A 57,671-nucleotide genomic window follows, 5' to 3' on the forward strand; every position below is an offset into this window, starting at 1 on the left:
CCGGGGCCCCCTCTCGGCCCGGGGCGCCCCGGGCCGCCCGCGGGGGGGTGGGGGCGCCCCGCCCTCCCACCGGCGCCCCCCACGACCACAACGACCACAACGACCGGTCACGCAGCGGTTGCGTGCGCCCGCGGGTCAGTCGGCGATCGGCAGGTACACCCGGTTCCCGTTCGCCGCGAACTCCTTCGACTTCTGCAGCATCCCCTCAGCGACCTCCTCGGGCGACGCCCCCTCGGCCACGTCACCGCCGAACCGCTCCGCGATGCTCTGGCTGATCTTCATCGAGCAGAACTTCGGCCCGCACATCGAGCAGAAGTGGGCGGTCTTGGCGGGCTCCGCAGGCAGGGTCTCGTCGTGGAACTCCCTTGCCGTGTCCGGATCGAGGGCGAGGTTGAACTGGTCCTCCCACCGGAACTCGAAGCGGGCGTCGGACAGCGCGTCGTCCCACTCCTGCGCACCCGGGTGCCCCTTGGCGAGGTCGGCCGCGTGGGCGGCGATCTTGTAGGTGATGACGCCCGTCTTGACGTCGTCACGGTTGGGCAGGCCCAGGTGTTCCTTGGGGGTGACGTAGCAGAGCATGGCCGTGCCCCACCAGGCGATCATCGCGGCGCCGATGCCGGAGGTGATGTGGTCGTAGGCCGGCGCGATGTCCGTGGTCAGCGGGCCGAGCGTGTAGAAGGGGGCTTCGTCGCAGATCTCCTGCTGGAGGTCGATGTTCTCCTTGATCTTGTGCATCGGGACGTGTCCCGGGCCCTCGATCATGGTCTGGACGTGGAAGCGCTTCGCGATCCGGTTGAGTTCCCCGAGCGTGCGCAACTCCGCGAACTGCGCCTCGTCGTTGGCGTCCGCGATCGAGCCCGGCCGGAGGCCGTCACCCAGCGAGTACGTGACGTCATAGGCGGCGAGGATCTCGCAGAGTTCCTCGAAGTTCTCGTACAGGAAGCTCTCCTTGTGGTGCGCGAGGCACCACGCGGCCATGATCGAGCCGCCGCGCGAGACGATGCCGGTCTTGCGGTTCGCCGTCAGCGGCACGTACGGCAGGCGCACACCCGCGTGGACCGTCATGTAGTCGACGCCCTGCTCGGCCTGCTCGATGACGGTGTCCTTGTAGATCTCCCAGGTCAGTTCCTCGGCCTTGCCGTCGACCTTCTCCAGGGCCTGGTACAGCGGCACCGTGCCGATGGGGACGGGGGAGTTGCGCAGCACCCACTCGCGGGTGGTGTGGATGTTGCGGCCGGTGGAGAGGTCCATGACCGTGTCGGCGCCCCAGCGGGTCGCCCAGGTCATCTTCTCGACCTCCTCCTCGATGGAGGAGGTGACCGCGGAATTGCCGATGTTGGCGTTGACCTTCACCAGGAACCGCTTGCCGATGATCATCGGCTCGATCTCCGGGTGGTTGACGTTCGCGGGCAGCACCGCGCGCCCCGCGGCGATCTCCTCACGGACCACCTCGGCGGAGACGTTCTCCCGGATCGCCACGTACTCCATCTCCGGCGTGATCTCGCCCCGGCGCGCGTACGCGAGCTGGGTGACCGCCTTGCCGTCCCGGCCGCGGCGCGGCTGGCGCGGCCGCCCCGGGAAGACGGCGTCGAGATTGCGCAGTCCGCCGCGCGGCGAGGTGTGCTTGATCCCGTCGTCCTCGGGGCGTACGGGGCGGCCCGTGTACTCCTCCGTGTCGCCACGGGCGACGATCCAGCTCTCCCGCAGCGGCGGCAGGCCCCTGCGGACGTCGGTGTCGACGAGCGGATCGGTGTACGGGCCCGATGTGTCGTACAGCGTGACCGACTGCCCGTTGGTGAGATGCACCTGACGGACCGGCACCCGCAGATCGGGGCGCGAGCCCTCGACGTACGCCTTGTGCCAGCCGATGGATGTCCCGGCCTCCCCGTCGATCTGGTCGGAGGCAGGCGTGCGTGCGTCCTTGCTGGTCATGAGACCTACTCCCTACGCCGGCATTACCCGGTAACAGGTTCGGCGGTCGACGCAGCGGTTTCCGTCGGTCGACGTTCCGTGTGCAACATCACTCGACTCCGGTGACGTTCCACGTGAAACATCGCTGGGACGGAGGTCAGCGCCCTCTCAGCCCGGTGCTCCGAGCTCCCGCGTGTACAAAAGGTGACTCCACGCTAGCGTCAACTCGGGCGCGGTGAACAGAGGCCTCCTGCCGTCCTTGCGATGATCGGGCGGTGACCACGACACCGCAGTACCCGTTTCCGCCCCCCGATCCGCCACCTGGTCCGCCACCCGGTCCGTCACCCGATCCGCCGCATCGACACGACGGCGGTCATGGCCGTGGAGACGGCCCCGATCAGGGCCACGGCCAAGATCACGGTCATGGGCATGGGCATGGGCATGGGCACGATCAGGGGCAGAGGCAGGGGCAGGGGTACGGCCACGGGTCAGGGGTCGGAGGCGGACACGGTCACTCGCACAGCCACGGCCCCGCCGCGCCCGTCTCCCGGCACCTGCGCAAGGTCATCACCGCGATCCTGATCCCCTTCGCCGCGGCCGTGCTGGTCGGGCTCGCGGTGCTGTGGCCCGGCGGCGCACCGTCGCACGAACGCACCGGCGTCGGCTTCGACCGGCAGACCCAGCAGGCGACGGTCGTCAAGCTGGTGAGCGTGAGCTGCAAGTCGGTGAACGCCTCGGGCAGCACGCCGACCGGCGACACGTCGACCGCCGAGGGCTCCTCGGCTCAGCAGCAGGCGAACGGCACCTGCCACAAGGCCACCATCCGCGTCGACACCGGCAAGGACACGGGCCGGACGTTCACCGAGATCGTGCAGCCTGACCAGTCGCGGCAACTGCAGCAGGGGCAGAAGGTCGTGGTCGCCTACGAGCCCTCGGCGCCCAGGGAACTGCAGTACGCGGTCACCGACGTCGACCGCGGGTTCCCCATGGCCCTGCTCGCCGGCGTCTTCGCGCTGGCCGTCGTGGTGGTGGGCCGGATGCGGGGCGTCATGGCGCTGATCGCGCTGGCCGTGAGCTTCCTGGTGCTGACCCTCTTCATCCTTCCGGCGATCCTGGAGGGCTCGAATCCGCTGGTCGTGGCGGTGGTCGGGTCCAGCGCCATCATGCTGATCGCCCTGTACATGTGCCACGGCCTGTCGGCCCGTACGTCCGTGGCGGTCCTGGGCACACTGCTCTCGCTGCTGCTGATCGGCGTCCTGGGTTCGGTGTTCATCGGGTGGGCCGCGCTCACCGGCAACACGGACGACAACACCGGTCTGATCCACGGCCTGTATCCGTCGATCGACATGAGCGGTCTGCTGCTGGCCGGCGTCATCATCGGCTCCCTCGGTGTCCTCGACGACGTGACGGTCACGCAGACCTCGGCCGTGTGGGAACTGCACGAGGCCAACCCCTCGATGGGCTGGCGCGGGCTGTACCGCGCGGGCATCCGCATCGGCCGCGATCACATCGCGTCGGTCGTCAACACGCTCGTCCTCGCCTACGCGGGCGCCGCGCTGCCGTTGCTGCTGCTCTTCTCCATCGCGCAGAGCAGTGTGGGGACCGTCGCCAACAGCGAGCTGGTCGCGGAGGAGATCGTGCGCACGCTGGTGGGCTCGATCGGGCTGGTCGCCTCGGTCCCGGTCACCACGGCTCTCGCCGCCCTGGTCGTCTCCGCGGACCGTCGGGGACCGGAGGGGGCGACGGCCGGCGCCGCTCCGGTCCAGGGACGCTCCGGCACGGGGAGGGGCAGGCGCCGCAAGAACTGAGACCGGGCTCGGGGGCGGACTCGTGGGGCTCCCGGGCCGGCGGTGGCCGCCGAGAGGCGCGAGGTCCACGAGCCGGCCCGTAGGACGGGCGGCTGTCGCCCCCCACCCCCACCCCCGACACGCGGCCAGAAGAAGCGTTCCTGCAGAGCGCCCTGGCCCATGTCGGAGCGTTCCGCCGACTCGGTGCGCCCTGCCTCCGCCGTACCGCTTCAGCCCGCGCTCTGTTCCGCCAGGATGCGGTCCAGCGCCTCGTCGAGGTGGGCGTCGAAGTCTGCGAGCGAACCTTCCTGGCCGAGCGGCACCAGTTTGTCGGTGCGGTCGAGGAAGGCGATGAGCGGCGCCGTCGACGAACGGAACAGCGCCTGGTCCCGGCCGACCTGGAGCCGGATCAGGACGTCGCTCAGCGACTCCGGGTCGGCGGGCGAGATGCGCACATCGCCGTCACCGCAGGGCCGCCCCACCCCGTCGATCATCAGTTCCCGGCCGAACGCCCAGGTCACCGGGGCGTCACCCGGCAGATGGAAGGTCAGCCGCACGGCGTAGGGATCGTACGTCTCGTAACGCAGCTCCACCGGGATGCGGAAGGAGAGCTCCTCGGACACGAGAAAGCTCATCATGACCTCTGCCTGTACGGACTCGCGCATCGCCTACCCCGTCTTGTGACGCCGACTGGCCGGGAATGATCCCCTGACCCTGCAGGCATCTTGCTCAACGTGTACACCAGATCACAAGGAGTGAGTTTTCAGATACTGATAGACCGGCCCAGAGACCTCAGCAACCGGCCCACCTCGCTCTGCAGTTGCTGCGTGGCCGACTCCAGCTGATCGGCCTGATCGCACGGAATCGAGATGGCCATCGTCGCGGCGGTCGTGCCCACGGTGACCGGAATCGCCGCGCAGACCGTGCCGAGGGCGTACTCCTGCCGTTCCGTCACCGGCTGCCTGCGACCGATGCGTTCCAGCCTGCGGAGCAGGGCCTGGTTGTCGCGCACCGTGTACGGGGTGATGGTCTGCACGGGGTGACGCTCGAGATGGTCGCGACGGGCCTCCTCGTCCAACTGGGCGAGCAGGCACTGGCCGATCGCGTGCGCGTGCCCGGTCTCGCGGAAGTCGGCCCACTCCTCAACCGCCGGATTTTCCGGGCTGTCCGAGACGCCCAGGACCTCGATCTCACCGTCCTGGCAGACGGCGTAGTACACCGGGACGCCGATGGCGTCGTGACAGCGGGCCAGCGCCTCGGCGACCGTGCTGCGACGTTTCTGCTCGGCTCCGCTGCCGCCCAGCCGCTCGGCCGCCTCCCCGAGGAAGAACAGGCCTCTGTCACGACGCAGATAGCCCTCGTGCACCAGGGTGCGCAGCAGGTGGTAGGCCGTGGGCAGCGCCAGACCGGTCTCACGGGCCAGTTGCTTGGCGGGGGCTCCCTGCTCGTGCTCGGCGACGCGCTCCAGCAGGCGCAGCGCGCGCTGGACGGACCCGATGAGGGTGCCCGACTGCGACGGCGCATCGGACGCCGCGGGGTGCGGCGCGACGGGCACCGGCTGCGAGGAGTTCGGTGAGGGGGCCTGTGAGTGAGCCGGTGAGGGGGGCGAGGGAGTCCGTGGTGACCGAGACGTGGTCCGTGGGGGCTGCGTCGGCGTCCGTGGGGGCTGTGAGGGGGGTCGTCGAGGCTGTGTCGGTGTCCGCGGCAGCTGCGAGGGCGTTCGCGGCGGCGGATGTGCCGTCGGGCGATCCTGCCCGGCGGGGCCCGGCTGTTCCGGGGGCCAGACGCGGTGTGGGGTGGGGGTCACGGCCGACCGGTCAGGAGCCGGCGGTGCGTGGGGGTCGGTGAGTGCGGTGTCTGCCGTGGCCAAGGGTCACTCCCGAAGCGCGAGGGGGGAGCCCGTGCGGGGGAACACGGGGAGGGGATGTGCGCCGTTCGCGGGGTGGCCCCGCGTCGAGTTCCGGACTCTAACCGCCCGCCACCGCTTGCGGACCGCCTGCCGGGGAAACTTCCCTCGCGCGAGGGAACCGGTGATTCCTGTTACCGCTCACCGGCTCCCGAGGCCCTCACCAGTCGCCGCGCGACGAGGAACTCGACGTGAACTTGCGCACCACGTAGACCAGTCCGCCCACCAGCGCCACGAAGACCAGCACCTTGAACAACAGCCCGATGACGAAGCCCACGACGCTGGCTATCAGCCCGCCGAACACGACCAGGGCGATGACCGGCACCGCTACCCACTTCACCCACCACGGCAGTCCCGCGAAGATCTCTCCCATCGCCCCTGTCCTTGCCTCTCCGCCCACTGCCTCGAGCAGGGGGCGATCCGATGTCCTGCTCTCGATGCTAGGACGGACGGGGGCCCGGCGGGGGGCTCGCGCCCCTTGTCCTCCCCTGACTGATCCCCTAGGGAACCCCGAGACGACGGGTCGGGCCTCCGGAGGGTCAGCTCTCCGGAGGGTCAGCTCTCCGGAGGGGAGAACACCACGAGCACCCGCAGGTCCTCGCTGATGTGGTGGAACTTGTGGGCGACTCCGGCCGGCACGTACACCACGCTGCCGCGCGCCACCTCCGTGGTCTCCAGGCCGACGGTGATCGAGGCACGGCCGCTCACCACGAAGTAGACCTCGTCCTGACGGTGCGGCTGCTGTGGATCGTGCTCGCCCGCGTTGAGCGCGTACAGGCCGACCGACATGTTCCGCTCACGAAGAAACTGCAGGTAGGCGCCCTCGTTGGCGGCGCGCTCCGCCTCCAGTTCGTCCAGCCGGAATGCCTTCATCGCCCTTGCCGTCCTCATCACGCTGCTCGTATTCGATCCTGTCTGCCACGATCAGACACATGAAGAATTTCGTAGTCAAGACGATCGCCAACGCGGGTGCTCTGGCGGTCGCCGTCTGGCTGCTCGACAAGATCACCCTCACGGGGGACAGCACGGGCAAGAAGGCCGGCACCCTGATAGTGGTAGCGCTGCTCTTCGGCCTGGTGAACTGGCTGGTCAAGCCGGTGGTCAACCTCCTCAGCCTGCCCCTGCTCATCCTGACGCTGGGCCTGTTCACCCTGATCGTCAACGCTCTGATGCTGCTGCTGACCTCGTGGCTGGCCGACGGGCTCGACCTCAGCTTCCACGTCGAGGGCTTCTGGACCGCCGTCCTCGGCGGCCTGATCATCTCGATCGTCTCCTGGGCGCTCCACGTCGTCCTGCCCGACGAGGACTGAGCGTGCGATGACCTACCGCGTCTGCTTCGTCTGCACCGGCAACATCTGCCGCTCCCCGATGGCCGAGGCCGTCTTCCGTGCCCGCCTGGCCGAGGCCGGACTCGACGGCCTGGTCGAGGCCGAGAGCGCCGGGACCGGCGGCTGGCACGTGGGCGAGGGCGCCGACCCGCGCGCCGCCGCCGTCCTCGAGGACAACGGTTACGCGAACGCCCACACCGCCCGTCAGTTCCAGCCGTCCTGGTTCGACCGGCTCGACCTCGTCGTCGCCCTCGACTCCGGCCACCTCACGGCCCTGCGCCGCCTCGCGTCCACTCCCGAGGACGCGGCGAAGGTCCGGCTGCTGCGCGCGTACGCCCACCCCTCGCCCGGCCTTCAGCCCTCGACGAGTGAATCGCCCGCGCCTTCCGACCCTTCCGACGAGGCCGGCGACGACCTCGACGTGCCCGACCCGTACTACGGGGGCAGGGACGACTTCGAAGAGTGCCTGGAGATGGTGGAGACGGCGTGCGAAGGCCTGCTCGCCGCGGTGCGCGAGCACCTGGAAGGACGGGCGGCATGAACGGCTCCGGCACGGGCGCGGCCGGCGGCGGAGAGGGCACGCGCGCGGTGCGGGCCGGGCTGCCCGAGCCGGTGAAGTACGAGCCGACCCTGCCCGGTCCGGTGTTCGCCGCCCACTTCCATCTGCCGGGCGACCCGACCGGCCCGTACACCTACGGCCGTGACGAGAACCCGACCTGGACGTTGCTGGAGCGTGCCGTCGGCGAGTTGGAGGCGCCCGGCCAGGACGGGGTGGAGACGCTCGTGTTCGCCTCCGGGATGGCGGCGATCTCGTCGGTGCTGTTCTCCCAGCTGCGCGCCGGGGACACGGTGGTGCTGCCCAGCGACGGCTACCAGGCGCTGCCCCTGGTGCGCGCCCAGCTGGAGGCGTACGGCATCGAGGTACGCACCGCGCCGACCGGGAACGACGCCCAGCTCGACGTCCTCGACGGCGCGCGGCTGGTGTGGCTCGAGACCCCCTCCAATCCCGGGCTCGACGTGTGCGACGTCCGGCGCCTGGCCGAGGCCGCACACGCGCGTGGCGCCCTGGTCGCGGTCGACAACACGCTCGCGACGCCGCTGGGGCAGCGCCCGCTGGAGCTCGGCGCCGACTTCTCGGTGGCCAGCGGCACCAAGCAGCTCACCGGGCACGGGGACGTGCTGCTGGGTTACGTCGTCGGCCGCGACGCCGGGGCCATGACCGCGGTCCGGCGCTGGCGCAAGATCGTCGGCGCGATCCCGGGGCCCATGGAGACCTGGCTCGCGCACCGTTCGCTCGCCACGCTCCAGTTGCGGGTGGACCGGCAGTGCGCCACGGCCCTGGCGGTCGCCGAGGCCCTGCGGGAGCAGCCGGAGGTGAGCGGGCTGCGCTATCCCGGGCTGCCCGGCGATCCCTCGCACGCCGTCGCCTCCCGTCAGATGCGCCGCTACGGGTGCGTGGTCTCCTTCACGCTGCCCACGCGTGCGCGGGCCGAGCGGTTCCTTCAGGCGCTCCGGCTCGTGGACGAGGCGACGAGCTTCGGTGGGGTGCGGTCCACGGCCGAGCGGCGCGGGCGCTGGGGCGGGGACGCGGTACCGGAGGGGTTCGTCCGCCTGTCGGTCGGGGCCGAGGACCCGGAGGATCTGGTGGCGGACGTGCTTCGCGCGGTGCGGGAATCGGCGACGTGAACGCGGTCCCGGACGCCCCACGGCATCCCGGCGGCATCCGCTGCGGACGGCGGACGGTCCGAGCCTCCCCCCTCGTGGCTCGGACCGCCCTCGGTTCCGCGCGCGAAGAACCGCGCGTACAAGGCTAGTTGACTCTGTGTCAGTGTCCAATCACCGTAGCGACACAGACCTATCGACATATTTATAGTTGGGCCCTGCCTCGGGGCCGGGAGAAGGGCAGGGAAAGAGGAGGACAGGCCATGGATCTGGCCCTGCTGCGCACCTTCGTGACCGTGCACCGGGCCGGCTCCTTCACCCGCGCCGCCGCGCTGCTCGGTCTGTCGCAGCCGGCCGTGACCTCGCAGATCCGCACCCTGGAACGGCAGTTGGGCCGTCCCCTGTTCCTGCGGCAGGCCCGCGGAGTGACGCCGACGACCATCGGCGACGAACTCGCACACAAGGCGGCTCCGCATCTCGACGCTCTGGTCGAGATCGCCGAGACCGGGCTCGACGACGAGTCCTCCTTGCGCAGCCTGCACCTCGCCGGGCCGCCCGAGTTCACCGCCGAACGCGCGCTGCCCGCCCTCACGGAACTGACCGGGGAGGACGGCCAGGGATTCGCGCTGCGCTCCTCCTTCGGCACCGCCGAGGAAGTCCTGGAAGGGCTGGCCGCCGGGCATCACGATCTGGCCATCAGCACGGCCCGCCCACGCGGGGCGCTGCTCACGGCGACTGCGCTGTGCGACGAGGAGCACGTCCTGGTCGCCGCCCCGGGCCGGGCAGGGCAGGCAGGCGCCGAGGCAGCCCGCCACGCCGGGGCGCCCGCGTTGAAGGACATCCCCGTGATCGAGGTGCACGAGTCACTGCCCTTCGTCTCCCGCTACTGGGCCTCCGTCTTCGACTCCCGTCCCACCGCTCCCGGCACGATCATCGTCCCCGATCTGCGCGCGGTCCTCGCCTGCGCCGTCGCGGGCGCGGGGCTGGCAGTGCTGCCCCGCTATCTGTGCGAGGCGGCTCTGGAACGCGGTGACGTCATCGCCCTGCACGAACCGGCCGTGCCTCCGCTGCGGACCTACTTCCTGGTGGTCCGGACGGGCACGCTGGCGATGCCGCACATCGCACGGGCCCACGAGTGGCTGGTGCGGGCCGCGGCGGACTGGTGCTGAGCCGAGCCGCTGCGGTCGTCACCGGGAGGGCTCGCCCGGTGACGATATGCGATGTTTCACGTGGAACGATACGGGCCACATTCCTCCCATGACCGTCCGACCCGTGGTCAAGCGCACCGCCCGTGCCGTCCTGCTGGACGGTGACGACCTGGTCCTGATCAAGCGCACCAAGCCCGGCGTGGATCCCTACTGGGTCACTCCCGGTGGCGGGGTGGAGCCCGGGGACACGACCGTTGTCGACGCCCTGCACCGCGAGGTGTACGAGGAACTCGGCGCCAAGATCACCGACGTGGTGCCCTGCTTCGTCGACACCGTCGAGCACATCGGCGAGGACGGCGGCGCGACCGGCGTGAAGGTGCAGCACTTCTTCGTCTGCCGCCTGGAGTCCATGGACACCTCCCTGCGGCACGGCCCGGAGGTGGACGAGCCCGCCGGAGAGTACGAGATCGTCCGCGTACCGTTCACCCGCGTCGGGATCGCCTCCGTCCATCTCGTCCCGCTGTCGCTGCGCCACTATCTGGACGGCAACATCGAGGGCGTACGCGCCATGCACGCTCCTGACCTCGGCTGACGTACCGCCCGCGATCTCGGCCTCCGCCGCCCCGCTGAACACCTCGCCGGATCCACCGGCCCGGTGAACGGCGGGAAAGTGGTGGACGCCGAGGGGGCCCGTCGGACAGCCTGGCCCGCGTGCCGACTCCTTCCCTCCCCGCTCTGCCCATCCGCCGGCTGACGCTCCGCGACCTCACCTCCTGCGCCGACCTGTCCGAGGATCGGGGGTGGCCTCGCGAGGAGCACAAGTGGGGCCTCCTCCTCACCGCCGGGAAGGCGTACGGCATCGACGACCCCGGCGGGGGTCTCGTCACCGCCTGCGTCATCACCGAGTACGGGCCGCAGGACCGGCCCGAGCTGGGCGCCGTCGGCATGGTGCTGGTGGCCCGACGGCATGCCCGCCAGGGCGTGGGCCGTCGGCTGATGAGGCACGTCGTCACCACCATGGGCACCACCCCGCTGACCCTGCACGCGACCCCGAACGGCCGCCCGTTGTACGAGGAACTCGGCTTCAAGGTCACCGGCCGGGCCGAGATGCTGTGCGGGCGCTTCACGCCCGGCGGGCCGGTGCCCGAGGTCACCACCCGCGCCGCCACCGCCGAGGACCTCACCGCGATCCTGCGGCTCGACGCAGAGGTGTTCGGCGTCGACCGCACGCACCTCATCACGCGTCTGCCGGCCTTCGCCGACCAGATCCGGTTGGCCGAGGAGAACGGACGGCTCATCGGGTACGCGGCCGCCTGGCCCAACATGGACACCCATGTCGTCGGACCGCTGATCGCCCGTGACACCGAGACGGCTGCGGCACTCATCGCCTCCCTCGCCGCGCACACCGACCGCCCCCTGCGCACCGACATCGACGTACGGCACAAGGCACTGCTGGCATGGGTGAGGGCACGGGGGCTGGCGTCCGTCGCCTTCAACGCGGTCATGACCCACGGCATCCGGGACCTGCCCGGTGACTGGACCCGGCGCTTCGCTCCACTGACGGTGGCTGCGGGCTGAGCCGTGCCCGGCCCTCCGTCAGCGCACCCGCATAGGGTGCTGCCCATGGGAGACCTTGCGATACGGCCCGCCACGGCGGACGACGTGCCCGCGATCGTCGCGATGCTGGCCGACGACCCTCTGGGCGCCCGGCGTGAGTCGCCGGACGACCTGAGCCCGTACCTGGCGGCCCTCGGCCGCCTCACGTCCGACCCGCACCAGCATCTGGTCGTCGCCGAACGCGAGGGCCGGGTCGTCGGCACCCTCCAGCTCACGATCGTTCCGGGACTGTCCCGGCGCGGCGCCACCCGGTCGATCATCGAAGCGGTGCGCATCCATGCCGACGAGCGGGGCAGCGGACTGGGCACCCGGCTCATCGAGTGGGCGATCGACCGGTCCCGCCGCCTGGACTGTCAGTTGGTGCAGCTGACGTCGGACAGGACACGCACCGACGCCCACCGCTTCTACGAGCGACTGGGATTCGAGCCCTCCCATCTGGGCTTCAAGCTCCAGCTCTGAACCCGCGCCGAAACGGACGGGGCGTCTTGTTTCACGTGAAACAGGACGCCCCCTCACGTGCCGCGCCCGGTCCCCGGAGCGGATCACCCGTCAGCTGATGCCCCGCCACCCGTCCGGGTCCACTCCGCCGGGCACGGAAGCCTCCTCGTCGTACGGCCGGCGCGTGAACACGAACGACCCGAGGTCCAGATGATCCACGGTCCCGTCCGGGCGCCGCACAGGCTTGAGGAGTTCACCGGCGTAGTAGCCGTCGAGCCCGGTCCAGGTCCCGTCACCGTTCGCCCGGAAGCGTGAGCGGCGGCCTTTCTCGGACAGCGGTTCCAGCGAGGCACCCCCGTCGGCCGTCAGCCGCAGGGCGAACGCCTGCGTCCCCCAGTACCAGGGTCTCGCCAGCTCCAGCGCCGCCGGGTCGACCTCCGACAACGGCCGCCACGGTTCCGGAATGCGCGGCTCGGCCTCCGCGACGATGGCCACGAGATCGGCGCCGACCTCCGACAGATGCGGGCCGGACGTGCAGTTGGCCAGCACCACCGCCGCGACGTCGTCCTCCACGCTGATGGTGAGGTTCGCCAGGAAGCCCGGCAGCGACCCGGAGTGACCGACGAGCAGCCGGCCGTCCCGGTGCTGGATCTGCAACCCGAGCCCGTAGGCGGCACCGTCCGCCACGTCCGCGGGTTCCGGCGGGGCCGCGGGTGTCCGCATCTCCCGTACGGTCTCCTCGCTCAGCACCCGGTCGTCGCCGCGGGCCAGGAAGACGGCGAACCGCGCCAGGTCACCGGTGGTGGACCACAGTTGTCCCGCGGGCGCCATCCTTCCGAGGTTCTCGGAAGGCTCCGGCAGCAGGGCGTCGGCCCAGGGATGGACGGCCCAGCCCCCCGCGTGCGGAGACCTCGGTTGCACGGTCGTACGGTCCAGTCCCAGGGGCTGGAGCACTTCGCTCCGTAGCACCTCCTCCCACGGAGCCCCCCGCAGCTTCTCGACGAGCGTGCCCAGCACGGTGTAGCCGGGATTGGAGTAGTGGAAGCGGCGGCCCACCGGATGCAGCAGGGGCTGTTCGCCGAGGACGTCGGCGAGTTCGGGACGCAGCGACCCCGGGGTGCGCTCCCACCACGGGGCGGGCGACTCCGCGGCCAGCCCGCCGGTGTGGGCGAGGAGATCCGCGATCGTGGCCTCCCCCGCCCCCGTGCCGGGCAGGTGCTTCTCCAGCGGATCGCCGAGGTCGAGCAGGCCCTCGTCCCGCAGCCGCAGCACCAGAACGGCCGTGAAGGTCTTCGTGATCGAGCCGATGCGGTACTGCACGTCCTCGTCGGGACCGTGCCCCTCCACCGAGGTCCGCGCGCCGTGCCATACGGCTCTCCCGCCCCGGACCACCGCCGCGACCAGTGAGGGCGCGCGCCCCTCGGCCTGGGCCACGGCGATCCGGTGCACAAGTGCCCGGCGCGTGCCGGGGAGCAGGTCGAACTCAGGTGTCGTCATGCCCCCAGTCCATCCCGCGGGACACTCGGCCGTCGAGCTCATTGATTCCGGGCGCCGTCGTGGCGCTGGCGGATCAGGTCTGCGCCATGTCCACGAACCGCGAGTAGTGGCCCTGGAAGGCGACCGTGATCGTCGCCGTGGGGCCGTTACGGTGCTTGGCCACGATCAGGTCGGCCTCGCCCGCGCGCGGCGACTCCTTCTCGTAGGCGTCCTCACGGTGCAGCAGGATCACCATGTCGGCGTCCTGCTCGATGGATCCGGACTCACGCAGGTCGGAGACCATCGGCTTCTTGTCGGTGCGCTGCTCGGGACCACGGTTGAGCTGCGAGAGCGCGATCACCGGGATCTCCAGCTCCTTGGCGAGCAGCTTGAGGTTACGGGACATGTCCGAGACCTCCTGCTGACGGCTCTCGGCGCGCTTGGAGCCGCCGGACTGCATCAGCTGGAGGTAGTCGATGACGACGAGCCTGATGTCGTTGCGCTGCTTCAGGCGGCGGCACTTGGCGCGGATCTCCATCATCGACAGGTTCGGCGAGTCGTCGATGAAGAGCGGGGCCGCGGAGACGTCGGGCATGCGGCGGGCCAGACGGGTCCAGTCCTCGTCGGTCATCGTGCCGGAGCGCATGTGGTGCAGGGCGACGCGGGCCTCGGCGGACAGCAGTCGCATCGCGATCTCGTTGCGGCCCATCTCGAGGGAGAAGATGACGCTCGGCAGGTTGTGCTTGATCGACGCGGCCCGCGCGAAGTCCAGCGCGAGGGTGGACTTGCCCATGGCGGGACGGGCGGCGATGACGATCATCTGGCCCGGGTGCAGGCCGTTGGTGAGCGAGTCGAAGTCGGTGAAGCCCGTGGGCACGCCGGTCATCTCGCCGCTGCGGGAGCCGATCGCCTCGATCTCGTCGAGCGCGCCCTCCATGATGTCGCCGAGCGGGAGGTAGTCCTCGCTGGTGCGCTGCTCGGTGACCGCGTAGATCTCGGCCTGGGCGCGGTTGACGATCTCGTCGACGTCGTCGTCGGCCGCGTATCCCATCTGGGTGATGCGGGTGCCCGCCTCGACCAGGCGGCGCAGCACGGCACGCTCGTGGACGATCTCCGCGTAGTACTCGGCGTTCGCCGCGGTCGGCACCGTCTGGACGAGGGTGTGCAGGTAGGAGGCGCCGCCGACCTTGTTGATCTCGCCGCGCTTGGTGAGCTCGGCGGCGATCGTGATCGGGTCGGCCGGCTCGCCCTTGGCATAGATGTCGAGGATCGCCTGGAAGATCGTCTCGTGGGCGGGCTTGTAGAAGTCGTGGCCCTTGAGGATCTCGACGACGTCCGCGATGGCGTCCTTCGACAGGAGCATGCCGCCGAGGACGGACTGCTCGGCGTCCAGGTCCTGGGGCGGGACCCGCTCGAAGGACGCACCTCCACCGTCCCACACGCCGTTGTCCCGGCCGCGGTCGTGCTGCTCGTCCCGGCCTCGTCCCCCGTCACCACGCCGGCGGGAGGCGGGCAGACGATCGCTGGGACCGCTGTCGGCCCACGGATCGTCCAAGGGCTCGGAAATGCTCACCGAGCCACCTCCTCCCGTCCGCGGAGCGGACCTCGCCGTGCTCCTCATTTCTACGGCACGGCACTGACAACTGAAGCGCCCAACTCCGGTTCTGAGACGTCGGTTTTGTGTCGGTATCACGGCCGACGCAGGGAGTGGGCGCCGGACCACGGTAGGCCCGCGGGCACCGTCAGCCAATCTGGTTATCCACAGGGCATGTGGACGACGGCCCGGATGCTGTGGAGAACTCCGCGAAACCTGTGCACGACCCGGTGGACAGGCCTGTGAACAAGGTTCCGACTCTCTCCCCACCAGAGAGCTGACCTGCACGTTTCCCGTCCACCGGCTGTGCAGAACAAAAAGTTCTCCGCTTGGGCCGAGATCGCTGCGAACGGTGTACGAAAGAGCACACGCCGAGATGACGAGTAAGGGACGCAAGGGCTTTACATCTCTTACCTGTGGACGATTAGATTGGTGCTCATGACACAGGCTCCCGCGCCCTCCCGCACCACCCGGCGACTCCACGACCGAGAGATCGTCGCGCTGGCCGTGCCCGCCTTCGGCGCGCTGGTGGCCGAGCCGCTGTTCGTCCTGGCCGACAGCGCGATCGTGGGGCACCTGGGAACCGCCCAACTCGCCGGTCTCGGTGTCGCCTCGGCCCTGCTCACGACAGCGGTGAGCGTCTTCGTCTTCCTCGCCTACGCCACCACCGCGGCCGTCGCCCGGCGGGTCGGCGCCGGCGATCTCAACGCCGCGATCCGCCAGGGCATGGACGGCATCTGGCTGGCGCTCCTGATCGGCGTCACCGTGATCGCCGTCGTCCTGCCCACGGCACCAGTCCTGGTGGACGTCTTCGGCGCCTCCGACACTGCGGCCCCCTATGCGACGACCTATCTGCGCATATCCGCCCTCGGCATCCCGGCCATGCTCGTCGTGCTCGCCGCGACCGGCGTCCTGCGTGGCCTGCAGGACACGAAGACGCCGTTGTACGTCGCCGTCGCGGGCTTCGTCGCGAACGCCGTGCTCAACGCGGGCCTCGTCTACGGCGCCGGCCTGGGAATCGCGGGCTCTGCGTGGGGGACCGTCATCGCCCAGTGCGGGATGGCCGCGGTCTATCTCACGGTGGTCGTCCGCGGGGCCCGCGGCCACGGCGCCTCGCTGCGGCCCGACGCCGCGGGGATCAGGGCCTGCGCACAGGCCGGTGCCCCGCTACTGGTGCGGACGCTGTCCCTGCGGGCGATCCTGATGATCGCCACCGCTGTGGCCGCCCGGCTCGGTGACGCCGACATCGCGGCCCACCAGATCATCCTGTCCCTGTGGAGCCTGCTCGCCTTCGCCCTCGATGCCATCGCCATAGCCGGGCAGGCCATCATCGGGCGCTACCTCGGAGCCGACGACACCCGAGGAGCACGCCAGGCATGCCGCCGGATGGTGGAGTGGGGCATCGCGGTCGGTGTCGTCCTGGGCGTGCTGGTCGTGATCGCTCGACCGGTGTTCCTGCCCTTGTTCACCAGCGACTCCGTCGTGAAGGACGCGGCTCTCCCCGCCCTGGTGATCGTCGCTCTCTCGCAGCCGGTCTGCGGTGTCGTCTTCGTGCTGGACGGCGTCCTGATGGGCGCCGGCGACGGCCCGTATCTGGCGTGGGCCATGCTGCTCACCCTGGCGGTCTTCACACCGGCGGCCCTGCTCGTGCCGACCGCGGGCGGCGGACTGACCGCCCTGTGGGCCGCCATGACGCTGATGATGACGGTACGGATGCTGACCCTGTGGCTCCGCGCCCGGTCGGGCCGCTGGCTCGTGACCGGGGCGACACGCTGAACGTTTCACGTGAAACGTGCCCAGTCGTCCGCATCTGCGGGACGCGATCCGCGGGACGTGTATGCGGGACGCGGGCGGGACACAGGCAGGACATGGCCGGAACGCGGGCTGCATGCGGAAGGGGCCGCACCCAGCGGCAGCGGGACGCAGGGTCCCAGCGGCAGCGGATGCGGCCCCTTCCGGCTGTCCAGCCGGACGCGGCACTCAGGCCGCGACCACCTCGATGCTGACCTTGGCGGCAACCTCGGGGTGCAGACGCACGGACGTCTCGTGGGCGCCCAGGGTCTTGATCGGCGCACCGAGCTCGATACGGCGCTTGTCGACCTCGGGGCCACCGGCAGCCTTGATCGCCGAGGCGATGTCGGCCGGGGTGACGGAGCCGAAGAGACGACCGGCGTCGCCGGAGCGGACCGCCAGACGGACCTTCACGCCCTCGAGCTGGGCCTTGACCTGGTTGGCCTGCTCGATGGTCTGGATCTCGTGGATCTTGCGAGCACGACGGATCTGCTCGACGTCCTTCTCGCCGCCCTTGGTCCAGCGGATCGCGAGCTTCCGCGGGACCAGGTAGTTGCGAGCGTAACCGTCCTTGACGTCGACGACGTCGCCCGCGGCACCGAGGCCGGAGACCTCGTGGGTGAGGATGATCTTCATCAGTAGGTCACCCTTTCTTTAGCGCGCGGTGGACGTGTAGGGCAGCAGCGCCATCTCACGGCTGTTCTTGACGGCCGTGGCGACGTCACGCTGGTGCTGCGTGCAGTTGCCGGTCACGCGGCGGGCACGGATCTTGCCGCGGTCGGAAATGAACTTCCGCAGCATGTTCGTGTCCTTGTAGTCCACGTACGTGACCTTGTCCTTGCAGAAAGCGCAGACCTTCTTCTTCGGCTTGCGCACAGGCGGCTTCGCCATGGTGTTTCTCCTGTGTGATCAAGAAGTGTGGGTACGACCCGCCCCTCGGCCGGAGGCCTAGAAGGGGGGCTCGTCCGAGTAGCCGCCACCGCCGCCGCCGGAGTTTCCACCCCAGCCGCCGCCCTGGTTGCCGCCGGCGGGAGCGCCGGTCGCCCACGGGTCGTCGGCGGGAGCTCCGCCGCCCTGCTGGCCGCCACCGGGGCCACCGCCCCAGCCGCCGCCACCCTGGCCGCCACCGCCACCGCCGCCGTAACCACCCTGGCCACCGCGGCCGGTGGTCTTGGTGACCTTGGCCGTGGCGTTGCGCAGGCTGGCGCCGACTTCCTCGACGTCCAGTTCGTAGACCGTGCGCTTGACGCCCTCACGGTCCTCGTAGGACCGCTGCTTCAGCCGGCCCTGCACGATGACGCGCATGCCTCGCTGGAGCGACTCGGCGACGTTCTCCGCCGCCTGACGCCAGACGGAGCAGGTCAGGAAGAGGCTCTCGCCGTCCTTCCACTCGTTCGTCTGGCGGTCGAAGGTGCGGGGAGTGGACGCGACACGGAACTTCGCGACCGCCGCACCGGAGGGGGTGAAGCGCAGCTCGGGGTCGTCGACAAGATTGCCGACGACCGTGATGACGGTCTCGCCTGCCATGGGGGAACCTCTCGGCGGGTTTGCTGCTGGCTGCTTGGTGCTGCTACTCGAATCCCGGGATCAGCTGAGCGGAAGGGCTCAGTGGGTCTCGGGACGGAGGACCTTGGTCCGGAGGACCGACTCGTTCAGGTTCATCTGGCGGTCGAGCTCCTTGACGACCGCAGGCTCGGCCTGCAGGTCGATGACCGAGTAGATGCCCTCGGGCTTCTTCTTGATCTCGTACGCGAGCCGACGACGGCCCCAGGTGTCGACCTTCTCCACCTTTCCGTTGCCCTCACGGACGACGGAGAGGAAGTTCTCGATCAGCGGGGAGACAGCGCGCTCCTCGAGATCGGGGTCGAGGATGACCATCACCTCGTAGTGACGCATGTGGAACCCACCTCCTTTGGACTCAGCGGCCACGGTCGTTCCGTGGCAGGAGGGTTGTGATGCGTACGCAACGGTATAGGCCGCCACTGACAATCGGGGCCCTTCGCGAAAGACCCTGCCGTGACATGGGCAGACACCGTGCAGAAGGTACAGAGTACCTGCAGGGCGGCTTCCGGTTGAAATCCGGCCTCCGGGACCGTCACTCTGTACACATCGGGTGTGTATGGCGCTACGGTGCGCCGTCTTCCGCAGGAGGTGCCCACATGGCACAGGCAATGCGACCCAACACCGTCGGAGGCCTCTTCGCCACGGACGGCAAGCCCCATCCGCTCCAGGACACCCTGCTCGCGGTGACCGGGGTGCTCGGAGTGCTCGCGTTCGTGACGGGCTTCTTCGGCAGTCTGCACCTGCTCAGCTCGTGGACCGGCCTGGTCGGCGTCCTCACGGGCGCGTACGGGCAGTGGATCTCGGTGACGACCCGCGAGCGCTTCGGGTTCGTTCTGGGACTCGGTGCCTCCGCGGTCGGGTTCTTCCTCGGCATGGCGCACGGCGGCCTCTTCGGCGGGGTCGTCGGCTGACGCCGCGGACACCGTCCACAGGACGTCGCACAGCACCCTGCGGGCCGCCCCGGCGGCCCGCAGGCCCGGCGCGGCTTCCGTATGCCCAGTCGGGGCGCTCGTAAGGCGCAGTAGGCTTCGCGCGAGAGCCGGAGCCCCTGTACCCATGGGGACACACCAGCCCGAGGAGCGCCCCGAATGAGCCTGACCCTGAGGACGATCAGTCGCGAGCAGCATCTGGCGTACATCCAGAGCCTGCCGTCGGCGAGCCACATGCAGGTTCCGGCCTGGGCTGACGTCAAGGCGGAGTGGCGCTCGGAGAATCTCGGCTGGTTCGACGGGAAGACCGGCGAACTGGTCGGCGTCGGCCTCGTCCTCTACCGGCAGCTGCCGAAGATCAAGCGCTACCTCGCCTATCTGCCCGAGGGCCCGGTCATCAACTGGTTCGCGCCGAATCTCACCGACTGGCTGGAACCGATGCTCGCGCACCTCAAGCAGCAGGGCGCGTTCTCGGTGAAGATGGGCCCGCCGGTGATCATCCGGCGCTGGGAGGCCAACTCCATCAAGGCCGGCATCCAGGACCCGGACGTGAAGCGTCTGCGCGACGTCGAGGCCGACTTCATCGAGCCGCGCGCCTTCGAGGTCGCCGACAAGCTGCGCCGGATGGGCTGGCAGCAGGGCGAGGACGGCGGCGCCGGCTTCGGCGACGTCCAGCCCCGCTACGTCTACCAGGTGCCGCTGGCCAACCGCTCCCTGGAAGAGGTCCACAAGAACTTCAACCAGCTGTGGCGCCGCAACATCAAGAAGGCCGAGAAGGCCGGCGTCGAGGTCGTCCAGGGTGGTTACCAGGACCTGGAGGAGTGGCAGCGGCTGTACGAGATCACGGCCGTGCGCGACCACTTCCGGCCCCGCCCGCTGTCGTACTTCCAGCGCATGTGGACGGCCCTCAACACCGAGGACCCCAACCGCATGCGGCTGTACTTCGCCCGGCACAACGGCGTGAACCTGTCGGCCGCGACGATGCTGATCGTCGGCGGGCACGTCTGGTACTCCTACGGCGCCTCCGACAACATCGGCCGTGAGGTCCGGCCCTCGAACGCGATGCAGTGGCGGATGCTGCGGGACGCCTACGCGCTGGGCGCGACCGTCTACGACCTGCGGGGCATCTCCGACTCGCTGGACGAGTCCGACCACCTCTTCGGCCTGATCCAGTTCAAGGTGGGCACGGGCGGACAGGCCGCCGAGTACCTCGGCGAGTGGGACTTCCCGCTGAACAAGCTGCTCCACAAGGCGCTCGACATCTACATGTCGCGCCGCTGACGTCACGTTCAGTGATTCCATACCTCTGACACACCGCAGCCACGAGAAAGGTTCCAGGTCCGGCCATGGCGCTCACGCTCTACGTCGACACCGCGCGCTGGCGGGCGCACCACAAGCACGTGCAGGAGCAGTTCCCGGGGCTCGTCCCGGTCTGCAAGGGCAACGGCTACGGCTTCGGGCACGAGCGGCTGGCGGAGGAGGCGACGCGGCTGGGCGCGGACATCCTCGCCGTCGGCACGACGTACGAGGCCGCGCGCATCAAGGACTTCTTCAGCGGGGACCTGCTGGTGCTGACGCCGTACCGGCGCGGCGAGGAGCCCGTGCCGCTGCCCGACCGGGTGGTGCGCTCGGTGTCGTCCGTCGACGGCGTGTACGGCCTGGTGGGGGCCCGCGTGGTGATCGAGGTGATGTCCTCGATGAAGCGCCATGGTGTGAGCGAGCAGGACCTGCCGCAGCTGCACTCCGCCATAGAGAACGTCCGCCTCGAGGGCTTCGCCATCCACCTGCCGCTGGACCGGACCGACGGCTCGGACGCCGTCGAGGAGGTCATCGGCTGGATGGACCGCCTGCGGGCGGCCCGGCTGCCGCTGCACACGATGTTCGTCAGCCACCTGAAGGCGGAGGAGCTGACGCGGCTGCAGCAGCAGTTCCCGCAGACCCGCTTCCGCGCCCGGATCGGCACGCGGCTGTGGCTGGGCGACCACGAGGCCACGGAGTACCGCGGAGCGGTCCTGGACGTCACCCGTGTCGCCAAGGGCGACCGCTTCGGCTACCGGCAGCAGAAGGCGGCCTCGGACGGCTTCCTGGTGGTCGTGGCGGGCGGTACGTCGCACGGGGTGGGTCTGGAGGCCCCCAAGGCGCTGCACGGCGTCATGCCGCGTGCCAAGGGCGTCGCCCGGGCCGGCCTGGCGACGGTCAACCGGAACCTTTCCCCGTTCGTCTGGGGCGGCAAGCAGCGCTGGTTCGCCGAGCCGCCGCACATGCAGGTCTCCATCCTGTTCGTGCCCGCGGACGCCCCCGAGCCGAAGGTGGGTGACGAGCTGGTGGCCCATCTGCGGCACACCACCACGCAGTACGACCGGCTCGTGGACGTCTGAGCGGCACGCCGCCCGCACGGCGAAGGCCGGACCCGGAACTCCTCCGGGTCCGGCCTTCGCCGTGCTCCGCCTTGCCTGCGGCCCGCTCGCTCAGAGCCCGTCCGTCGGGGACGCCGCCCCTCGGGAGCCCCACTCCACGTGCGGCCCGTCGATGGAGGGGACGTGCCCGCGGCGGGCGCGGGCCGCGACGCCGAGGACGAAGACGTCCTCCGCTCCGTCGAGCACGCCCCCCGAGGGGTCGTCGTCACCGGCGCGGCGCACCGGGTCCCGTTCCGGCATGAGGATGTCGCGGACCACCACGACGCACAGGTACAGGGTGCCCAGCAGGTGGACGGCGATGGCCCAGTGGTAGCCCTCCTGGGGCAGGCCCTTGTGGGCATCGCCGCTGGTCGTGTAGGCGAGGTACATCCAGATGCCCAGGTAGTACACGACCTCGCAGGCCTGCCAGATCAGGAAGTCCCGCCATTTCGGCCGCGCCAGCACGGCGAGCGGCACCAGCCACAGGACGTACTGCGGGGAGTAGACCTTGTTGGTGAGGATGAACGCCGCGACGATCAGGAACGCGAGCTGGGCGAAGCGCGGCCGGCGGGGCGCCGTCATGGTGAGCACCGCGATGCCCACGCCGCACAGCAGCACCAGCGCCGTGGCCAGGTTGTTGACCGTGTCGGTGGTCAGCGGGTCGGTCGAGTTCTGGGCCATGATCAGCCAGAAGGACCCGAAGTCCACGCCCCGGTCATGGCTGAACCGGTAGAACTGCACCCAGCCGTCCCAGGCGAACAGCATCACCGGCAGGTTCACCACGAGCCAGGAGACGACCGCCCCGCCCAGGCCCCGGCCGAACTCCCGCCACCTGCCCGCCCGCCAGCACAGCAGGAACAGCGGCCACAGCAGGAACACGGGGTACAGCTTGGCGGCCGTGGCGAGCCCCAGGAGGACGCCGAAAGCCAGGGAGCGGCCCCGCGACCACATGAGCATCGCCGCCGCCGTCAGGGCGACCGCCAGCAGGTCCCAGTTGATGGTGGCGGTCAGCACGAAGGCGGGAGCCAGGGCGAGCAGCAGGCCGTCCCACGGCCGCCGGGCGTGCGTACGGGTCACGCTGACGGCGATGACGGCCGCGCAGACCATCAGCATCCCGGCGTTGACCATCCAGTACCACTGCTCCTGGTCCTGGATGCTGCCGCTGCCCGGCGTGAGCCACGCGGCAACCTCCATGAACACGCCGGTCAGCACCGGGTACTCGAGGTACGGCATGTCGCCGGAGAGCTTGTCGAAGTACGGCACAAGCCCTTCGGCGAAGCCCCGCCCCTGGTACAGGTGCGGGATGTCCGAGTAGCAGGCCTTCGTGTACTGGGAGCTGGCGCCGTAGAACCAGGCACCGTTGTAGCAGGGCGCCTTCTGGATCAGGCCGAGGGCGAACATGCCGATCGCGACCAGCACGACGACCCGGACGGGCGTCCACCAGGACGTCCCGAGCAGGGCGCGCCGCCCGAGGGGGCCGCCGATCAGCTCGCTGCCGGAGCGGGCGACCTCGTCCTCCCTGGTCGGCAGCACCGGGTCCGGCTCGTGCGCGCTCGCTTGCGTCGATTCTGCACTGGGCATGCCGCACATCCTGCCGTACGTGCCTGGGAATACGCCGAGGGCCGCCGCACCTGTTCAGGTGCGGCGGCCCTGTTTTGCGTTTCACGTGAAACATGTGCTCGTTTCACGTGAAACATCCGTGCTGGGCGTTTTGGCGGTGGCCCGGTCCGTCAACCGAAGATGCCGCCGTTGCCGTTGCCTCTGTTGTTGCCGGTTCCGGAGGTGTCCGTGGGCGTCGGCGACGAGGTCACGCCTCCGTCCGTGCCACCGGTGTTCGTCCCGCCGGTGTCGTTGCACTGCCAGCCGAACTTGCAGGAGTCGCTCGGCGACGGTGACGGGCTCGTCAGCGTCTCGCTCGGCGTCGGGCTCGGCGTCGGGCTGGCCTCCGGCGTGTCGCTGACCGTCGGCGTGGGCGTCGGGCTCGGAACGTCGTTGACCACCTCGCCGATGGGCTCGGGCGTCGGGAAGGCCTTCGCCGGCGTGCCCTTCAGCGCCTCCGCCATGTAGTCGTGCCAGATCTCGGCCGGGAACGAGGCACCGTGGATCTTCTCCTGGCCGCCGGTTCCGTACATCTTCTCGAAGGTGCGGTTCTTCTTGGTCTCGTCGTCGTCGTACCGGAACATCGTGATCGACGTCGACAGCTGCGGGGTGTAGCCCACGAACCAGGCCGACTTGTTGCCGTCGGTGGTACCGGTCTTGCCGGCGACCTCGCGGCCGGGCAGCTGGGCGTTGGTACCCGTGCCCTTTTCGACCACGGTCTTCAGGACGTCCGTGACGTTGTCTGCGACCGCCGCGGTGAACGCCTGCTTGCTCTGGACCTTGTGGTTGTAGACGGTGCCGTCGCTGCTGGTGACCTTCTGCACGGAGTACGGGTCACGCTGCTCGCCGCTGGCGGCGAAGGTGGCGTACGCCCCCGCCATCCGGATCGCGCTCGGGTCGGAGATACCGATCGAGAACGACGGGAAGCTGGTGCCGGTCAGGCTGTCCGCCTTGATGCCGGCGTCGACGGCCGCCTCCTTCACCTTGTCCAGCCCGACGTCCATACCGAGCTGCACGAAGGCGGAGTTCACCGACTCCCGCATCGCCTCACGAAGGTCGATCCGGTAGTCGGGCGGGCTGCCGAGCGACTGGTTGCCGTCGTTGGTCTGCAGCCACTCCTCGCCCTTCTCGTTCTTCCAGACCGTCCCGTCGTAATCCTTGATCTTCAGCTTGTTCTTGCCGCTGTACAGACTCTTGGGGGAGACCTGGGTGCGCTCGTCCTGCGCCTGCTCGGTCCCGAGGTCGGGGTCCCGCACACCCCACTTCATGGCTGCGGCGAGCACGAACGGCTTGAAGGTCGAACCGACCTGGGCGCCGGTGACGTCGGCGTTGTTGGTGAAGTGCTTGGTGGCGTCCTCACCGCCGTAGATGGCCTTGATCGCCCCGGTGTCCGGGTCCACGGACGCCCCGCCGAACTGGACGTGGGTGTCCGTGTCCGGGCGAAGCTTGGGCTTGATGTTGGCCTTCCGGACGTTCTTGACCGCCGTCTCGAGCGCCTTGACCTTCTTCTTGTCGAAGGTCGTGTAGATCGAGTAGCCGCCCTGCTGCAGGTCGTCGGCGGTGATGTCCGTGTTGTTGATGATGTAGGCCTTGGCGAGGTCGACGAGGTAGCCGACCTGGCCGCTGAGGGCGGTGTTCGACCGCGGGTTCTGCACCTTGGGAAGCTTGGTGTACTTCGCCCGCGTCGCGGCGTCGAGGTGTTTGTACTCGACCATCTTGTCGAGTGTGTCCTGCATCTGGACCAAGGCGCGCCTGCTGTTGGCCTGGGGCGTGGCGGCCGGGTCGATGGACGTCGCGCCCGCCGGGTCGTAGTACGTGGCGCCCTTCAGCATCGCCGCCAGGAAGGCGCATTCGCCCTCGTTCAGGTCGACGGCGTCCTTGTTGAAGTACGCCCGCGCGGCGGCCTGGATCCCGTAGGCGTTGCGCCCGTAGTACGCGGAGTTCAGGTAGCCGGCCATGATGGCGTCCTTCTTCACCTCGGCGCCCACCTTGATCGAGACGAAGATCTCCTTGAACTTCCGGGAGAGGGTCTGCGACTGGTCGTTCAGCATCGCGTTCTTCACGTACTGCTGAGTGATGGTGGAGCCGCCCTGCGTCTCACCGCCCCTGGCCATGTTGAACACGGCGCGGGCGATGCCCTTGGGGTCGATGCCGCTGTCGGTGTAGAAGGTCTTGTTCTCCTGGGAGATGACGGCGAACCGCATCGCCTCGGGAATCTGCGAGAGGTTGACGATCTGGCGGTTGGTCTCGCCACCGGTGGCGACCATCTCGGAGCCGTCGGACCAGTAGTAGACGTTGTTCTGCGCCGTGGCCGTCTTGGCGACGTCGGGGATGCCCACGAGGGCGTAACCCACGCCGGCGACCGCCACCATGCCGCCGAAGAAGGCGATGAAGAGGCCGGTCACCAGCTTCCAGGACGGCATCCAGCGCGCCGCGCCGTACTTGCCCGCGCGCGGGTAGTCGATCAGACGCTTCTTGTCGGGGACGGCGGCGCGCCCGCGGCCTCGTCCCGGCGGCCCGCTCGGGCCACCGGGTGCCCCGCGCCGGCCCGCGCGGCCGGGTTCGGGCGCTCTGCGGCGGCCGCCCCCGTTTCTCTGTACCGCGCGCCGGGCCTCGGCGCGGCCTCCGTACGACCGCTCCTCGCCTCCCGGCCCGTAGGGATCCGACCCGTACGCGTCGGAAGGAGACCCGGTGGCGCCTCGCGGTGCCGCACGGCGGCCGGAGGACGAGCCGGACTGGCCACGTCGGGCCGCGGCACGTCCGCCTCCCTGCGGCTGCGGCGGTTTGCGACGGTGCTCGCTCATCGAACGACTACTCCTCGGGCAGGCGCACCCTTGCGCGCCTGTCAACGGCGGCTGGTTTCCGGTCCCCCCGAAGTACGGATGTGGTCGGTCGCTCATTCACCCGTACTGCACCGAGGACGATGACGCCCCCTCGCGTCACTCGGTTCCCGGTGGTGTGCATGGCGCACAGACTACGCACCGCCAAAACCCACCGAGCACAGAAGTTCACCTCAAAACAGGCAACTTGCCCCGGATGAATAAGTGATGTGACCCCGTTCACCGTTTCCCCACTTGTCGCATCCGGGCGGCCGTTCTATCGTCGTGATGTATCGGGTCGATACATCAGCGCGAGATAAGACGAGGGGGCGAGAGGATGAGCCGACGTTCCGGCATCCTCGAGTTCGCCGTACTCGGCCTGCTCCGCGAATCCCCGATGCACGGCTATGAGCTGCGCAAACGGCTCAATACGTCACTGGGAGTGTTCCGGGCGTTCAGCTACGGGACGCTGTACCCCTGCCTCAAGACGCTGGTCGCGAACGGCTGGTTGATCGAGGAGCCGGGGACCACCACCGAGGACGCCCTCGCCGCTCCGCTCGCGGGACGTCGCGCCAAGATCGTCTACCGGTTGACGGCGGAAGGTAAGGAGCACTTCGAGGAACTGCTCTCGCAGACCGGCCCCGACGCCTACGAGGACGAGCACTTCGCCGCCCGTTTCGCCTTCTTCGGGCAGACGTCGCGCGACGTACGCATGCGCGTGCTCGAGGGCCGCCGCAGCCGGCTGGAGGAGCGGCTGGAGAGGATGCGCGCCTCCCTGGCGCGCACCCGGGAGCGCCTCGACGACTACACACTCGAGCTCCAGCGCCACGGGATGGAGTCCGTGGAGCGCGAAGTGCGCTGGCTGAACGAGCTCATCGAGAGCGAGCGGGCCGGGCGGGACCTCAGCGGTTCCGCGTCCGGGGGGTCCGCTCAGCAGGACACCACATCTGGAGCGCCGGGCGGCCTGCCCCGGCCCGGGGACACCCCCGGGCCGGATACGCCCGGCGACACCGCCACGTGACGGTCCACTCAGGACCTCACTCGTACACACAGGGAGCAACCGGAATGGGTTCGGTTCGCGTAGCCATCGTCGGCGTGGGCAACTGCGCCGCGTCGCTGGTGCAGGGAGTCGAGTACTACAAGGACGCCGACCCGGCGTCCAAGGTCCCCGGCCTGATGCACGTGCAGTTCGGTGACTACCACGTCCGTGACGTCGAGTTCGTCGCCGCGTTCGACGTCGACGCGAAGAAGGTCGGCCTCGACCTCGCGGACGCGATCGGCGCGTCGGAGAACAACACCATCAAGATCTGCGACGTGCCGCACACCGGCGTCACGGTCCAGCGCGGCCACACCCTCGACGGCCTCGGCAAGTACTACCGCCTCACCATCGAGGAGTCCGACGCCGAGCCGGTCGACGTCGTGCAGATCCTCAAGGACAAGCAGGTCGACGTTCTGGTCTGCTACCTGCCCGTGGGCTCCGAGGACGCGGCGAAGTTCTACGCCCAGTGCGCCATCGACGCCAAGGTCGCCTTCGTCAACGCCCTTCCGGTCTTCATCGCCGGCACCAAGGAATGGGCGGACAAGTTCACCGAGGCGGGCGTGCCGATCGTCGGCGACGACATCAAGTCCCAGGTCGGCGCCACCATCACGCACCGCGTCATGGCGAAGCTGTTCGAGGACCGCGGTGTGATCCTGGACCGCACGATGCAGCTGAACGTCGGCGGCAACATGGACTTCAAGAACATGCTCGAGCGCGAGCGCCTGGAGTCCAAGAAGATCTCCAAGACGCAGGCCGTCACCTCCCAGATCCCCGACCGGGACCTCGGTGAGAAGAACGTCCACATCGGCCCGTCCGACTACGTCGCCTGGCTCGACGACCGCAAGTGGGCGTACGTCCGCCTCGAGGGCCGCGCCTTCGGTGACGTCCCGCTGAACCTCGAGTACAAGCTCGAGGTCTGGGACTCCCCGAACTCCGCCGGCGTCATCATCGACGCCCTGCGCGCCGCGAAGATCGCCAAGGACCGCGGCATCGGCGGCCCGATCCTGTCCGCGTCCTCGTACTTCATGAAGTCCCCGCCGGTCCAGTACTTCGACGACGAGGCCCGCGAGAACGTCGAGAAGTTCATCCGCGGCGAGGTCGACCGCTGAGCACGCACTGAGACCGCTCCTGCCAGGGCCTGAGGGTCCCCGGGTCGTAAGCCCCGGGGACCCTCCGTGTGTGAGGCTGTGCTCCATGGCCGTCGTCCGTGACCTGCGCACCCTTCTGCGCTTCAGGAACTTCCGGCGCCTGCTCGCCGTGCGACTGCTGTCGCAGGGCGCCGACGGCGTCTACCAGGTCGCGCTCGCCGCCTACGTGGTCTTCTCGCCGGAGAGACAGACCTCGGCCGCCGCGATCGCCTCCGCGATGGCGGTCCTGCTGCTTCCCTACTCCCTGGTGGGCCCCTTCGCCGGCGTCCTGCTGGACCGCTGGCGCCGACGGCAGGTCTTCCTCCACGGCAACCTGATCCGCGCGGTGATGGCGTCGGCGACTGCACTGCTGATGGTCGGCCACGCCCCGGACTGGCTGTTCTACGTCTCCGCCCTGTGCGTCACCGGCGTCAACCGCTTCATCCTGGCGGGCCTGTCCGCCGCACTGCCGCGCGTCGTCGACGAGGAACGCCTCGTGGTGGCCAACTCCCTCTCCCCGACCGCCGGTACGCTCGCCGCGACCGCGGGCGGCGGACTCGCCTTCCTGGTACGGCTGGCATTCGCGCACAGCGACGCCGCCGTGGTGCTGCTGGGGGCGTCCCTGTACCTGTGCGCGGCCCTCGCGTCGCTGCGTATCGCACCGGACGAGCTGGGACCGGAACCAGAGCTGGTGCGGCCCCGGCTGCTGACGGCGCTCGGCGGCAGCGCCCGTGACCTGGTGGCGGGTGTGCGTCATCTCGCCGCCCCGCCGCGCCGGGAGGCCGCCTGGGCGCTGATGACCATGACGCTCATGCGCTTCTGCTACGGCGCGCTGCTGGTCATGCTGCTGATGCTGTGCCGGTACGCCTTCACCTCCACCACCGAAAGCGGACTCGCCCTGCTGGGGCTGGCGCTGGGGGTGTCCGGCGCCGGTTTCTTCGCGGCGGCCGTCGTGACACCGTGGGCCGCGGGACGTCTCGGGCCGGGCTGGTGGATCGTCACCTGCGCCGCGGCCGCCGCGCTTCTGGAGCCCGCCCTCGGCCTCCCGTTCGCCAGAACTCCCATGCTGGCAGCGGCGTTCGTCCTGGGACTGACGACTCAGAGCGCGAAGATCGCCACGGACACGATCGTGCAGTCCTCGGTCGACGACGCCTTCCGGGGCCGCGTCTTCTCCGTCTACGACGTGCTGTTCAACGTGGCCTTCGTCGGCGCGGCGGGAACGGCCGCCCTGGTTCTGCCGCCTGACGGCCGCTCGGCTTTCCTGGTCGTCATGGTCGCCGTGACGTACGGATCGGTTGCTGCCGCTATGGCCCGCTATGAGCGCCGGTAAGTGTCACATCAAAGCCACAGAGTTCTTATCGGCTACAGCGTTGTCAGTGGGGGCCGGTAGCTTACGTGGGTCTTACTCGCGTCTTACGCGACACGTACCCATGCTTTCAGGGGGACCCCCAAGTGACTACTCCGCCTCAGGGCCAGAACCCGTTCGCCCAGGGCCAGCAGCCCTACGACCAGCCTCAGGGCCAGGCCCCGTACCCGCCCCAGGGCGGCTACCCGCAGCAGCCGGGCCAGCCCGGGTTCCCCCAGCCCGGTGCCGCGCCCTACGCCCCGGTGCCGCCGCAGCCCAGCCGCAAGATCGGCTTCAAGACGATCAAGAACATCGTCATCGTCGTCGCCGTTCTCGGCGTGGCCATCGGCGGTTACATAGCCAGCCGCGACGACGCCAACACGGCCGCCGTCGGCGACTGCATGCACCGCGGCAGCACCGACGACAACAACCCGGACCTCGAGGTCGTCGAGTGCAGCTCGGCGAAGGCCCAGTACGTCGTGCTCGCAAAGATCGAGGGCACGTACTCCGCGCTCACGGCCGAGAGCAAGTGCACGGAGAAGGCCAAGGACTTCCAGTACTCGTACACCGAGTCCGGCGACGGCACTGACTTCCTGCTCTGCCTGAAGGACTACAAGAAGTAACCCGGATGCGCGGAGGGGCGGTGTTTCACGTGAAACACCACCCCTTTGACGTTCCGGCGTCATGTTTCACGTGAAACATGACCCGTCCCTCACCTCAGCCCTGCTCGGCCCACCATTCCTTGAGGGCCGCCACCGCCGCGTCGTGCTCCATCGGACCGTTCTCCAGGCGGAGCTCCAGCAGGTGTTTGTAGGCGCGGCCGACAGCGGGGCCGGGGCCGACGCCCAGGACCTCCATGATCTGGTTACCGTCGAGGTCCGGGCGGATCGCGTCGAGCTCTTCCTGCTCCTGAAGGTGGGCGATGCGCTCCTCCAGTCCGTCGTAGGCGCGGGAGAGCGCCGCGGCCTTCCGCTTGTTGCGCGTCGTACAGTCCGAGCGGGTCAGCTTGTGGAGCCGGTCGAGGAGCGGGCCGGCGTCACGGACGTAACGGCGAACCGCGGAGTCCGTCCACTCGCCCGTGCCGTATCCGTGGAAACGCAGGTGGAGTTCGACCAGGCGCGAGACGTCCTTGACCAGCTCGTTGGAGTACTTGAGGGCCGTCATCCGCTTCTTGGTCATCTTGGCGCCGACCACTTCGTGGTGGTGGAAGGAGACCCGGCCGTCCTTCTCGAACCGGCGCGTGCGCGGCTTGCCGATGTCATGCAGGAGGGCGGCCAGGCGGAGTGCCAGGTCGGGTCCATTCCGCTCCAGCGCGATCGCCTGCTCCAGGACGATCAGGGTGTGCTCGTAGACGTCCTTGTGGCGATGATGTTCGTCGCTCTCCAGACGCAGCGCCGGCAGCTCGGGCAGCACGTGGTCGGCGAGGCCGGTGTCCACCAGCAGCGTCAGCCCCTTGCGCGGGTGCGCCGACAGGATCAGCTTGTTCAGCTCCTCCCGCACCCGCTCGGCCGAGACGATCTCGATGCGGCCGGCCATCTCCTTCATGGCCGCCACCACCTCGGGAGCCACCTCGAAGTCGAGCTGTGCGGCGAAACGCGCGGCCCGCATCATGCGCAGCGGGTCGTCCGAGAAGGACGCCTCGGGCGTGCCCGGGGTGCGCAGCGCCCGCGCGGCAAGGTCGTCGCGCCCGCCGTACGGGTCGATGAAGCGCCGTTCCGGCAGCGCGAGGGCCATCGCGTTCACGGTGAAGTCGCGCCGGACGAGGTCCTCGTCGATGGAGTCGCCGTACGACACCTCGGGCTTGCGCGAGGTGCGGTCGTAGGCCTCCGACCGGTAGGTCGTCACCTCGATCTGATAGCCGTCCTTCTGGGCCCCCACCGTCCCGAAGGCGATGCCGACCTCCCACACGGCGTCCGCCCACGGCCGGACGATCTTCAGGACGTCCTCGGGGCGGGCGTCGGTCGTGAAATCCAGGTCGTTGCCGAGCCGGCCGAGCAGCGCGTCCCTGACCGAACCGCCGACCAGGGCGAGCGAGAACCCGGCCTCCTGGAAACGGCGGGCGAGGTCGTCGGCTACAGGGGCGACCCGCAGTGGTTCGCTCATCGCGGGCAGCTCCTGGTTCACGGCGCTGGCAGAGTCTTCGTTGGCGTTCGGCACAACAGAAGAGGGTACGTGGCCCGGGCGTCCGCGAGCGCCCCTATTCGACGCGCACGGACATTCCATCTGATATCAGCCCAAGAAGTGCATGAAAGGGTGGAATGCTGCTCTACCCGCTCTTGTCCTTATATACGTGTCGGCCGACCCCCTGCTTCCCGATCTTGTGGAGTGGTCCGCGGCACTTCCCCTCAGCGGGCATCGTTACCATGCGTGGACGCACATTCCGACGACCACTGACGACGACAAGGGACGGGCGAGCGCGTGGCCGAGGCGGCAGACTTCCAGGGGATGAGTTCCTCACCTGCCCGCCGGTGGCTGCGGCGCACCGGATCCCTGCTCGCGGGGGCGCCTCTCCTCGCCGGGCTCCTGCAGTTGCCGTCGCCCGCCGCCGCACACGCCGCCGGACCGACCTCGGCGGTGCAGGCTTCCGGCTCCGGCGCGGTGGCCGTCGCCCTCGACTCGCTCAGCCCCAGCCTTCCCCAGGACGGGGACACGCTGACCGTGACCGGCACGGTCACCAACAGCGGCAAGCAGGCCGTCACCGGCGCCCATGTGGGCCTGCGCGTGGGCCCGAAGCTCCGCACCCGCTCGGCCATCGAGAACACCGCCCAGAACAGCGGCGAAGTCCCGGTACCGGCCGGCCAGGAGGTGGGCGGCAAGTACGTGGAGAAGTTCGCCGAACTCGCCCCCGGTGTCGCCGAGCACTTCAGCATCTCCGTACCGGTCGACAAACTGGACCTGGGCTCCGACGGCGTCTACGAGTTCACGGTCTCGCTGTCCGGGCGGACCTCCGCACAGCCCTGGGAGCAGGTCCTCGGCGTCCGGCGGACCTTCCTGCCCTGGAAGCCGGACGAGGCCGCCGCCAAGACCAGGACGACGTTCCTGTGGCCGCTCGTGTCCACCGTCCACATGACCGCGGAGACGGGGTCGAACGAACAGCAGACGCCGGTCTTCCTCAACGACGATCTGGCCGCGGAGATCTCGCCCGGAGGCCGCCTCGACGAGATGCTGTCGCTGGGCGCCGGCCTCGACGTCACCTGGGTGGTCGACCCCGACCTGCTGGCCTCCGTCGACGCGATGACCCGCAGCTACAAGGTCCAGACCGGCAGCGGTACCCCCAGGGCCGGCACGCACCAGGCGGTCGCCAAGCAGTGGCTCGCCGAACTGCAGAAGGCCGTGGCCGGCAAGGAGGTCGTCGCACTGCCCTTCGGGGATCCCGACCTGGCCTCCCTCGCACACAACGGCACGAGCGTCACCGGCTCGCTCAGCCACCTCAAGGAGGCGACCGACGTCGTCGCCAACACCGTGGAGCCGATCCTCCACGTGAAGCCGAACACGGACTTCGCCTGGCCCATGGACGGCGCGGTCGACCCGTCGATCGTCAAGGTGGCCACCTCCGCCGGCGCCGACAAGATCATCGCCCGCAGCGACAGCCTCCAGGAGACCGGCGGCCTGCCGTACACGCCGTCCGCGGCCCGCCCCATCGGGGGCGGCGCCACCGCGGTGGTCGCCGACGCCCGGCTGTCCACGGCGTTCCAGGGCGACCTGACGAAGGCCTCCGGCACCACGCTGGCCACGCAGCGGTTCCTGGCCCTGAGCCTGGCCCTCAACGCCCAGTCGAACAAGACGCGCAGCGTCGTCGTCGCCCCGCAGCGCATGCCGACCGTGCGTCAGGCCCACGCGATGGCCGAAGCGCTGAGCGCACTCCAGAGCGGCACCTGGTCGGAGTCCCAGGAACTCGCCGCGGCCGCCGCCGCCAAGCCGGATCCGGGCGCCACGACGAGAATTCCCTCCAGGTCCGACTACCCCTCGACGCTGCGCCGACAGGAGCTGCCGCGGTCCGCGTTCCTGCAGACCGCGACCACACAGGACAAGCTCGACAACTTCAAGGTGATCCTCACCGACCAGTCCCGGGTGGTCACCCCCTTCGGACGGGCGATGAACCGGGAGATGTCCACGTCGTGGCGCGGCCGCGCCCGCGCCGCGGAGAGCTTCCGCGGCAGCGTGGAGTCCCATCTCGACGACCTGACCGGCCAGGTCAAGCTGATCGACAAGTCCGACACCAAACTCTCCGGACACAGCGCCACGATCCCCGTGACCGTGCAGAACAACCTGGTGCAGGGCGTCGGACACCTGGTGCTGCGCCTCAGCTCGACGAGCCCCACCCGCCTGCAGATCGACGGCGACGCCTTCGACGAGCAGCCCGTCGCGGTGTCCGGCGGGCACAGCCAGACGGTGAAGTTCACCACCTCGGCCAGGGCCAACGGCCAGGCCACGGTGATCGCCCAGCTGTACACGGAGGACGGCCAGGCGTACGGCGCACCCGTCAGGTTCGAGGTCAAGGTCACCGAGTTCACGGCCACTGTGATGCTCGTCATCGGCGGCGGCTTCCTCCTGCTCGTCCTCGCCGGCTTCCGCATGTACACCCAGCGCAAGCGCGCCGCCGCCCGCGGGGCCGAGGACGACGGTCCCGACGAGGCGGCGCCGACGGCTGACGGCCCGGAGAACCCCGGAACCCCGGAGGACCGTCTTGACAAGGAAACCGGCACCGGCGCCCGGGCGGACGGCCCGGACCAGCCGAGTGACCGGACACCGGACACCGCGGCGGAAAGCACAGACCCGTCCGGCACGGGTGAGAGAGTGGACCGTTGAGGATGTCGTGGCCGGTGGGCCCGGGACGATGAGGTGGGGTAACCATGAACGCGCCGTACGACGGTGACCGCGGCCAGGCTGCGGGCAGCCCGGGTCACCCCGAGGGCCCGCCGCCCGAACACGGCCAGGTACCGTCGCAGTCCCCCGGCGACATGTACCTCCAGGACGCCTACGACCAGGACCCGTACCGCGAGCAGAGGCTGTCCGCGCAGGACCCCGTCGCCGAGGCGCTCTACGACCGCGCCGCGCACCCTCCGCCGCCCGCGGGCACGCACGAGCCGCAGCAGCCGCTGTACTCGCAGCCGCCCAGGTCGGCGCACGCCCCCGACCCGCGGGTGTGGGCGCAGACCCCGGCCCCCGAGCCGGACGGCCCCAGCCGGCACCTGCCCTACGGCGACGATCCGCGGACGACGCAGTACGTGGGCGTCGACGACCTGGTCACCCAGGCCGGCGAGGAGCGCCACCAGCCGGATGCCTTCGCCCATCTCTTCCGCGACCAGCAGCAGGACGGCGGGCCCCGGCTTCCGGTAGACGCCCGGGCGGTGCCGGGCCCGGCCGCGCCCCCGCGCGGGCCGGAGCCGGCCGTGGCGGTCCCGGTGCCGGCGGACGACCGGACCATGAACCTCGGCACCGCCACCGAGCCCCCCGCACCGGCTCCCGCGCCCGCGCCCGCCGCCAAGAAGGGCGGCCGCGCGTCGGGCCTGCTGAAGTCGAGCGCCGTGATGGCGGCGGGCACGATGGTCTCCCGCCTGACGGGCTTCATCCGCTCCGCGCTGATCGTCTCCGCCCTCGGCGTCGGCCTGCTCGGCGACACCTTCCAGGTCGCCTACCAGCTGCCCACGATGATCTACATCCTGACCGTCGGCGGCGGCCTCAACTCCGTGTTCGTGCCGCAGCTGGTGCGCGCCATGAAGGAGGACGAGGACGGCGGCGAGGCATACGCCAACCGCCTGCTGACACTCGTGATGGTGGCGCTGGGCCTGCTCACCGCCGCGGCGATCTTCGCCGCGCCGCTTCTGATCCGTCTGCTGTCCGACTCGGTCGCCAGCGACCCGGCGGCCAACGAGGTCGGCGTCACCTTCGTCCAGTACTTCCTGCCCTCGATCTTCTTCATGGGCATCCATGTGGTCATGGGGCAGATCCTCAACGCGCGCGGCAAGTTCGGCGCGATGATGTGGACCCCGGTCCTGAACAACATCGTCATCATCGTGACGCTCGGCGCGTTCATCTGGGTGTACGGCACCTCGGCGGACTCCGGCATGGAGGTCACGAACATCCCGCCGGAGGGCCAGCGCCTCCTCGGCATCGGCGTGCTGCTCGGCCTCGTGGTCCAGGCCCTGGCCATGATCCCGTACCTGCGCGAGACCGGCTTCCGGGTGCGGCTGCGCTTCGACTGGAAGGGCCACGGCCTCGGCAAGGCGGCCACGCTCGCCAAGTGGACGGTCCTTTTCGTCCTCGCCAACCAGGCGGGCGCCCTCGTCGTCTCCCAGCTGTCCACGGCGGCCGGCAAGGCGTCGCCGGTCGACGGCACCGGCTTCGCCGCCTACGCCAACGCCCAGCTGATCTGGGGCCTGCCGCAGGCCATCATCACCGTCTCCCTGATGGCCGCCCTGCTGCCGCGCATCTCCCGCTCGGCGGCCGAGGGCGACGCCGGCGCCGTCCGTGACGACATCTCCCAGGGCCTGCGGACGACGGCGGTCGCCATCGTGCCGGTCGCCTTCGGCTTCCTCGCGCTCGGTATCCCGATGTGCACGCTGATCTTCGGCTCCTCGGGCACCAGGGAGGCCACCAACATGGGATTCATGCTGATGGCCTTCGCCCTCGGCCTGATTCCGTACTCCGTGCAGTACGTCGTCCTGCGCGCCTTCTACGCCTACGAAGACACCCGGACGCCCTTCTACAACACGGTCATCGTCGCCGCGGTCAACGCGGGCGCCTCGGTGGTCTGCTACTTCGTGCTGCCGGCGCGCTGGGCCGTGGTCGGGATGTCGGCCTCGTACGGCGTGGCGTACGCCATCGGCGTCGGCGTCGCCTGGAACCGGCTGCGCAAGCGCCTCGGCGGCGACCTGGACGGCGCCCGCGTCCTGCGGACGTACGCGCGGCTGTGCATCGCCTCGGTGCCCGCGGCGCTGCTCAGCGGCGCGGCCTGCTACGCCATCGGCCACACGCTCGGCCAGGGCGTGGCCGGTTCGTTCGCGGCGCTGCTGGTCGGCGGGGCGGTCCTGCTCGGCATCTTCTTCCTTGCGGCGCGGCGGATGCGCATCGAGGAACTGAACTCACTGGTCGGCATGGTGCGCGGGCGTCTGGGCCGCTGAGGCGGGGGTACGCGCACAACCATCGTCCGCCGTCGTGTGTCGTGCATACAGGCGGACTGTGGGCACAATTGGTTTCGGCGTCGGACGGCGCGCACGGACGTCGGTCGGCGCGCATGGGATGGGGAGGCAGGAACGACGGTGGCGGAACGGAGCACGGCTGCCGTCGACGTGGCAGACAACAGTGGCGATGAGCCGCTGACCGCACAGGCGGACCAGTCCACGGCCGACGGGGTGGCCCAGAACCGGGAGTGGGACACGGACATCGACGAGGCACAGGGGAGCAGGGGGACCGACGGTCCCGGCAAGGTCTCACCGCCGGAGCTGCACAGCGGTCACAAGCTGGCCAGACGGTACCGGCTGGAGGAGTGCGTCACCCGTCTGGACGGATTCAGCAGTTGGCGTGCGGTGGACGAGAAACTGCGCCGTGCCGTGGGCGTCCACATCCTGCCCGCGGACCACTCGCGGGCCCGCGCCGTCCTCGCCGCCGCCCGCTCCTCCGCGCTGCTCGGCGATCCCCGCTTCGTCCAAGTACTGGACGCCGTCGAGGAGAACGACCTCGTCTACGTCGTCCACGAGTGGCTGCCCGACGCCGTCGAACTGACCACGCTGCTCGCGTCCGGCCCGCTGGAGCCGCACGACGCCTACCAGATGGTCAGCCAGATCGCCTCCGCCATGGCCGCCGCCCACCGTGAAGGCCTCGCCCATCTCCGGCTGAATCCCAACGCGGTCCTGCGCACCTCCAGTGGCCAGTGGCGCATCCGCGGCCTCGCCGTGAACGCCGCGCTGCGGGGCATCAGCTCCGAGAGCCCGCAGCGCGCCGACACCGAGGCCGTCGGCGCGCTTCTGTATGCGGCGCTCACCCAGCGCTGGCCGTACGAGAGCGACGCCTACGGCCTGTCGGGGCTGCCCAAGGACGTTGGACTGATCGCGCCCGACCAGGTGCGGGCCGGTGTCCACCGCGGCCTGTCCGAACTGGCCATGCGCGCACTCGTCAACGACGGCGCGACCGCCTCCCGTCACGAGTCGCCGTGCACCACGCCGGAGGAACTGGTGAAGGCGATCGGCGAGATGCCGCGCATCCGCCCGCCGGAGCCGGCGTTCACCGCGCCGCCGGAGTACCAGCGCACGACGTACCAGCAGGGCTCTTACGGCCGCCCGGCGCCGCACCCCGGCGTCACCCAGCCGGTGCCGGCCCCGCCCGCCCCGCTGCAGAGCCGTACCGGCAAGGCGCTGAAGTGGGCCGTCTCGGCCCTCCTCATCGCCGCCCTGGGCCTGGGCAGCTGGCAGCTCGCGGACGCCCTCATGGACCACGGCGACAAGTCCGACGACACGAACAAGACCCAGACGACGGACGGCAACGACAAGAACGGCAAGACGAAGCCGCTCAAGCCGATCGCCGTTCGGGGCGCACAGGAGTACGTGGCCGCGGGCGAGGCCCAGCACCCTGCCGACGTCGCCAAGACCTACGACGGCGACACGTCCACCGGATGGCGTACCAACAGCTTCAAGGACGGCCCGAAGATAGTGATCAAGCCGGGCGTCGGCATCGTCTATGACCTCGGTTCCGACCACAAGGTGGCGACCGCGACGCTTTCACTCCGGTACGGCGGCGATCACACGACGGTCGAGCTGTACGCGACCAACTCCCCGGATTCGTCCACCCCGCTCAGCTCGATGACCAAGCTAGGCTCCGTCACGACGACCGGCACCTCCGCAAGCGTGACTGTCGCCAAGCCGAAGACGAGCCGATACGTACTGGTCTGGCTCACGGCGATGCCGTACTCCGGTGATGACTCCGCCAACTTCAGCTACGCCGGTTACAAGCAGGCCATCACCGAAGTGAAGTTCACCGGCTGAGAAGTACGTGCAGGGGAAGGGGGGCCGATGGCAGATGGAAGCGCATACGGCGACGCAAGCGATCAGGACCTCCTCGCCCGTCACGTGGCAGGCGATCCCGACGCCTTCGGTGAGCTCGTGCGGCGTCATCGGGACCGTCTGTGGGCCGTGGCGCTGCGGACGCTGGGCGACCGTGAGGAAGCCGCCGACGCCGTTCAGGACGCCCTCGTCTCCGCCTACCGGGCCGCGCACACGTTCCGCGGGCAGTCGGCCGTCACGACCTGGCTGCACCGGATCACGGTGAACGCCTGCCTCGACCGTGCCCGCAAGGCCGCCTCACGCAAGACGTCGCCCGTCGACGACCCCGAGCGGCTGGAGCAGCTGCTGGAGCCCCACGAGGAGGCGTCCGCCCCTGCGGAACGCAACGATCTCCACCGCCAGCTGCTGGAAGCGCTCGGCACTCTGTCGCCCGACCAGCGTGCCGCCCTCGTCCTCGTCGACATGCAGGGCTACCCGGTCGCCGAGGCCGCCCGCATGCTCGACGTCCCCACCGGCACGGTGAAGAGCCGCTGCGCGCGAGGCAGGGCGAGACTCCTGCCCCTGCTCACCCATCTGCGGGCGGAAAGCGCCGACGACGGCGACGAACGCGGACAGAGGCGGAACCGGACGCCCGGGACATCCGTCCCACCCGCAGCGGGACCGCCGGCCGGTGTCCGCGACCCGGGGCCGGACGCCGAGCCGAGTGATTCAGCTGCTGTGAAGGGCGGAGGTGGGCGAGCGTGACTTCCACGCAGGACAGTGCCGGGCACCCGGACATCGCCGAGATCTCCGACCTCGCCGAAGGACTACTCCCGCCGGCCAGGACCACGGAGGTACGGCGGCATCTGGACGACTGCGAGCTGTGTACCGACGTCTACGCGTCGCTGGAGGAGATCCGGGGCCTGCTCGGCTCCCTCCCCGGCCCGCCGCGCATGCCCGCCGACGTCGCCGGGCGTATCGACGCGGCCCTCGCGGCCGAGGCTCTGCTGAGCGCGACGACGCCCGGCACCTCCGGCTCCCAGCAGCCGGCGACCGGCTCCGGCTCACTGTCCGACGTGGACGACGGCACGCGTGTTTCACGTGAAACATCGCCCACGACCGACCGCCCCACGCGTCGCGCCCGCGTCTCGACCACCGGCCCGGGCCGCAAGGACCGCATGGACCGCATGGACCGCAAGCGGAGCGGCCGTCGCAGGGCCGCCGTCCTCGGTACGGTCTTCGCGGTCGCCGCTCTGGGACTCGGCTCAGTCCTCGTCACGACGCTGGACGACGACGCGTCGACCGGTACGCAGGCCGACGGTCGGCAGACCACCGCGGCGGACACCTTTTCCCAGAGCAAGCTGGAGAAGCACGTCTCCGACCTCCTGGCGAAGGAGCGGGGCTCGGACACCGGCTCCAGCGCCCCGCACAGCCATGGTGTGCAGGATGGTTCCGGTATCGCGTCGCCCAGGCTCCTCCGGACGCCGACGGTCCCGGACTGCGTCCGGAAGGGCATCGGTCGCACCGACCCGGCGCTGGCCACCGAGGAAGGCACCTACAAGGGCGTCGACGCCTTGCTCGTGGTGCTGCCCGACTCGTCCGACAGCACGAAGGTGACCGCGTACATCGTGGACTCGACGTGTGTGACCCACCCGTCGTCCGCCAAGGCCGACGTTCTGCTGGTGCAGTCCTATACCCGGTCGTCCGACTGACGCTTCGTCTCCCGCCCGCGTGGCATCCCGTACGGTGCATGGTTCCGTGTGCCCGGACACAGCGGGAATGCGCGCCCCTTAGGATCCGTTGGGTGGGGTGAGAGCGAGCCAGCGGCTCTCCCACCGGTCCGACGACGCAGTCCAGAGACGAGGAAACAAGCCGTGAGCGACGTCCGTAACGTGATCATCATCGGCTCCGGGCCCGCCGGCTACACGGCGGCGCTCTACACCGCGCGCGCGTCGTTGAAGCCGCTGGTGTTCGAGGGCGCCGTCACCGCCGGCGGCGCCCTGATGAACACCACCGAGGTGGAGAACTTCCCCGGTTTCCGGGACGGCATCATGGGCCCCGAGCTCATGGACAACATGCGCGCCCAGGCCGAGCGCTTCGGTGCCGAGCTCATCCCCGACGACGTCGTCTCCGTCGACCTCACCGGTGAGATCAAGACCGTCACGGACACCTCCGGAACCGTGCACCGGGCGAAGGCCGTCATCGTCACCACCGGCTCGCAGCACCGCAAGCTCGGCCTGCCGAACGAGGACGCCCTCTCCGGACGCGGCGTCTCCTGGTGTGCCACCTGTGACGGGTTCTTCTTCAAGGACCAGGACATCGCCGTGATCGGCGGTGGCGACACCGCGATGGAGGAGGCCACCTTCCTCTCCCGCTTCGCCAAGTCCGTGACGATCGTCCACCGCCGGGACACCCTGCGCGCCTCCAAGGCGATGCAGGAGCGCGCCTTCGCCGACCCGAAGATCAAGTTCGTGTGGGACAGCGAGGTCGCCGAGATCCACGGCGACCCGAAGCTCGCGAGCCTGAAGCTGCGCAACGTCAAGACGGGCGAGCTGTCCGACCTGGCGGTCACCGGCCTGTTCATCGCGATCGGCCACGACCCGCGCACCGAACTCTTCAAGGGCCAGCTCGACCTCGACGAGGAGGGCTACCTCAAGGTCGCCTCCCCCTCGACCCGCACCAACTTGTCCGGTGTCTTCGGCGCCGGCGACGTGGTCGACCACACCTACCGGCAGGCGATCACCGCCGCCGGCACGGGTTGCTCCGCCGCCCTCGACGCCGAGCGTTACCTCGCCGCCCTCGCGGACGAGGAGAAGGCCGAGCCCGAGAAGACCTCTGTCTGACCCCTGTCCGCCCCACGCACCAACCAGTTAAGGAGCCCGCCGTGGCCGGCACCCTGAAGAACGTGACCGACGACTCCTTCGACGAGGACGTCCTCAAGAGCGACAAGCCCGTCCTGGTGGACTTCTGGGCCGCCTGGTGCGGTCCGTGCCGCCAGATCGCGCCGTCCCTCGAGGCGATCGCCGCGGAATACGGCGACAAGATCGAGATCGTCAAGCTCAACATCGACGAGAACCCGGAAACGGCGGCAAAGTACGGCGTCATGTCGATCCCGACGCTGAACGTCTACGAGAACGGCGAGGTCGCCAAGACCATCGTCGGCGCCAAGCCGAAGGCCGCGATCGTCCGCGACCTCGAGGACTTCATCGCCGACTAGTCGGGCGCGCCGCCGAGCGGTCGGCGGCGCATGTTTCACGTGAAACACGAATGGGCCAGCCCGGACGGGCTGGCCCATTCGCATGACAGCGGCCGCGTGTCACAAGGGACGCAGCGCCGGTTCCTTCTGCACGGCTCCCAAGAGCCGGTCCAAGGCCATCTCCACGTCTTCCTTCCAGGAGAGCGTCGTTCGCAGCTCCAGCCGCATCCGTGGATAGGTGGGATGCTGCCTGACCGTCTTGAAGCCCACGGCCAGAAGATGGTCGGCCGGCAGCACGCAGGCCGGTTCCTTCCAGTGGGCGTCGCCGAACGCCTCGATCGCCTTGAAGCCTCGTCGCAGAAGGTCCTTGGCGACCGTCTGCACCATCACGCGTCCCAGGCCCTGCCCCTGATAGCCCGGCATGATGAAGCCGGTCATCAACTGCACCGCATCCGGCGAGACGGGGCTCGTGGGAAACGCCGTGGAGCGGGGGACGTAAGCGGGAGGGGCGTAGAGCACGAAGCCCACCGGCACGTCATCGACGTACACCACCCGGCCGCACGATCCCCAGTCCAGGAGCACGGCTGAGATCCAGGACTCCTTCTCCAGCGCGGCCGTACCTGCTCTTACCGCTGCTTCGCCGCTGACTGGGTCCAACTCCCAGAAGACGCACGAGCGGCAGCGCTGGGGAAGATCCTGAAGGTTGTCCAGCGTGAGCGGTACGAGCCGACGCCCCATGAAGGCTGTTCCTCGCTTCCTTCGCCCGCCCCGTCACGGGCGGCTGTCAAAGCACTCCGTTCCCTGAGCGGACTGCCGGCGAAACCGCCGACCGCGCCCAGGCCCAGCCCCGCGCTGACCGGTCCGGTGCGGCTCATCGTTCGTACGGTCCAGGCATCTCGCAGAGGGACTGCCACGTGGATGCGCCATACCCGAACGCATCGTATCCACGATGCCATTGCGTCAATACCGACCGAAAGCAAAGAGCGGGCCGTGTTCCGGTACACACCGGACACGGCCCGCCCCCTCGGCTGACCGGTCGAGCCCATCGGGCCGACCACCGGCTCAGCCCTCGTTCTCCTCACCGTCGTCCTCGGCGAGACTGGCCTGGAGGGCCAGCTTCTCTCCCGGAGCAAGCGTGCCGAGGATCCTCTCGAGGTCCTCCGGGGAGGCGAACTCGACAGTGATCTTGCCTTTCTTCTGGCCCAGTTCGACCTTCACACGCGTCTCGAAACGGTCCGAGAGCCGCGTCGCCAGGTCGGTCAGCGCCGGAGAGACGCGGGCGCCTGCCCGCGGGCCCTTGGGACGCCGGGCCGCCTGCGGGCGCGACCCCATCAGGGTCACGATCTCCTCGACGGCCCGCACCGACAGCCCCTCGGCCACGACCCGGTAGGCCAGCCGCTCCTGCTCCTCCGGGTCCTCAACGGACAGCAGCGCCCGAGCGTGTCCGGCGGACAGCACGCCGGCTGCCACCCGGTTCTGGACCTTGGGCGACAGCTTCAGCAGACGGAGCGTGTTGGAGACCTGCGGACGGGACCGGCCGATACGGTCCGCCAGCTGGTCGTGCGTGCAGTTGAAGTCCTTCAGCAACTGGTCGTAGGCGGCGGCCTCTTCCAGCGGGTTCAGCTGCGCGCGGTGCAGGTTCTCCAAGAGCGCGTCCAGCAGCAGCTTCTCGTCGTCCGTGGCCCGCACGATCGCCGGGATCGCCTCCAGGCCCGCCTCACGGCAGGCCCGCCAGCGCCGCTCGCCCATGATGAGCTCGTAGCGGCCGGGACCTAGCTGCCGTACGACGACCGGCTGGAGGAGGCCGACCTCCTTGATGGAGGTGACGAGTTCGTGCAGCGCGTCCTCGTCGAAGACCTCACGCGGCTGACGCGGGTTCGGGCTGATGGAGTCGAGGGGGATCTCCGCAAAGTGAGCGCCCACGGGCGGTGCGGGCCGCTCCGTGGTGCCGCCGACCGACGGTTCCTCGGTTTCACGTGAAACAGGCGGCAGCGTGGCCACCTTCGCCGCGGCGACACCGCGGTCGGTCGTCAGCACCGGAACAGCCGCCTGAGAGGGGGAACCGGCACCCCCCACCGCCGCCGGAACCGGCGTCTTCTCCGTCGGGGCAGCAGGGATCAGTGCGCCGAGACCACGGCCCAAACCCCTCCGTCGCTCGCTCACTGAATCCCCTCCACCATGTTCGGATCACTCTGGGCACCGATATGGGCGTGCGTCGCGTCGTAGCTGACACCGACACCCTTCAGCGCGATTTCTCGTGCTGCCTCAAGATAGGACAGGGCACCGCTGGACCCCGGATCGTAGGTCAGCACGGTCTGTCCGTAGCTCGGCGCCTCGGAGATGCGGACCGAGCGCGGGATGCTCGTCCGCAGCACCTCGTCGCCGAAGTGGCTGCGCACCTCCTCCGCGACCTGGGACGCGAGCCGCGTCCGGCCGTCGTACATGGTGAGCAGAATCGTCGATACGTGCAGTGCGGGGTTGAGGTGCCCCCGGACCAGGTCGACGTTACGCAGCAGCTGCCCCAGACCCTCCAGTGCGTAGTACTCGCACTGGATCGGGATGAGGACTTCCTGCCCGGCGACCAGGGCGTTGACCGTCAGCAGGCCGAGCGACGGCGGGCAGTCGATCAGGATGTAGTCCAGCGGCTGCTCATAGGCCTGAATCGCCCGCAGCAGCCGGCTCTCGCGGGCCACCAGCGACACCAGCTCGATCTCCGCACCGGCGAGATCGATCGTGGCGGGAGCGCAGAAGAGACCCTCGACGTCCGGGACGGGCTGGACGACCTCCGCGAGTGGCTTGCTCTCGATGAGGACGTCGTAGATGGACGGGACGTCGGCGTGATGGTCGATCCCAAGCGCCGTGGAGGCGTTGCCCTGCGGGTCGAGGTCGATCACCAGTACACGGGCACCGTGCAGCGCCAGGGAGGCGGCAAGGTTGACGGTCGTCGTGGTCTTGCCCACGCCGCCCTTCTGATTGGCGACCACCATGACTCGGGTCTGCTCAGGCCGCGGCAGGCCCTCGCCGGCGCGGCCCAGAGCCTCCACCGCCAGTTGGGCAGCACGACCGATCGGAGTGTCGTCCATCGGAGGCGGCGTTTCACGTGAAACATCCTCCCCCCTCGACTCGCTACGGGGACCGGGGACCGGATCGGTCATCGGTCCCGCGATGTTGGCGTCGGACCGCAAGGATTCACTCTCCTCGACTTCAGGCTCGCAATGAACAGAGCCTCCCATGCCTTCGGGGTCACGAACCAGTGAGGCCTTGTCTTCTGTGGAGAAATCCACCTCTGTGGACAACTCCGTGCCCCCCGGGGAGGACGCTGCGTCGTGGGAAACCGGTGCCTCGTCGAGTGAACCCAGAGGCTTTCGGTCGCGGGGTTCGGCCGCGGCGCGACCGCGGCTGATGATGCCGTGGAGCAGTGAGCGACGTTTCACGTGAAACACGATGCACAGCGGCTCGGGTCCCATCCGGGCGACACTCCGACACACACGGGTGGCGCAGCTTGTGTGGAGTACGGCGGAACGTCAGGAACGCTCAGCGACGCCGGCGCGCACGTCCGGTCCGCGCCGCCTTCGCGCGCTTCGCCGCGAAGCGCACGCCGCCGGGGCTCTCCCCGACCTCCACCCGGACCACCGTGGACATCGGATTCACGATGCCTTCGCCGACATGCAGGATGGACGTCTCCACCGCACCCAGCTTGCTCAGCGCCGCGGCAGCCGCCTTCAGCTCTTCCTCGGCGGTGTCGCCCTTGAGCGCGAGCATCTCCCCGTAGGGACGCAGCAGCGGAATGCCCCAGGTGGCCAGACGGTCCAGCGGGGCGACCGCTCGTGCCGTCACCACATGGACCGGCGTCAGCTTCCCCATGACCTCCTCGGCGCGCCCCCGCATCACCGTGACATGGTCCAGGCCCAGCAGCTCCACCACCTCGGTGAGGAAGTTCGTCCGCCGCAGCAGAGGTTCCAACAGGGTGATCTTCAGATCCTCCCGGACCAGCGCCAGGGGGATGCCGGGCAGACCGGCGCCCGAGCCGACATCGCACACGGTGACACCCTCGGGAACCACCTCCGAGAGCACCGCGCAGTTCAGCAGGTGCCGCTCCCAGAGCCGGGGCACCTCACGCGGACCGATCAGACCACGCTGCACACCCGTCTCGGCGAGCAGCTCCGCGTACCGGACCGCATCCGCGAACCGATCGCCGAACACTTCGCGCGCCTGCTCGGGCGCAGGGGGAAGCTCCGCTGCCTCCGTCACGGGGACCGTCCTTCCGTACCGCATCGGCGCACCGGGCGCCGACCACCAGAACTATCAGGCTGACAAAGACCGGCCCCGCCTGCGCTACAGACGGGGCCGGAGGAACGTGGGGACCGATCAGGCGGGAAGCACGACGACGAAGCGCTGCGGCTCCTCGCCCTCGGACTCGCTGCGCAGGCCCGCGGCCTTGACCGCGTCGTGCACGACCTTGCGCTCGAACGGCGTCATCGGCTTCAGCTTCACCGGCTCGCCGGTGCTCCTGACCTCGGCGGCGGCCTTCGCCCCCAGCTCGGACAGCTCGGCGCGCTTCTTGGCCCGGTAGCCCGCGATGTCCAGCATCAGCCGGCTGCGGTCCCCGGTCTCCCGGTGCACCGCCAGGCGCGTGAGCTCCTGGAGGGCCTCCAGCACCTCACCGTCACGGCCGACGAGCTTCTGCAGATCGCGGCTGCCGGTGTCGCTGATGATCGAGACAGCGGCGCGGTCGGCCTCGACATCCATGTCGATGTCGCCGTCGAGATCGGCGATGTCCAGCAGACCCTCGAGGTAGTCCGCCGCGATCTCGCCCTCCTGCTCCAGGCGGGTCAGGGTGTCTGCACCCTCGGCAGCGGCGGAGGTGGTGCCTTCCGTCACGGGATGGACTCCTTCTTACTTCTTGGACGGGGACTTGGGCCGCTGCGGGCCCTTGCGCTGTCCGGACTGGGCCTTGCTGCGGGTACCGCTGCCGGGCTTTGCGGCGCCCTTCTCGGCAGCGGCGGGCTTGGCGTCCTCGGGCTCCTCGGACTTGCTCAGCGACGTCTTCGGCTCGGACTCGCCAGCTGCCTTGACAGCGCCGGACTGGCGCTGGGCCTTCGTCTGACGCTTGGGCTGCTGGCGCTTCACGGCGGCGGCACCGCCGCCCGTCGTCGGCGTACCGCCGTCCTGCACCTCTACGGCGACGGCGCCCTCGCTCTTGACCACGGTGCCGTCGGCCTGCGCCGCCAGACCCGCCTTGCTCAGGCCGTTGATGAACTTGCGCTCGAACTCGTTGCGGTCCCGGCCCTTGGCCACGATCGCCTTGACGATGGTGCGCTCGCTGCGCCGGCGGACCTTGCCGTGGTGCGTGACGTGCTTGGTCAGGCGCTCCAGGTAGGCGGCCTGGGCCTTCGAACCCGGGGTCGGGTTGTTGTGGATCACGTACATCTGCTGGCCCATGGTCCACACGTTGGTGGTCAGCCAGTAGACGAGAACACCGACCGGGAAGTTGATGCCGAAGACGGCGAACATGACCGGGAAGACGTACATCAGCATCTTCTGCTGCTGCATGAACGGCGTCTTCACCGTGGTGTCGACGTTCTTCGTCATCAGCTGGCGCTGCGTGTAGAACTGCGACGCCGACATCATCACGATCATGATCGCGGTGACCACGCGGACATCGGCCAGCGAGGCGCCGAGCTGGGCGACCTTCTCGGCGCTGTCCGTGAACTTCGCGGCCAGCGGGGCACCGAAGATGTGCGCCTTACGGGCGCTGGCGAGCAGCGGCTCGTTGATGACGCCGATCGTCTTGCCCGTCGCGATGCCGTTGAGCACGTGGTACAGGGCGAAGAAGAACGGGGACTGCGCGAGGATGGGAAGGCACGAGGAGAGCGGGTTGGTACCCGTCTCCTTGTACAGCTTCATCATCTCTTCGGACTGGCGCTGCTTGTCGTTCTTGTAGCGCTCCTGGATCTTCTTCATCTCGGGCTGGAGCGTCTGCATCGCCCGAGTCGCCTTGATCTGCTTCACGAAGAGCGGGATCAGGCAGATGCGGATCAGGATCACCAGAGACACGATCGACAGGCCCCAGGCCCACCCGGTGTCGGCGCCGAAGATCGCGCCGTACACCTTGTGGAACTGGACGATGACCCAGGAGACAGGTGTCGTGATGAAGCTGAAGAGGCTGGCAATCGTGTCCACTAATCATGCTCCTTGGGCATGGGACGAAGTCTCTGCGGCCGGGCTCGAAGAGGAACGCACTTCGCTGCTCGAAGACAGATTCTCCACGGTGGCCGTTTCGGCGGCGGAGGACCCGCCCCTGCGTGCACGCCAGGCGTCACGCAGCATCTCGTGCCACCGCGGGCGCTTACGCGGCGGAACATGGTCCACACCGCCCAGCGACCACGGATTGCACCGCAGGATGCGCCAGGCGGTGAGCGCCGTGCCCTTGATCGCGCCGTGCCGGTCGATGGCCGTGTACCCGTAGTGCGAGCACGACGGGTAGTACTTGCACACCGGTCCGAGCAACGGACTGATGGTCCACTGGTACAGCTTGATCAGAGCCAGCAGCGGGTACTTCATCGCGCGCCCCCTCCCAGCAGCCGCTCCACGGCGGCATCCAGGTCTCGGGCCAGCTGTGCATGGTCGGCGTCGCCCGCACCGGGCAGCGCTCGTACGACTACCAGGCTACCGGGGGGAAACAGGGCGACTCGGTCACGCATCAGATGACGCAGTCTGCGCTTCACCTTGTTGCGCACGACCGCGCCGCCCACGGCCTTGCTCACGACGAAACCCGCACGTGTCGGGGGAGCGTTCTCCCCCGGCACGTGCGGGTCCGTGGCACCGCTACGAAGGTGGACGACGAGGGTCGGGCGGCCAGCCCGGCGTCCTCGCCGTACCGCGGTCGCGAAGTCCTCGCGCCGCCTCAGCCGGTTCTCGGTGGGCAGCACGACGTCATGACCTGACCGGGATCAGGCGGACAGACGGGCGCGACCCTTGCTGCGGCGGGACGCGAGAATCGCGCGGCCGGCACGGGTGCGCATACGCAGCCGGAAGCCGTGGGTCTTCGCGCGACGACGGTTGTTCGGCTGGAAGGTGCGCTTGCTCACTCGGGGGCTCCAGAAGTAAATCGCGGTGGTGGCGTGGTGCCGTCCTGGCTGTCACCGTGCGCCCACGAGTAGCTCGCAGTGACGCCCGAGTGCACCGCTTACCGATCACCCAAAGCGATCTGTGCCCATCGGAGGCAGGCGGCAGCAGCCATCGACAACTCGACCTGGTTACGGTACGCGCGGCTGCGCCATCCGGTCAAACCAGAGCCCACCGAGGCACACTGTCCACAGCCTGGGGACAACAACTTGAACCGCACCCGCCGCCCTGACTACCGTGGCTGAACTCCGATTCGTTCCCTTGTCCCCTCTGATCCGGCTGATCCGGCTCCACCCCCGTTGAATCCCGACCCGTCCCACGACCACACGTTCGTGGGACCCGTGAGAGAGCGTGCCCTGTGGCTGACGTACCTGCCGATCTTGCCGCAGTGTGGCCACGAGTACTGGAGCAGCTCCTCGGGGAGGGCCGCGGGCAGGGCGTCGAGACCAAGGACGAGCACTGGATCCGCCGCTGCCAGCCCCTGGCGCTGGTCGCGGACACCGCCCTGCTCGCCGTACCGAACGAATTCGCGAAGGGCGTACTCGAGGGCCGCCTCGCCCCCGTCGTCAGCGAGACCCTGAGCCGCGAGTGCGGCCGCCCCATCCGCATCGCCATCACCGTCGACGACTCCGCGGGCGAGCCCCCCGCCCCGCCCGCGCGCCCCCAGCCGCGCTACGAGGAACCCGAGCTCCCCGCCACGCAGTACGAGGGCTACGGCCGCCACCGCGCCGACGACCATCGCGCCGGCCGCCCCGACCAGCACCACGGCACCTCCGGCGACCGGCTGCCCACGGCCCGGCCCGCCTATCCGGGCGAGTACCAGCGCCCCGAACCCGGCAGCTGGCCCCGCCCCGCCCAGGACGAGTACGGCTGGCAGCAGCAGCGCCTCGGCTTCCCCGACCGCGACCCCTATGCCTCCCCCTCGCAGGACACGTACGCGTCATCGCCGCAGGACTCCTACGGCCGCCCGCCCCAGGACTACCGCCCGCAGTCCATGGAGCGCCCCGCCTACGACGGCCAGCGCCCGGACTACGACCAGGCGCGGCCCGACTACGACCAGCGCGACGCCCGCCGGGACCGGCCCGAGTCGCCGTCCGCCGGCGGACCGGCGCACCGCGGCGGCCCGGCAGGTCCCGCCGGCTCCGGCGGGCCGGCCAACGGCTTGCCCGGCTCGCCCGGCTCCTCCGGCCCGCTCGCCTCGCAGCCCGCGCCGGCCACCGGCTCCGGCGAGCCGACCGCCCGCCTGAACCCCAAGTACCTCTTCGACACCTTCGTCATCGGCGCATCCAACCGCTTCGCGCACGCGGCCGCGGTCGCCGTCGCCGAGGCACCCGCGAAGGCGTACAACCCCCTCTTCATCTACGGCGAGTCCGGGCTGGGCAAGACCCACCTGCTGCACGCCATCGGGCACTACGCGCGCAGCCTCTACCCCGGCACGCGCGTGCGGTACGTGAGCTCGGAGGAGTTCACCAACGAGTTCATCAACTCCATCCGCGACGGCAAGGGCGACAGCTTCCGCAAGCGCTACCGCGAGATGGACATCCTGCTCGTCGACGACATCCAGTTCCTCGCGGACAAGGAGTCGACGCAGGAGGAGTTCTTCCACACCTTCAACACCCTCCACAACGCCAACAAGCAGATCGTGCTGTCCAGCGACCGGCCGCCCAAGCAGCTGGTCACGCTGGAGGACCGGCTGCGGAACCGCTTCGAGTGGGGTCTGATCACCGACGTCCAGCCGCCCGAGCTGGAGACGCGCATCGCGATCCTGCGCAAGAAGGCGGTCCAGGAGCAGCTCAACGCCCCGCCGGAGGTGCTGGAGTTCATCGCCTCGCGGATCTCCCGCAACATCCGCGAGCTGGAGGGCGCGCTGATCCGGGTGACGGCGTTCGCTTCGCTCAACCGGCAGCCGGTCGACCTCGGCCTGACCGAGATCGTCCTCAAGGACCTCATCCCCGGCGGCGAGGACTCGGCGCCCGAGATCACCTCGACGGCCATCATGAGCGCGACCGCGGACTACTTCGGCCTCACCGTCGAGGACCTGTGCGGCACCTCGCGCGGGCGCGCGCTGGTGACGGCCCGCCAGATCGCCATGTACCTGTGCCGCGAGCTGACGGACCTGTCGCTGCCGAAGATCGGCGCGCTGTTCGGCGGCCGCGACCACACGACGGTGATGCACGCCGACCGCAAGATCCGCAATCTGATGGCGGAGCGGCGCTCCATCTACAACCAGGTCACCGAGCTGACCAACCGCATCAAGAACGGCTGACGCGGCCGGCCGTACGGCCGCCGAGGGCGCCCAGGACCGAGGTTCCTGGGCGCCCTTCGCCGTTCCCCCGGGGGTCCGGGGAGCGTGCACGACCGGCCGGTCCGGGGAGCGTGCACGACCGACCGGTCCGGGGAGCGTGCACGACCGACCGGTCCGGGGAGCGTGCACGACCGACCGGTCCGGGGAGCGTGCATGGCGGGCCGGTCCGGGGGAGTGTCCGGCCGTCCGGGGAGCGTGCCCAGCCGGTCCGAGGGGAGTGTTGTCCGACCGTCCGAGGGGTGTGTTCGGCCGGTTCAGGAGCGGAGTGCCCGCCGGTCCGGGGCCGCACGTGTGACCACCCGCTGTTCGATTACCTGCCGGGTTACGGCCTCCCTCCACAGATCGGCCGACTTTCTGCCGTCCACATCCTGGGGACTGCGAAGTTGTCCAGATTGTTTCCACAGGGGCACCTGCCGGTGGATCATCGAAGCAGCTCAGGTGGCTGTGGATCCGTGGACGAAGGATCTCCACAGGCTGTGGACGGAGCGGTGCTCCACAACCTGTGCACAGAGTTGTCCACCGGCAACCCACAGGCCCGGACCGGTTGTCCCCAGCGCGGGACGAGTTCTCCACATGCCTGTCCACTGTTCGGCAACCCGGGACGCCCCGTCACCGGGCGGAGTGAAAGGCGTCACATGAAGGTGCCGGATTCGGCTGTGGGCAACGTGGGTAAAACTGGGGACGGTGCTGGGGAGAACTGCCCCCGGCCTGTGCATGGGATGTGCAGAACTTTCCGTTCTCCACAGAGACGGCCGGTTGTCCACCGGTGTCGCCCACAGGGCCCGTGGACAAAATCTCCGGTCTGAGCTGGGCAGACGGGGTTATCCACCGTTTCCACAGGCCCTACTACTACTCCCGACCATAGAGAGCCGGGAATTCGTTTCGAAGCGGGTCCTGTGCACAACTCGCCGTCCGGCCACCGGCTGCCCCTCGTCACGACTTGACCCCGAGCGGCACCTACTGTCAGTGCCGTGCGTCAGACTGTTCCCGGTGTCCTTGCCCTCACCGGGGCCCGGCCACACCGAGACAGACCACGAAGCCAGGCAGGCCGAGAAGCGCCGGCAACAGCAGGAGGCGGCAACAGTGAAGATCCGGGTGGAACGCGACGTACTCGCGGAGGCAGTGGCCTGGGCGGCCCGCAGCCTCCCGGCCCGTCCGCCGGCGCCTGTCCTCGCCGGCCTTCTGCTGAAGGCCGAGGACGGTCAGCTCAGCCTCTCCAGCTTCGACTACGAGGTCTCCGCACGCGTGAGCGTGGAGACGGAGGTCGAGGAGGAGGGCACGGTCCTCGTCTCCGGCCGCCTGCTCGCGGACATCTGCCGCGCGCTGCCGAACCGGCCGGTGGAGATCTCCACAGACGGTGTACGGGCGACGGTGGTCTGCGGGTCCTCGCGGTTCACCCTGCACACACTGCCTGTGGAGGAGTACCCGGCGCTGCCGCAGATGCCGAACGCGACGGGCACCGTCCCCGGTGAGGTCTTCGCCTCCGCGGCCGCGCAGGTCGCCATCGCCGCCGGCCGCGACGACACGCTGCCCGTGCTCACCGGTGTGCGCATCGAGATCGAGGGCGACACCGTCACCCTGGCCTCCACCGACCGCTACCGCTTCGCGGTCCGTGAGTTCCTGTGGAAGCCGGAGAACCCGGACGCCTCCGCGGTGGCCCTGGTGCCCGCCAAGACGCTCCTGGACACCGCCAAGGCGCTCACGAGCGGCGACAGCGTGACGCTGGCGCTGTCCGGCTCGGGCGCGGGCGAGGGCCTGATCGGTTTCGAGGGCGCCGGACGGCGGACGACGACGCGTCTGCTGGAGGGCGACCTGCCGAAGTACCGGACGCTGTTCCCGACGGAGTTCAACAGCATCGCCGTCATCGAGACCGCCCCGTTCGTCGAGGCCGTCAAGCGTGTGGCCCTGGTCGCCGAGCGCAACACCCCGGTGCGGCTCAGCTTCGAGCAGGGTGTGCTGATCCTGGAGGCGGGCTCCAGCGACGACGCACAGGCTGTGGAACGCGTGGACGCGCACCTGGAGGGCGACGACATCTCCATCGCCTTCAACCCGACGTTCCTGCTGGACGGCCTGAGCGCCATCGACTCGCCGGTGGCCCAGCTGTCGTTCACCACGTCGACCAAGCCGGCGCTGCTGAGCGGCAAGCCGGCGGTGGACGCGGAGGCGGACGAGGCCTACAAGTACCTGATCATGCCGGTGCGCCTCAGCGGCTGACCGCGTCCTTGCGTCCTTCGGGAAATCCGCAGGTCGGGGCGTACGTTTGAGCGCGTATGCCCACAGGTGTGCGTGAGCGTCCGGGTTTAGGCTGTTCGGGCTCGGACGCGGGTACGAACGTGCCCCACATGCCACACGCAACCTAAGGAACACCTGATGGAGCTCGGTCTCGTCGGCCTCGGCAAGATGGGCGGCAACATGCGCGAGCGGATACGCCGCGCGGGCCACACCGTCGTCGGATACGACCGCAACCCGGACCTCGCCGATGTCCACAGCCTGCGCGAACTTGTGGACAAGCTGGCGGGTCCGCGCGTGGTCTGGGTGATGGTCCCGGCCGGCGCGCCCACCCAGTCGACCATCGACGAGCTCGCCGAGCTGCTGGAGCCGGGTGACGTCGTCGTGGACGGCGGCAACTCGCGCTGGACGGACGACGAGCGGCACGCCGGGGAGCTGGCCGCGAAGGGCATCGGCTTCGTCGACTGCGGCGTCTCCGGCGGCGTCTGGGGCCTGGAGAACGGCTACGCGCTGATGTACGGCGGCGACGCCGAGCACGTCGCCAGGGTGCAGCCCGTCTTCGACGCGCTCAAGCCCGAGGGCGACCTCGGCGCCGTACACGCCGGCAAGGTCGGTGCGGGGCACTTCGCGAAGATGGTCCACAACGGCATCGAGTACGCGATGATGCAGGCCTACGCCGAGGGCTGGGAGCTGCTGGAGAAGGTCGACTCGGTCACGGACGTGCGCGAGGTGTTCCGCTCCTGGCAGGAGGGCACGGTGATCCGTTCCTGGCTGCTGGATCTCGCGGTGAACGCGCTCGACGAGGACGAGCACCTGGACGGGCTGAAGGGTGTCGCCCAGGACTCCGGTGAGGGACGCTGGACGGTGGAGGCCGCGATCGACCACGCGGTTCCGCTGCCGGCGATCACCGCGTCGCTGTTCGCGCGGTTCTCCTCCCGGCAGGAGGACTCGCCCCAGATGAAGATGGTCGCCGCGCTGCGGAATCAGTTCGGCGGGCACGCGGTCGAGAAGAAGTAGTCCACACCCTGGGGACGCGGGCCGCCCGGCGTCCCCGGAGGTGGCCCGGTCGTCCACAGCCCGGGGAAAAGTCAGCACGGCGGCGGCTCCCAGCGGGGCCGCCCACCACCACGTCCGGGGAGGTCGGCGAACGACCATGCACGTCACGCACCTGTCGCTGGCCGACTTCCGCTCGTACGCCCGGGCCGAGGTGCCGCTGGACCCGGGCGTGACCGCGTTCGTCGGTCCGAACGGGCAGGGCAAGACGAACCTGGTCGAGGCGGTCGGCTACCTCGCCACCCTCGGCAGCCACCGGGTGTCGTCCGACGCCCCGCTGGTGCGCGTGGGCGCCGACCGGGCGGTGATCCGGGCGCAGGTCAGGCAGGGTGAACGGCAGCAGCTGGTGGAGCTGGAGCTGAACCCGGGCCGCGCCAACCGAGCCCGCGTCAACAGATCCTCGCAGGTCAGGCCGCGGGACGTGCTGGGCATCGTGCGGACCGTGCTGTTCGCGCCGGAGGACCTCGCGCTGGTCAAGGGCGATCCCTCCGAGCGGCGGCGCTTCCTCGACGAGCTGATCACCGCCCGCTCCCCGCGGATGGCCGGGGTGCGCTCCGACTACGAGCGGGTGCTCAAGCAGCGCAACACCCTGCTGAAGTCGGCCGCGCTGGCCCGGCGGCACGGCGGCCGCTCCATGGACTTGTCGACCCTCGACATCTGGGACCAGCACCTGGCGCGTGCGGGTGCGGAGCTGCTGGCCCGGCGGCTCGACCTGATCGGGGCGCTGCAGCCGCTCGCGGACAAGGCGTACGAGCAGCTGGCGCCGGGCGGTGGCCCGGTCGTGCTGGAGTACCGGCCGTCGGCCCCCGGTGAGGCGCACACGCGGGAAGAGCTCTTCGCGCAGCTGACGGAGGCGCTGGCCCAGGCGCGCAAGCAGGAGATCGAGCGGGGGGTGACCCTGGTGGGGCCGCACCGGGACGACCTGCTGCTCAAGCTCGGTCAGCTGCCGGCCAAGGGATACGCCTCGCACGGTGAGTCGTGGTCGTTCGCGCTGGCGTTGCGGCTGGCGTCGTACGACCTGCTGCGGGCCGAGGGCAACGAGCCGGTGCTGGTGCTCGACGACGTGTTCGCCGAGCTGGACGCCCGTCGCCGGGAGCGGCTGGCGGAGCTGGTGGCACCCGGTGAGCAGGTGCTGGTGACGGCGGCGGTGGACGACGACGTGCCGCACGTGCTGGCGGGGGCGCGGTTCGCGGTGTCGGGCGGGACGGTGGAGCGGGTATGAGCACCGGGCAGGAGCCCCAGCCGGAGAAGCGGCCGGAGCCGTCCGGTGTGGATCTGGCGCGGGTGGCGTTGCGGGCGGCGCGGGAGCAGGCACGCGCCCGGGGGGACGCAGCGCGGCAGAAGAAGCAGGCGCGGCGGGGCGGTCTGCGTTCGGGCGCCCGTGCCGACGGCCGGGATCCGATGGCGCTGGGCGCCGCGATCAACCGTCTGATCACCGAGCGCGGGTGGGAGGCGCCGGCCGCGGTGGGCGGGGTGATGGGGCGCTGGCCGCAGATCGTGGGTGCGGACGTCGCCAAGCACTGTGTGCCGGAGCGGTACGACGAGGACGAGCGGGTCCTGGTCGTGCGGTGCGACTCCACGGCGTGGGCGACGAACCTGCGGCTGCTGGCCCCGACGCTGGTGGCGCGTCTGAACGAGGATCTCGGGCACGGCAGGGTGCGGGTGATCAAGGTGCTGGGGCCCGGCGGACCCGCCCGCCGCTATGGTCCGCTGCGCGCTCCGGGCAGTACGGGACCGGGTGACACCTACGGGTGACGGACTTCACAACGGACTGCACAGCGGGGGCCGGCGGGTGCCCGGTCGCGGGGCCGGACGCGTTCGCGAACCGGTCCGCGCCTCCGTGCTGACTTCCACGTAGCCATGGGTTGACGGCCGGAAGCGCTGAGTGCCGTTGTGAGCGTCTTGGAGCCCCGCTCCGTATATGGGGACCCGGCCAAGACCGGTTGAGGGCGCCACATGCGGACTCAGGTACCGGCAAACCCCCATCACTGTCGGCGCTACCGGTAGACTGGAAGACAATCCCGCCCCAGCCGTGGGGACCGTCCGGGAAAAGCTGAGCAACGCTGATCTAGGGCTTACCAACGCAACATGCCGCAGCCGCTCCGGCGACCCTCCCCCAGCGGGGGAACCCCCAGGAGCCCGGCTCGTGCTGTGCCAGAAAGGGCGCTTCGTGGCCGATTCCGGCAACCCCAACGAGAACATCCCGTCCACCGACGCCGGCGAGCACGACGCGGTGACCTCGTCGAACGGCGAGGTCACCGCCTCGTACGACGCCAGCGCCATCACCGTCCTCGAGGGTCTGGACGCGGTCCGCAAGCGACCCGGTATGTACATCGGCTCCACCGGCGAGCGCGGACTGCACCACCTCGTGTACGAGGTCGTCGACAACTCGGTCGACGAGGCGCTGGCCGGTTACGCGGACACCATCGATGTGACGATCCTCGCCGACGGCGGCGTGCGCGTCGTCGACAACGGCCGTGGCATCCCGGTGGGCATCGTCCCGTCGGAGGGCAAGCCGGCCGTCGAGGTCGTGCTGACCGTGCTGCACGCGGGCGGCAAGTTCGGCGGCGGCGGTTACGCGGTGTCCGGCGGTCTGCACGGCGTGGGCGTCTCCGTCGTGAACGCGTTGTCCTCGAAGGTCGCCGTCGAGGTGAGGACCGACGGGTACCGGTGGACGCAGGACTACAAGATGGGCGTCCCGACGGCGCCGCTCGCGCGGCAGGAGGCCACGGAGGAGACCGGCACGTCGGTCACCTTCTGGGCGGACGCGGACATCTTCGAGACGACCGAGTACTCCTTCGAGACGCTGTCGCGGCGCTTCCAGGAGATGGCGTTCCTCAACAAGGGCCTGACGATCAGGCTGACCGACGAGCGTGAGTCGGCGAAGGCCGTCACGGGCGCGGACGAGGCCGGCGCGGACGTCAAGGACGAGGTCAAGTCGGTCACGTACCACTACGAGGGCGGCATCTCGGACTTCGTGCGCTACCTCAACTCCCGCAAGGGCGAGGTGGTGCACCCGACCATCATCGACCTGGACGCGGAGGACAAGGACAAGCACCTGTCCCTCGAGGTCGCGATGCAGTGGAACAGCGGCTACAGCGAGGGCGTGTACTCCTTCGCGAACATCATCCACACGCACGAGGGCGGCACGCACGAAGAGGGCTTCCGCGCCGCGCTGACCAACCTGATCAACAAGTACGCGCGCGACAAGAAGCTGCTGCGGGAGAAGGACGACAACCTCACCGGCGACGACATCCGCGAGGGCCTGACGGCGATCATCTCGGTCAAGCTGAGCGAGCCGCAGTTC

Annotated in this window: 52 protein-coding genes and 1 riboswitch (1 of these 53 running past the window's edge); of the genes, 29 read left to right on the forward strand and 23 right to left on the reverse strand. The window is 69.7% G+C overall.

The window, feature by feature from the left end:
- Nucleotides 1–135: 135 nt before the first annotated feature.
- Nucleotides 136–1,932 (reverse strand): phosphomethylpyrimidine synthase ThiC, encoded by a 1,797-nt coding sequence (gene thiC / locus AB0G63_RS24250; protein ID WP_360753819.1) that lies wholly within the window; start codon nt 1,930–1,932, stop codon nt 136–138.
- A riboswitch (TPP riboswitch) is annotated at nt 1,925–2,114 on the reverse strand. It overlaps the preceding gene by 8 nt.
- Before the next feature lie 72 nt (nt 2,115–2,186).
- Between thiC and AB0G63_RS24255 the strand changes: the two genes are divergently transcribed.
- Complete coding sequence (locus AB0G63_RS24255) at nt 2,187–3,719, forward strand: YibE/F family protein (protein ID WP_360753821.1); 1,533 nt, start codon at nt 2,187–2,189, stop codon at nt 3,717–3,719.
- 209 nt (nt 3,720–3,928) lie between these two features.
- Here AB0G63_RS24255 and AB0G63_RS24260 read toward each other — a convergent pair whose 3' ends face one another.
- The 4 genes from AB0G63_RS24260 to AB0G63_RS24275 all read right to left on the reverse strand — a co-directional run bounded on the left by AB0G63_RS24260 (nt 3,929) and on the right by AB0G63_RS24275 (nt 6,477).
- Nucleotides 3,929–4,363: an SsgA family sporulation/cell division regulator gene (locus tag AB0G63_RS24260; protein WP_324790134.1), complete on the reverse strand. Its 435-nt coding sequence runs from the start codon at nt 4,361–4,363 to the stop codon at nt 3,929–3,931.
- Nucleotides 4,364–4,461: 98 nt separating this feature from the next.
- Entirely contained in the window at nt 4,462–5,253 is a 792-nt protein-coding gene (locus tag AB0G63_RS24265; protein ID WP_360753824.1) for an IclR family transcriptional regulator C-terminal domain-containing protein, read from the reverse strand.
- Nucleotides 5,254–5,764: 511 nt separating this feature from the next.
- Nucleotides 5,765–5,977 carry a DUF5326 family protein gene (locus tag AB0G63_RS24270; protein WP_324790132.1) on the reverse strand — a complete coding sequence of 71 codons (213 nt, stop codon included), beginning with the start codon at nt 5,975–5,977 and terminating at the stop codon, nt 5,765–5,767.
- Between the two features lie 182 nt (nt 5,978–6,159).
- Complete coding sequence (locus tag AB0G63_RS24275; protein WP_360753957.1) at nt 6,160–6,477, reverse strand: cupin domain-containing protein; 318 nt, start codon at nt 6,475–6,477, stop codon at nt 6,160–6,162.
- Nucleotides 6,478–6,536: 59 nt separating this feature from the next.
- On the opposite strand from AB0G63_RS24275, the gene AB0G63_RS24280 reads away from it, so the two are divergent.
- The 7 genes from AB0G63_RS24280 to AB0G63_RS24310 all read left to right on the forward strand — a co-directional run bounded on the left by AB0G63_RS24280 (nt 6,537) and on the right by AB0G63_RS24310 (nt 11,818).
- Nucleotides 6,537–6,914 carry a phage holin family protein gene (locus AB0G63_RS24280; protein WP_360753826.1) on the forward strand — a complete coding sequence of 126 codons (378 nt, stop codon included), beginning with the start codon at nt 6,537–6,539 and terminating at the stop codon, nt 6,912–6,914.
- 7 nt (nt 6,915–6,921) lie between these two features.
- Nucleotides 6,922–7,473 carry a low molecular weight protein-tyrosine-phosphatase gene (locus tag AB0G63_RS24285; protein ID WP_360753828.1) on the forward strand — a complete coding sequence of 184 codons (552 nt, stop codon included), beginning with the start codon at nt 6,922–6,924 and terminating at the stop codon, nt 7,471–7,473.
- Nucleotides 7,470–8,618, forward strand: a complete 1,149-nt coding sequence (locus tag AB0G63_RS24290) for a cystathionine gamma-lyase (RefSeq protein ID WP_360753830.1) — start codon at nt 7,470–7,472, stop codon at nt 8,616–8,618. The genes AB0G63_RS24285 and AB0G63_RS24290 overlap by 4 nt, the downstream gene beginning before the upstream one ends.
- Before the next feature lie 239 nt (nt 8,619–8,857).
- Entirely contained in the window at nt 8,858–9,763 is a 906-nt protein-coding gene (locus AB0G63_RS24295; protein ID WP_360753832.1) for a LysR family transcriptional regulator, read from the forward strand.
- Between the two features lie 88 nt (nt 9,764–9,851).
- Complete coding sequence (locus AB0G63_RS24300; RefSeq protein ID WP_360753835.1) at nt 9,852–10,334, forward strand: NUDIX hydrolase; 483 nt, start codon at nt 9,852–9,854, stop codon at nt 10,332–10,334.
- Between the two features lie 119 nt (nt 10,335–10,453).
- Complete coding sequence (locus tag AB0G63_RS24305; RefSeq protein ID WP_360753837.1) at nt 10,454–11,320, forward strand: GNAT family N-acetyltransferase; 867 nt, start codon at nt 10,454–10,456, stop codon at nt 11,318–11,320.
- 45 nt (nt 11,321–11,365) lie between these two features.
- A complete protein-coding gene (locus AB0G63_RS24310) occupies nt 11,366–11,818 on the forward strand; it encodes a GNAT family N-acetyltransferase (RefSeq protein WP_360753840.1) in 453 nt (150 codons plus the stop codon).
- A gap of 90 nt (nt 11,819–11,908) precedes the next feature.
- Here AB0G63_RS24310 and AB0G63_RS24315 read toward each other — a convergent pair whose 3' ends face one another.
- Together AB0G63_RS24315 and dnaB are read right to left on the reverse strand one after the other, a co-directional pair.
- Nucleotides 11,909–13,294, reverse strand: coding sequence for a serine hydrolase domain-containing protein (locus AB0G63_RS24315; protein ID WP_360753843.1), 1,386 nt, complete (start codon nt 13,292–13,294; stop codon nt 11,909–11,911).
- A 73-nt stretch (nt 13,295–13,367) separates the two neighbouring features.
- Nucleotides 13,368–14,846 (reverse strand): replicative DNA helicase, encoded by a 1,479-nt coding sequence (dnaB, locus tag AB0G63_RS24320; protein ID WP_324790121.1) that lies wholly within the window; start codon nt 14,844–14,846, stop codon nt 13,368–13,370.
- Nucleotides 14,847–15,305: 459 nt separating this feature from the next.
- Between dnaB and AB0G63_RS24325 the strand changes: the two genes are divergently transcribed.
- The gene (locus tag AB0G63_RS24325) at nt 15,306–16,643 is read left to right on the forward strand and encodes an MATE family efflux transporter (RefSeq protein WP_360753845.1); all 1,338 of its coding nucleotides are present in this window, start codon (nt 15,306–15,308) and stop codon (nt 16,641–16,643) included.
- A gap of 204 nt (nt 16,644–16,847) precedes the next feature.
- Here AB0G63_RS24325 and rplI read toward each other — a convergent pair whose 3' ends face one another.
- From rplI to rpsF, 4 genes are all read right to left on the reverse strand, one after another.
- Nucleotides 16,848–17,294 carry a 50S ribosomal protein L9 gene (gene rplI / locus AB0G63_RS24330; protein WP_159534618.1) on the reverse strand — a complete coding sequence of 149 codons (447 nt, stop codon included), beginning with the start codon at nt 17,292–17,294 and terminating at the stop codon, nt 16,848–16,850.
- 18 nt (nt 17,295–17,312) lie between these two features.
- Nucleotides 17,313–17,549 (reverse strand): 30S ribosomal protein S18, encoded by a 237-nt coding sequence (gene rpsR, locus AB0G63_RS24335; protein WP_003949403.1) that lies wholly within the window; start codon nt 17,547–17,549, stop codon nt 17,313–17,315.
- 57 nt (nt 17,550–17,606) lie between these two features.
- Entirely contained in the window at nt 17,607–18,185 is a 579-nt protein-coding gene (locus tag AB0G63_RS24340) for a single-stranded DNA-binding protein (RefSeq protein WP_324790119.1), read from the reverse strand.
- A 78-nt stretch (nt 18,186–18,263) separates the two neighbouring features.
- Nucleotides 18,264–18,554, reverse strand: coding sequence for a 30S ribosomal protein S6 (gene rpsF / locus AB0G63_RS24345; protein ID WP_004950685.1), 291 nt, complete (start codon nt 18,552–18,554; stop codon nt 18,264–18,266).
- Between the two features lie 263 nt (nt 18,555–18,817).
- Between rpsF and AB0G63_RS24350 the strand changes: the two genes are divergently transcribed.
- From AB0G63_RS24350 to AB0G63_RS24360, 3 genes are all read left to right on the forward strand, one after another.
- A complete protein-coding gene (locus AB0G63_RS24350) occupies nt 18,818–19,132 on the forward strand; it encodes a hypothetical protein (RefSeq protein ID WP_360753850.1) in 315 nt (104 codons plus the stop codon).
- Nucleotides 19,133–19,309: 177 nt separating this feature from the next.
- Nucleotides 19,310–20,431, forward strand: a complete 1,122-nt coding sequence (gene femX, locus AB0G63_RS24355) for a peptidoglycan bridge formation glycyltransferase FemX (RefSeq protein ID WP_360753852.1) — start codon at nt 19,310–19,312, stop codon at nt 20,429–20,431.
- Nucleotides 20,432–20,496: 65 nt separating this feature from the next.
- Entirely contained in the window at nt 20,497–21,528 is a 1,032-nt protein-coding gene (locus AB0G63_RS24360) for an alanine racemase (RefSeq protein ID WP_324790116.1), read from the forward strand.
- Between the two features lie 90 nt (nt 21,529–21,618).
- Here the strand turns inward: AB0G63_RS24360 and AB0G63_RS24365 are convergent, their stop codons facing one another.
- Both AB0G63_RS24365 and AB0G63_RS24370 read right to left on the reverse strand, forming a co-directional pair.
- Nucleotides 21,619–23,127, reverse strand: a complete 1,509-nt coding sequence (locus tag AB0G63_RS24365) for a glycosyltransferase 87 family protein (protein WP_360753855.1) — start codon at nt 23,125–23,127, stop codon at nt 21,619–21,621.
- Nucleotides 23,128–23,276: 149 nt separating this feature from the next.
- The gene (locus AB0G63_RS24370) at nt 23,277–25,949 is read right to left on the reverse strand and encodes a transglycosylase domain-containing protein (RefSeq protein WP_360753857.1); all 2,673 of its coding nucleotides are present in this window, start codon (nt 25,947–25,949) and stop codon (nt 23,277–23,279) included.
- Between the two features lie 352 nt (nt 25,950–26,301).
- Between AB0G63_RS24370 and AB0G63_RS24375 the strand changes: the two genes are divergently transcribed.
- From AB0G63_RS24375 to AB0G63_RS24390, 4 genes are all read left to right on the forward strand, one after another.
- Nucleotides 26,302–26,985 (forward strand): helix-turn-helix transcriptional regulator, encoded by a 684-nt coding sequence (locus AB0G63_RS24375; protein ID WP_360753860.1) that lies wholly within the window; start codon nt 26,302–26,304, stop codon nt 26,983–26,985.
- A gap of 44 nt (nt 26,986–27,029) precedes the next feature.
- Nucleotides 27,030–28,112, forward strand: coding sequence for an inositol-3-phosphate synthase (locus AB0G63_RS24380; RefSeq protein WP_324790112.1), 1,083 nt, complete (start codon nt 27,030–27,032; stop codon nt 28,110–28,112).
- Nucleotides 28,113–28,197: 85 nt separating this feature from the next.
- Complete coding sequence (locus AB0G63_RS24385) at nt 28,198–29,460, forward strand: MFS transporter (protein WP_360753864.1); 1,263 nt, start codon at nt 28,198–28,200, stop codon at nt 29,458–29,460.
- 122 nt (nt 29,461–29,582) lie between these two features.
- A complete protein-coding gene (locus AB0G63_RS24390; RefSeq protein ID WP_360753866.1) occupies nt 29,583–30,098 on the forward strand; it encodes a hypothetical protein in 516 nt (171 codons plus the stop codon).
- A 94-nt stretch (nt 30,099–30,192) separates the two neighbouring features.
- Here AB0G63_RS24390 and AB0G63_RS24395 read toward each other — a convergent pair whose 3' ends face one another.
- Nucleotides 30,193–31,632 (reverse strand): CCA tRNA nucleotidyltransferase, encoded by a 1,440-nt coding sequence (locus AB0G63_RS24395; protein WP_360753869.1) that lies wholly within the window; start codon nt 31,630–31,632, stop codon nt 30,193–30,195.
- Nucleotides 31,633–31,893: 261 nt separating this feature from the next.
- On the opposite strand from AB0G63_RS24395, the gene AB0G63_RS24400 reads away from it, so the two are divergent.
- From AB0G63_RS24400 to trxA, 7 genes are all read left to right on the forward strand, one after another.
- Entirely contained in the window at nt 31,894–34,284 is a 2,391-nt protein-coding gene (locus tag AB0G63_RS24400; RefSeq protein WP_360753872.1) for a DUF6049 family protein, read from the forward strand.
- Between the two features lie 44 nt (nt 34,285–34,328).
- Nucleotides 34,329–36,599 (forward strand): murein biosynthesis integral membrane protein MurJ, encoded by a 2,271-nt coding sequence (murJ, locus tag AB0G63_RS24405; protein WP_360753874.1) that lies wholly within the window; start codon nt 34,329–34,331, stop codon nt 36,597–36,599.
- A gap of 138 nt (nt 36,600–36,737) precedes the next feature.
- The gene (locus AB0G63_RS24410; RefSeq protein ID WP_360753877.1) at nt 36,738–38,456 is read left to right on the forward strand and encodes a serine/threonine protein kinase; all 1,719 of its coding nucleotides are present in this window, start codon (nt 36,738–36,740) and stop codon (nt 38,454–38,456) included.
- A 27-nt stretch (nt 38,457–38,483) separates the two neighbouring features.
- Nucleotides 38,484–39,218, forward strand: coding sequence for an RNA polymerase sigma factor SigM (gene sigM, locus AB0G63_RS24415; RefSeq protein WP_360753880.1), 735 nt, complete (start codon nt 38,484–38,486; stop codon nt 39,216–39,218).
- The gene (locus AB0G63_RS24420; RefSeq protein ID WP_360753883.1) at nt 39,215–40,165 is read left to right on the forward strand and encodes a hypothetical protein; all 951 of its coding nucleotides are present in this window, start codon (nt 39,215–39,217) and stop codon (nt 40,163–40,165) included. The genes sigM and AB0G63_RS24420 overlap by 4 nt, the downstream gene beginning before the upstream one ends.
- 162 nt (nt 40,166–40,327) lie before the next feature.
- A complete protein-coding gene (trxB, locus tag AB0G63_RS24425; protein ID WP_360753885.1) occupies nt 40,328–41,296 on the forward strand; it encodes a thioredoxin-disulfide reductase in 969 nt (322 codons plus the stop codon).
- A gap of 41 nt (nt 41,297–41,337) precedes the next feature.
- Entirely contained in the window at nt 41,338–41,670 is a 333-nt protein-coding gene (gene trxA, locus AB0G63_RS24430) for a thioredoxin (RefSeq protein WP_360753887.1), read from the forward strand.
- 99 nt (nt 41,671–41,769) lie between these two features.
- On the opposite strand, the gene AB0G63_RS24435 is transcribed toward trxA, so the two are convergent.
- From AB0G63_RS24435 to rpmH, 9 genes are all read right to left on the reverse strand, one after another.
- Nucleotides 41,770–42,387, reverse strand: a complete 618-nt coding sequence (locus AB0G63_RS24435) for a GNAT family N-acetyltransferase (protein WP_360753890.1) — start codon at nt 42,385–42,387, stop codon at nt 41,770–41,772.
- 324 nt (nt 42,388–42,711) lie between these two features.
- Nucleotides 42,712–43,812: a ParB/RepB/Spo0J family partition protein gene (locus AB0G63_RS24440; RefSeq protein ID WP_360753892.1), complete on the reverse strand. Its 1,101-nt coding sequence runs from the start codon at nt 43,810–43,812 to the stop codon at nt 42,712–42,714.
- Nucleotides 43,809–44,882, reverse strand: coding sequence for a ParA family protein (locus tag AB0G63_RS24445; protein ID WP_351886359.1), 1,074 nt, complete (start codon nt 44,880–44,882; stop codon nt 43,809–43,811). Before AB0G63_RS24445 ends, AB0G63_RS24440 begins: the two co-directional genes overlap by 4 nt.
- 301 nt (nt 44,883–45,183) lie before the next feature.
- Complete coding sequence (rsmG, locus tag AB0G63_RS24450; RefSeq protein ID WP_360753894.1) at nt 45,184–45,900, reverse strand: 16S rRNA (guanine(527)-N(7))-methyltransferase RsmG; 717 nt, start codon at nt 45,898–45,900, stop codon at nt 45,184–45,186.
- Between the two features lie 117 nt (nt 45,901–46,017).
- Complete coding sequence (locus AB0G63_RS24455; protein WP_360753896.1) at nt 46,018–46,530, reverse strand: R3H domain-containing nucleic acid-binding protein; 513 nt, start codon at nt 46,528–46,530, stop codon at nt 46,018–46,020.
- A 15-nt stretch (nt 46,531–46,545) separates the two neighbouring features.
- Nucleotides 46,546–47,832, reverse strand: a complete 1,287-nt coding sequence (gene yidC / locus AB0G63_RS24460; protein WP_360753898.1) for a membrane protein insertase YidC — start codon at nt 47,830–47,832, stop codon at nt 46,546–46,548.
- Nucleotides 47,833–47,835: 3 nt separating this feature from the next.
- Nucleotides 47,836–48,213 carry a membrane protein insertion efficiency factor YidD gene (gene yidD / locus AB0G63_RS24465; protein WP_360753901.1) on the reverse strand — a complete coding sequence of 126 codons (378 nt, stop codon included), beginning with the start codon at nt 48,211–48,213 and terminating at the stop codon, nt 47,836–47,838.
- Nucleotides 48,210–48,581 (reverse strand): ribonuclease P protein component, encoded by a 372-nt coding sequence (gene rnpA / locus AB0G63_RS24470; RefSeq protein ID WP_351886053.1) that lies wholly within the window; start codon nt 48,579–48,581, stop codon nt 48,210–48,212. Before rnpA ends, yidD begins: the two co-directional genes overlap by 4 nt.
- Nucleotides 48,582–48,602: 21 nt before the next feature.
- Complete coding sequence (rpmH, locus tag AB0G63_RS24475; RefSeq protein WP_003956500.1) at nt 48,603–48,740, reverse strand: 50S ribosomal protein L34; 138 nt, start codon at nt 48,738–48,740, stop codon at nt 48,603–48,605.
- 395 nt (nt 48,741–49,135) lie between these two features.
- On the opposite strand from rpmH, the gene dnaA reads away from it, so the two are divergent.
- From dnaA to gyrB, 6 genes are all read left to right on the forward strand, one after another.
- Nucleotides 49,136–51,043, forward strand: a complete 1,908-nt coding sequence (dnaA, locus tag AB0G63_RS24480; protein WP_360753906.1) for a chromosomal replication initiator protein DnaA — start codon at nt 49,136–49,138, stop codon at nt 51,041–51,043.
- Nucleotides 51,044–52,165: 1,122 nt separating this feature from the next.
- Nucleotides 52,166–53,296 carry a DNA polymerase III subunit beta gene (dnaN, locus tag AB0G63_RS24485; RefSeq protein WP_351886362.1) on the forward strand — a complete coding sequence of 377 codons (1,131 nt, stop codon included), beginning with the start codon at nt 52,166–52,168 and terminating at the stop codon, nt 53,294–53,296.
- A gap of 156 nt (nt 53,297–53,452) precedes the next feature.
- On the forward strand, nt 53,453–54,328 hold the full coding sequence (gene gnd / locus AB0G63_RS24490) for a phosphogluconate dehydrogenase (NAD(+)-dependent, decarboxylating) (RefSeq protein ID WP_360753908.1): 876 nt from the start codon (nt 53,453–53,455) through the stop codon (nt 54,326–54,328).
- A 136-nt stretch (nt 54,329–54,464) separates the two neighbouring features.
- Nucleotides 54,465–55,586, forward strand: a complete 1,122-nt coding sequence (gene recF, locus AB0G63_RS24495) for a DNA replication/repair protein RecF (RefSeq protein WP_360753911.1) — start codon at nt 54,465–54,467, stop codon at nt 55,584–55,586.
- Entirely contained in the window at nt 55,583–56,119 is a 537-nt protein-coding gene (locus AB0G63_RS24500; RefSeq protein ID WP_360753914.1) for a DciA family protein, read from the forward strand. Before recF ends, AB0G63_RS24500 begins: the two co-directional genes overlap by 4 nt.
- A 415-nt stretch (nt 56,120–56,534) precedes the next feature.
- Nucleotides 56,535–57,671 carry the 5' portion of a DNA topoisomerase (ATP-hydrolyzing) subunit B gene (gene gyrB, locus AB0G63_RS24505; RefSeq protein WP_360753960.1) on the forward strand. It continues 924 nt past the right edge of the window, so the window shows 1,137 of its 2,061 coding nt (coding positions 1–1,137); it begins with the start codon at nt 56,535–56,537; the stop codon falls past the right edge of the window.

This window comes from Streptomyces sp. NPDC020996 (genome assembly GCF_040641355.1).
Taxonomy (GTDB): domain Bacteria; phylum Actinomycetota; class Actinomycetes; order Streptomycetales; family Streptomycetaceae; genus Streptomyces.

Coding starts and splice junctions, on each gene's coding strand:
- thiC (WP_360753819.1), bottom strand. CDS start 1,932: ATGACCAGCAAGGACGCACGCACGCCTGCCTCCGACCAGATCGACGGG.
- AB0G63_RS24260 (WP_324790134.1), bottom strand. CDS start 4,363: ATGCGCGAGTCCGTACAGGCAGAGGTCATGATGAGCTTTCTCGTGTCC.
- AB0G63_RS24270 (WP_324790132.1), bottom strand. CDS start 5,977: ATGGGAGAGATCTTCGCGGGACTGCCGTGGTGGGTGAAGTGGGTAGCG.
- AB0G63_RS24275 (WP_360753957.1), bottom strand. CDS start 6,477: ATGAAGGCATTCCGGCTGGACGAACTGGAGGCGGAGCGCGCCGCCAAC.
- AB0G63_RS24280 (WP_360753826.1), top strand. CDS start 6,537: ATGAAGAATTTCGTAGTCAAGACGATCGCCAACGCGGGTGCTCTGGCG.
- AB0G63_RS24285 (WP_360753828.1), top strand. CDS start 6,922: ATGACCTACCGCGTCTGCTTCGTCTGCACCGGCAACATCTGCCGCTCC.
- AB0G63_RS24290 (WP_360753830.1), top strand. CDS start 7,470: ATGAACGGCTCCGGCACGGGCGCGGCCGGCGGCGGAGAGGGCACGCGC.
- AB0G63_RS24295 (WP_360753832.1), top strand. CDS start 8,858: ATGGATCTGGCCCTGCTGCGCACCTTCGTGACCGTGCACCGGGCCGGC.
- AB0G63_RS24300 (WP_360753835.1), top strand. CDS start 9,852: ATGACCGTCCGACCCGTGGTCAAGCGCACCGCCCGTGCCGTCCTGCTG.
- AB0G63_RS24310 (WP_360753840.1), top strand. CDS start 11,366: ATGGGAGACCTTGCGATACGGCCCGCCACGGCGGACGACGTGCCCGCG.
- AB0G63_RS24315 (WP_360753843.1), bottom strand. CDS start 13,294: ATGACGACACCTGAGTTCGACCTGCTCCCCGGCACGCGCCGGGCACTT.
- AB0G63_RS24325 (WP_360753845.1), top strand. CDS start 15,306: ATGACACAGGCTCCCGCGCCCTCCCGCACCACCCGGCGACTCCACGAC.
- rplI (WP_159534618.1), bottom strand. CDS start 17,294: ATGAAGATCATCCTCACCCACGAGGTCTCCGGCCTCGGTGCCGCGGGC.
- rpsR (WP_003949403.1), bottom strand. CDS start 17,549: ATGGCGAAGCCGCCTGTGCGCAAGCCGAAGAAGAAGGTCTGCGCTTTC.
- AB0G63_RS24340 (WP_324790119.1), bottom strand. CDS start 18,185: ATGGCAGGCGAGACCGTCATCACGGTCGTCGGCAATCTTGTCGACGAC.
- rpsF (WP_004950685.1), bottom strand. CDS start 18,554: ATGCGTCACTACGAGGTGATGGTCATCCTCGACCCCGATCTCGAGGAG.
- AB0G63_RS24350 (WP_360753850.1), top strand. CDS start 18,818: ATGGCACAGGCAATGCGACCCAACACCGTCGGAGGCCTCTTCGCCACG.
- femX (WP_360753852.1), top strand. CDS start 19,310: ATGAGCCTGACCCTGAGGACGATCAGTCGCGAGCAGCATCTGGCGTAC.
- AB0G63_RS24360 (WP_324790116.1), top strand. CDS start 20,497: ATGGCGCTCACGCTCTACGTCGACACCGCGCGCTGGCGGGCGCACCAC.
- AB0G63_RS24365 (WP_360753855.1), bottom strand. CDS start 23,127: ATGCCCAGTGCAGAATCGACGCAAGCGAGCGCGCACGAGCCGGACCCG.
- AB0G63_RS24370 (WP_360753857.1), bottom strand. CDS start 25,949: ATGAGCGAGCACCGTCGCAAACCGCCGCAGCCGCAGGGAGGCGGACGT.
- AB0G63_RS24375 (WP_360753860.1), top strand. CDS start 26,302: ATGAGCCGACGTTCCGGCATCCTCGAGTTCGCCGTACTCGGCCTGCTC.
- AB0G63_RS24380 (WP_324790112.1), top strand. CDS start 27,030: ATGGGTTCGGTTCGCGTAGCCATCGTCGGCGTGGGCAACTGCGCCGCG.
- AB0G63_RS24385 (WP_360753864.1), top strand. CDS start 28,198: ATGGCCGTCGTCCGTGACCTGCGCACCCTTCTGCGCTTCAGGAACTTC.
- murJ (WP_360753874.1), top strand. CDS start 34,329: ATGAACGCGCCGTACGACGGTGACCGCGGCCAGGCTGCGGGCAGCCCG.
- sigM (WP_360753880.1), top strand. CDS start 38,484: ATGGCAGATGGAAGCGCATACGGCGACGCAAGCGATCAGGACCTCCTC.
- AB0G63_RS24435 (WP_360753890.1), bottom strand. CDS start 42,387: ATGGGGCGTCGGCTCGTACCGCTCACGCTGGACAACCTTCAGGATCTT.
- AB0G63_RS24445 (WP_351886359.1), bottom strand. CDS start 44,882: ATGGGAGGCTCTGTTCATTGCGAGCCTGAAGTCGAGGAGAGTGAATCC.
- yidD (WP_360753901.1), bottom strand. CDS start 48,213: ATGAAGTACCCGCTGCTGGCTCTGATCAAGCTGTACCAGTGGACCATC.
- gnd (WP_360753908.1), top strand. CDS start 53,453: ATGGAGCTCGGTCTCGTCGGCCTCGGCAAGATGGGCGGCAACATGCGC.
- recF (WP_360753911.1), top strand. CDS start 54,465: ATGCACGTCACGCACCTGTCGCTGGCCGACTTCCGCTCGTACGCCCGG.
- AB0G63_RS24500 (WP_360753914.1), top strand. CDS start 55,583: ATGAGCACCGGGCAGGAGCCCCAGCCGGAGAAGCGGCCGGAGCCGTCC.